This window comes from Streptomyces sp. NPDC059582 (assembly GCF_042735715.1).
Lineage (GTDB): Bacteria > Actinomycetota > Actinomycetes > Streptomycetales > Streptomycetaceae > Streptomyces.
In genome coordinates, this window is the sequence record NZ_JBHWCC010000067.1 from 1 (window position 1) to 42,635 (window position 42,635).

The 42,635-nt window shown below is 71.7% G+C and carries 38 protein-coding genes and 1 pseudogene; 26 read left to right on the forward strand and 13 right to left on the reverse strand.

Annotation, left to right across the window (positions count from 1 at the left end):
* The first annotated feature begins 56 nt into the window (after positions 1-56).
* The 3 genes from grpE to ACFV0T_RS36980 are packed head-to-tail and all read left to right on the forward strand — an operon-like array spanning position 57 to position 2,365.
* Positions 57-689 carry a nucleotide exchange factor GrpE gene (gene grpE / locus ACFV0T_RS36970; RefSeq protein WP_385789116.1) on the forward strand — a complete coding sequence of 211 codons (633 nt, stop codon included), beginning with the start codon at positions 57-59 and terminating at the stop codon, positions 687-689.
* 36 nt (positions 690-725) lie between these two features.
* The gene (dnaJ, locus tag ACFV0T_RS36975; protein WP_385789118.1) at positions 726-1,910 is read left to right on the forward strand and encodes a molecular chaperone DnaJ; all 1,185 of its coding nucleotides are present in this window, start codon (positions 726-728) and stop codon (positions 1,908-1,910) included.
* Between the two features lie 5 nt (positions 1,911-1,915).
* On the forward strand, positions 1,916-2,365 hold the full coding sequence (locus ACFV0T_RS36980) for a heat shock protein transcriptional repressor HspR (protein WP_385789119.1): 450 nt from the start codon (positions 1,916-1,918) through the stop codon (positions 2,363-2,365).
* 94 nt (positions 2,366-2,459) lie between these two features.
* Here the strand turns inward: ACFV0T_RS36980 and ACFV0T_RS36985 are convergent, their stop codons facing one another.
* Positions 2,460-4,127, reverse strand: coding sequence for a fibronectin type III domain-containing protein (locus tag ACFV0T_RS36985; RefSeq protein WP_385789121.1), 1,668 nt, complete (start codon positions 4,125-4,127; stop codon positions 2,460-2,462).
* Positions 4,128-4,147: 20 nt separating this feature from the next.
* Positions 4,148-6,187: a fibronectin type III domain-containing protein gene (locus ACFV0T_RS36990; RefSeq protein WP_385789123.1), complete on the reverse strand. Its 2,040-nt coding sequence runs from the start codon at positions 6,185-6,187 to the stop codon at positions 4,148-4,150.
* A gap of 333 nt (positions 6,188-6,520) precedes the next feature.
* Here ACFV0T_RS36990 and ACFV0T_RS36995 point away from each other — a divergent pair, with 333 nt between their 5' ends.
* Positions 6,521-7,618 (forward strand): sugar ABC transporter substrate-binding protein, encoded by a 1,098-nt coding sequence (locus ACFV0T_RS36995; RefSeq protein ID WP_385789125.1) that lies wholly within the window; start codon positions 6,521-6,523, stop codon positions 7,616-7,618.
* Positions 7,619-7,679: 61 nt separating this feature from the next.
* Here the strand turns inward: ACFV0T_RS36995 and ACFV0T_RS37000 are convergent, their stop codons facing one another.
* Positions 7,680-8,243 (reverse strand): hypothetical protein, encoded by a 564-nt coding sequence (locus ACFV0T_RS37000; RefSeq protein ID WP_385789127.1) that lies wholly within the window; start codon positions 8,241-8,243, stop codon positions 7,680-7,682.
* A 635-nt stretch (positions 8,244-8,878) separates the two neighbouring features.
* On the opposite strand from ACFV0T_RS37000, the gene ACFV0T_RS37005 reads away from it, so the two are divergent.
* A complete protein-coding gene (locus ACFV0T_RS37005) occupies positions 8,879-9,916 on the forward strand; it encodes a LuxR C-terminal-related transcriptional regulator (protein ID WP_385789129.1) in 1,038 nt (345 codons plus the stop codon).
* Here the strand turns inward: ACFV0T_RS37005 and ACFV0T_RS37010 are convergent.
* Both ACFV0T_RS37010 and ACFV0T_RS37015 read right to left on the reverse strand, forming a co-directional pair.
* Positions 9,879-10,030: pseudogene (locus ACFV0T_RS37010) on the reverse strand (helix-turn-helix transcriptional regulator); the annotation flags it as partial. The gene ACFV0T_RS37005 and the pseudogene ACFV0T_RS37010 overlap by 38 nt on opposite strands.
* A gap of 172 nt (positions 10,031-10,202) precedes the next feature.
* Positions 10,203-11,171, reverse strand: coding sequence for a helix-turn-helix transcriptional regulator (locus ACFV0T_RS37015; protein WP_385789131.1), 969 nt, complete (start codon positions 11,169-11,171; stop codon positions 10,203-10,205).
* Between the two features lie 319 nt (positions 11,172-11,490).
* Between ACFV0T_RS37015 and ACFV0T_RS37020 the strand changes: the two genes are divergently transcribed.
* A complete protein-coding gene (locus ACFV0T_RS37020) occupies positions 11,491-11,826 on the forward strand; it encodes a hypothetical protein (RefSeq protein ID WP_385789132.1) in 336 nt (111 codons plus the stop codon).
* A gap of 227 nt (positions 11,827-12,053) precedes the next feature.
* Here ACFV0T_RS37020 and ACFV0T_RS37025 read toward each other — a convergent pair whose 3' ends face one another.
* Positions 12,054-12,467, reverse strand: coding sequence for a pyridoxamine 5'-phosphate oxidase family protein (locus ACFV0T_RS37025; protein WP_385789134.1), 414 nt, complete (start codon positions 12,465-12,467; stop codon positions 12,054-12,056).
* Positions 12,468-12,645: 178 nt separating this feature from the next.
* Here ACFV0T_RS37025 and clpB point away from each other — a divergent pair, with 178 nt between their 5' ends.
* Positions 12,646-15,243, forward strand: coding sequence for an ATP-dependent chaperone ClpB (gene clpB / locus ACFV0T_RS37030; RefSeq protein ID WP_385789136.1), 2,598 nt, complete (start codon positions 12,646-12,648; stop codon positions 15,241-15,243).
* A gap of 19 nt (positions 15,244-15,262) precedes the next feature.
* Here clpB and ACFV0T_RS37035 read toward each other — a convergent pair whose 3' ends face one another.
* A complete protein-coding gene (locus tag ACFV0T_RS37035; RefSeq protein WP_385789138.1) occupies positions 15,263-15,772 on the reverse strand; it encodes a hypothetical protein in 510 nt (169 codons plus the stop codon).
* Between the two features lie 90 nt (positions 15,773-15,862).
* Here ACFV0T_RS37035 and ACFV0T_RS37040 point away from each other — a divergent pair, with 90 nt between their 5' ends.
* Positions 15,863-16,393: a YbjN domain-containing protein gene (locus tag ACFV0T_RS37040; protein WP_385789139.1), complete on the forward strand. Its 531-nt coding sequence runs from the start codon at positions 15,863-15,865 to the stop codon at positions 16,391-16,393.
* A 13-nt stretch (positions 16,394-16,406) separates the two neighbouring features.
* Here ACFV0T_RS37040 and ACFV0T_RS37045 read toward each other — a convergent pair whose 3' ends face one another.
* Both ACFV0T_RS37045 and ACFV0T_RS37050 read right to left on the reverse strand, forming a co-directional pair.
* Positions 16,407-17,615, reverse strand: a complete 1,209-nt coding sequence (locus tag ACFV0T_RS37045) for a hypothetical protein (protein ID WP_385789141.1) — start codon at positions 17,613-17,615, stop codon at positions 16,407-16,409.
* Between the two features lie 91 nt (positions 17,616-17,706).
* Complete coding sequence (locus ACFV0T_RS37050) at positions 17,707-18,897, reverse strand: pyridoxal phosphate-dependent aminotransferase (RefSeq protein WP_385789143.1); 1,191 nt, start codon at positions 18,895-18,897, stop codon at positions 17,707-17,709.
* A gap of 514 nt (positions 18,898-19,411) precedes the next feature.
* On the opposite strand from ACFV0T_RS37050, the gene ACFV0T_RS37055 reads away from it, so the two are divergent.
* The 3 genes from ACFV0T_RS37055 to ACFV0T_RS37065 all read left to right on the forward strand — a co-directional run bounded on the left by ACFV0T_RS37055 (position 19,412) and on the right by ACFV0T_RS37065 (position 22,577).
* On the forward strand, positions 19,412-20,545 hold the full coding sequence (locus ACFV0T_RS37055) for an ice-binding family protein (RefSeq protein ID WP_385789145.1): 1,134 nt from the start codon (positions 19,412-19,414) through the stop codon (positions 20,543-20,545).
* Between the two features lie 315 nt (positions 20,546-20,860).
* The gene (locus tag ACFV0T_RS37060) at positions 20,861-21,397 is read left to right on the forward strand and encodes a DUF5819 family protein (protein ID WP_385789147.1); all 537 of its coding nucleotides are present in this window, start codon (positions 20,861-20,863) and stop codon (positions 21,395-21,397) included.
* Positions 21,387-22,577, forward strand: coding sequence for an HTTM domain-containing protein (locus ACFV0T_RS37065; RefSeq protein ID WP_385789148.1), 1,191 nt, complete (start codon positions 21,387-21,389; stop codon positions 22,575-22,577). The genes ACFV0T_RS37060 and ACFV0T_RS37065 overlap by 11 nt, the downstream gene beginning before the upstream one ends.
* A 186-nt stretch (positions 22,578-22,763) precedes the next feature.
* Here the strand turns inward: ACFV0T_RS37065 and ACFV0T_RS37070 are convergent, their stop codons facing one another.
* Positions 22,764-22,925 (reverse strand): hypothetical protein, encoded by a 162-nt coding sequence (locus ACFV0T_RS37070; RefSeq protein WP_385789150.1) that lies wholly within the window; start codon positions 22,923-22,925, stop codon positions 22,764-22,766.
* Positions 22,926-23,938: 1,013 nt separating this feature from the next.
* Between ACFV0T_RS37070 and ACFV0T_RS37075 the strand changes: the two genes are divergently transcribed.
* The 14 genes from ACFV0T_RS37075 to ACFV0T_RS37140 all read left to right on the forward strand — a co-directional run bounded on the left by ACFV0T_RS37075 (position 23,939) and on the right by ACFV0T_RS37140 (position 38,733).
* Positions 23,939-24,484, forward strand: coding sequence for a DUF2617 family protein (locus ACFV0T_RS37075; RefSeq protein ID WP_385789151.1), 546 nt, complete (start codon positions 23,939-23,941; stop codon positions 24,482-24,484).
* Between the two features lie 161 nt (positions 24,485-24,645).
* On the forward strand, positions 24,646-26,283 hold the full coding sequence (locus ACFV0T_RS37080; protein WP_385789153.1) for a polyamine aminopropyltransferase: 1,638 nt from the start codon (positions 24,646-24,648) through the stop codon (positions 26,281-26,283).
* A gap of 65 nt (positions 26,284-26,348) precedes the next feature.
* Positions 26,349-27,311 carry an SRPBCC family protein gene (locus ACFV0T_RS37085; protein WP_385789155.1) on the forward strand — a complete coding sequence of 321 codons (963 nt, stop codon included), beginning with the start codon at positions 26,349-26,351 and terminating at the stop codon, positions 27,309-27,311.
* A gap of 57 nt (positions 27,312-27,368) precedes the next feature.
* Complete coding sequence (locus ACFV0T_RS37090; RefSeq protein ID WP_385789156.1) at positions 27,369-28,157, forward strand: aldose 1-epimerase; 789 nt, start codon at positions 27,369-27,371, stop codon at positions 28,155-28,157.
* Between the two features lie 10 nt (positions 28,158-28,167).
* A complete protein-coding gene (gene pyrE, locus ACFV0T_RS37095) occupies positions 28,168-28,716 on the forward strand; it encodes an orotate phosphoribosyltransferase (protein WP_385789158.1) in 549 nt (182 codons plus the stop codon).
* A 178-nt stretch (positions 28,717-28,894) separates the two neighbouring features.
* On the forward strand, positions 28,895-29,917 hold the full coding sequence (gene fbaA, locus ACFV0T_RS37100) for a class II fructose-bisphosphate aldolase (protein ID WP_385789160.1): 1,023 nt from the start codon (positions 28,895-28,897) through the stop codon (positions 29,915-29,917).
* Between the two features lie 87 nt (positions 29,918-30,004).
* Positions 30,005-31,477 carry an MFS transporter gene (locus tag ACFV0T_RS37105; protein ID WP_385789161.1) on the forward strand — a complete coding sequence of 491 codons (1,473 nt, stop codon included), beginning with the start codon at positions 30,005-30,007 and terminating at the stop codon, positions 31,475-31,477.
* Positions 31,478-31,574: 97 nt separating this feature from the next.
* Positions 31,575-31,988 (forward strand): DUF3151 domain-containing protein, encoded by a 414-nt coding sequence (locus tag ACFV0T_RS37110; protein ID WP_385789163.1) that lies wholly within the window; start codon positions 31,575-31,577, stop codon positions 31,986-31,988.
* A gap of 173 nt (positions 31,989-32,161) precedes the next feature.
* Entirely contained in the window at positions 32,162-33,001 is an 840-nt protein-coding gene (locus ACFV0T_RS37115; protein WP_385789165.1) for a tryptophan 2,3-dioxygenase family protein, read from the forward strand.
* Positions 32,994-34,199, forward strand: coding sequence for a kynureninase (gene kynU, locus ACFV0T_RS37120; RefSeq protein ID WP_385789167.1), 1,206 nt, complete (start codon positions 32,994-32,996; stop codon positions 34,197-34,199). Before ACFV0T_RS37115 ends, kynU begins: the two co-directional genes overlap by 8 nt.
* 192 nt (positions 34,200-34,391) lie before the next feature.
* Positions 34,392-35,276: an alpha/beta hydrolase gene (locus ACFV0T_RS37125; protein WP_385789169.1), complete on the forward strand. Its 885-nt coding sequence runs from the start codon at positions 34,392-34,394 to the stop codon at positions 35,274-35,276.
* A gap of 158 nt (positions 35,277-35,434) precedes the next feature.
* Entirely contained in the window at positions 35,435-36,790 is a 1,356-nt protein-coding gene (locus ACFV0T_RS37130) for a sensor histidine kinase (RefSeq protein WP_385789171.1), read from the forward strand.
* Complete coding sequence (locus ACFV0T_RS37135) at positions 36,787-37,452, forward strand: response regulator (protein ID WP_385789173.1); 666 nt, start codon at positions 36,787-36,789, stop codon at positions 37,450-37,452. The genes ACFV0T_RS37130 and ACFV0T_RS37135 overlap by 4 nt, the downstream gene beginning before the upstream one ends.
* 63 nt (positions 37,453-37,515) lie before the next feature.
* Positions 37,516-38,733, forward strand: a complete 1,218-nt coding sequence (locus ACFV0T_RS37140; RefSeq protein ID WP_385789174.1) for a cytochrome P450 — start codon at positions 37,516-37,518, stop codon at positions 38,731-38,733.
* Here the strand turns inward: ACFV0T_RS37140 and ACFV0T_RS37145 are convergent.
* From ACFV0T_RS37145 to ACFV0T_RS37155, 3 genes are read right to left on the reverse strand one after another with little or no spacing between them, the layout of a single operon-like run.
* On the reverse strand, positions 38,723-38,941 hold the full coding sequence (locus ACFV0T_RS37145; RefSeq protein WP_385789176.1) for a hypothetical protein: 219 nt from the start codon (positions 38,939-38,941) through the stop codon (positions 38,723-38,725). The genes ACFV0T_RS37140 and ACFV0T_RS37145 overlap by 11 nt on opposite strands.
* Positions 38,942-38,988: 47 nt before the next feature.
* Positions 38,989-40,617, reverse strand: a complete 1,629-nt coding sequence (locus tag ACFV0T_RS37150; protein WP_385789178.1) for an ABC transporter permease — start codon at positions 40,615-40,617, stop codon at positions 38,989-38,991.
* On the reverse strand, positions 40,614-41,525 hold the full coding sequence (locus ACFV0T_RS37155; RefSeq protein WP_385789179.1) for an ATP-binding cassette domain-containing protein: 912 nt from the start codon (positions 41,523-41,525) through the stop codon (positions 40,614-40,616). Before ACFV0T_RS37155 ends, ACFV0T_RS37150 begins: the two co-directional genes overlap by 4 nt.
* A gap of 73 nt (positions 41,526-41,598) precedes the next feature.
* On the opposite strand from ACFV0T_RS37155, the gene ACFV0T_RS37160 reads away from it, so the two are divergent.
* The gene (locus tag ACFV0T_RS37160; protein ID WP_385789181.1) at positions 41,599-42,093 is read left to right on the forward strand and encodes a GbsR/MarR family transcriptional regulator; all 495 of its coding nucleotides are present in this window, start codon (positions 41,599-41,601) and stop codon (positions 42,091-42,093) included.
* Positions 42,094-42,635: the final 542 nt, after the last annotated feature.

Consider the following 42,635-nt stretch of genomic DNA (forward strand, 5'->3'; position numbering starts at 1 on the left):
TGGTGGTACGCGGTGGTATGGGGGGGGGGGGGTTGTGGGTGGCCCCCGGGGGTTGGTTGTCCCCCCCCCAGGTCCCCTCGGGCGCCACCTCTCACGACGCCGTGCCGACGGCCGCCGCCCCCTCTGCGGAGGGGGCGGCGGCCCCGGCCGGGGACGCGAACCAGACCACCGCTCTGGTGGCCCAGCTGGACCAGGTGCGTACGGCGCTCGGCGAGCGCACGGCGGACCTCCAGCGGCTCCAGGCCGAATACCAGAACTACCGCCGTCGGGTGGAGCGTGACCGGATCGCGGTCAAGGAGATCGCGATCGCGAACCTCCTGACCGAGCTCATGCCCACGCTCGACGACATCGGCCGCGCGCGGGAACACGGCGAACTGGTCGGCGGATTCAAGTCCGTCGCGGAGTCGCTGGAGACCGTCGCGGCGAAGATGGGCCTTCAGCAGTTCGGCAAGGAGGGCGAGCCCTTCGACCCGACGATCCACGAAGCCCTGATGCACAGTTACGCGCCGGACGTCACCGAGACGACCTGCGTGGCGATCCTGCAGCCCGGGTACCGGATCGGCGAGCGGACCATCCGCCCCGCGCGGGTGGCGGTGGCCGAACCCCAGCCGGGGGCACAGGCGGTCAAGGCCGAGGACTCGGCCGAGACGGCCGACGACAAGGAGAGCGGTGGCCCGGACGAGGGCTGACGCCGGCACCGGGACGAGGGAGGAGGGACGTCGAGGATGAGCACCAAGGACTTCATCGAGAAGGACTACTACAAGGTTCTCGGCGTCCCCAAGGACGCCACCGAGGCCGAGATCAAGAAGGCGTACCGCAAGCTCGCCCGCGAGTTCCACCCGGACGCCAACAAGGGCAACACCAAGGCGGAGGAGCGCTTCAAGGAGATCTCCGAGGCGAACGACATCCTCGGTGACCCCAAGAAGCGCAAGGAGTACGACGAGGCCCGCGCGCTCTTCGGCAACGGCGGCTTCCGCCCGGGGCCGGGCGCGGGCGGCGGCAACTTCAACTTCGACCTGGGCGACCTCTTCGGAGGTGGCGCCCAGGGAGGCGGCGGCGGGGCCGGCGGCTTCGGCGGCGGCATCGGTGACGTGTTCGGAGGCCTGTTCAACCGGGGTGGCGCGGGCACCGGCACGCGCACCCAGCCCCGGCGCGGCCAGGACATCGACACCGAGGTCACGCTGAGCTTCACGGAGGCGATCGAGGGCGCGACGGTCCCGTTGCGGATGACCTCGCAGCAGCCGTGCAAGGCCTGCTCCGGCACCGGCGACAAGAACGGCACCCCGCGGGTGTGCCCGACCTGCGTCGGCACCGGCCAGGTGGCGCGGGGTTCCGGCGGCGGGTTCTCGCTGACGGACCCCTGCCCGGACTGCAAGGGCCGCGGTCTGATCGCCGAGCACCCCTGCCTGGAGTGCAAGGGCAGCGGCCGCGCCAAGTCCTCGCGCACCATGCAGGTCCGTATCCCGGCGGGCGTCACCGACGGGCAGCGGATCCGGCTGCGCGGCAAGGGCGCGCCCGGCGAGCGGGGCGGCCCCGCGGGCGACCTGTACGTCGTGGTGCACGTCGACTCCCACCCGGTGTTCGGCCGCAAGGACGACAACCTCACCGTCACCGTCCCGGTCACGTTCACGGAGGCGACGCTCGGCGGCGAGGTCCGGGTCCCGACCCTCGGCGGCCCGCCGGTGACGCTGAAGCTGCCGCCGGGCACCCCGAACGGCCGCACGATGCGCGCCCGCGGCAAGGGCGCGGTCCGCAAGGACGGCACCCGCGGCGACCTGTTGGTCACCGTCGAGGTGAGTGTTCCGAAGGACCTGTCGGGGAAGGCTCGTGACGCACTGGAGGCGTATCGCGAGGCGACCGCGGGTGAGGACCCGCGGGCGGAGCTGTTCGAGGCCGCGAAGGGAGCTTGAGAGTGATGGACGGCCGCCGGCGTAACCCGTACGAACTGACCGAGGAGACCCCGGTCTACGTCATCTCGGTGGCGGCCCAGCTCTCCGGCCTGCATCCGCAGACGCTGCGCCAGTACGACCGCCTGGGCCTGGTCTCCCCGGACCGCACCGCGGGCCGGGGCCGGCGCTACTCGGCCCGTGACATCGAACTGCTGCGCACCGTACAGCAGTTGTCGCAGACCGAGGGCATCAACCTGGCCGGCATCAAGCGCATCATCGAACTGGAGAACCAGGTCGCCGCGCTCCAGTCCCGGGTCGCGGAGATGGAAGCGGCTCTGGACGGCGCGGCGGCCGCGATGCGGCAGCGTGAGGCCGCGGTGCACGCCTCCTACCGACGGGACCTGGTCCCGTACCAGGAGGTCCAGCAGACGAGTGCGTTGGTGGTGTGGCGGCCGAAGCGGCAGCAGTCCGACTGACCGGCCGCCCCGGCCGGCGCCCCGCCGATCCAGGAGAGGCCCGGAGGTTCAGCCGAATCTCCGGGCCTCTCCCGTGTGCTGTGGCCCGCGCGGGTCAGCGACCGACGAAGAAGTCGACGGTCGCGCTCTGCTCGCTCTGGCGCCCGTAGACGTCCACGGCGTGGACGGTGGCCGTGCACGGACCGTTGTAGGGCGAGGTCCAGCTGATGGCACCGGTGGTGGACAGCGAGGTGCCGCTCGACCCGCAGGCGCCGCTGATCTCCCAGGAGTAGCCCCGCAGCACCCGGTCCTTGTCACCCGTGCCGGGCGCGGCCGTGACCTGGACGGGCGAGCGGCGGGGAGCGCCCGAGGAGACCAGCGTCAGCAGCGGAGCGGCGGGTCCGGTCGCGGTGGCCGGGGAGAGCCGGTCGACGGCCGCCTGCGCCGAGGGGACCGACTCCGCGCCGGTGCCGTCGACGGTGGTGACGAGGTAGTACGCCGTGCCGCGCGGCGCGGACGTGTCCTCGTAGGAGGACGCCGTGGCGTCGGGGGCGCCGATCAGGGACCAGCCGCCGGTGGCGGACGTGCGGCGGTAGACGCGGAAGCCGGAGACGTCCTGCGCGCCGGGGTCCGAGCTCCAGACGACGGACGTCGACGCGTCGGACGGCGTGCCCTGGACCCCGCTCGGGGCGGGCAGGGCCGAAGCGGCGGGGAGGGTGACCGCGACCGGCAGGGAGGCCGGTCCGACGTTCATCGCGGTGTCGACGGCCCGCACGGTGTACCGGTACGCCGTGCCCGGCTCCGCCAGGACATCCGTGTAGGACGTCCCGAACACCGTCTCCGGGCCGTCCGGGTCCTGTTGGCCCTCCGGCGCCCCCCACACCTCGTAGTGGTGGACGTCCTTCGCCGAAGACGCCTGCCAGAAGAGGGAGTTGCCCGCCGTGGTGCCGAGCGCCGTCAGGCCGGTGACCTGCGTCGGCGCGGTCCGGTCCACGGTGACGACGGTCCGGTCCACCGAACCGGCCGACTCGTTGCCCACCTTGTCGTAAGCCCGGACCTGGTACATGTACGTCTCGCCGGTCGGCGGCAGAGCCGCGTCGGTGTACGAGGTGGCCGTGGTGGACGCCAGCCGGGTCCAGGCGGTGGCCGCACCGGACGCCGGACGCCGGTAGACCCGGTACCCCGCGAGGTCCATCTCCTGGTTCTTCGCCCAGGTGAGCCGGGCCGCGCCGGTCGCCTGGGTGTACGTCAGGGCGGGGGCCGTCGGGGCGAGCGGCTTCACCTTGTCGACGCCCGCGGAGGCGCGGGGCGTGTACGCGAACTTGACGTTGGCGTTGCCGGTCCAGTTCACGTAGTCGACGCGGACGGTGTGGCGGCCCTTGGGCAGGGTGAGGTTGACGGCCTTGGACGTCGTCGTCGAGCCGTTCTTCCAGAGGTCGACCTTGCGGGAGCTGTCGACGTAGACGCGGATGCCGTCCTGGGCGGCGACCGAGAGGGTGAAGGGGCCGCCGGAGCCGAAGTCGCGGGTGACGCTCCAGCGGACCGCGAAGTTGTTCGTCGGCAGGCCGGAGGCGGGGGCCTTGGCGCCCCACTTCTCGTCGATCGCGCTGTCACAGTCGGTCTTCTTCGCCGTGCCCGAGAAGGTGGTGTTCGCGAAGAACTGCCGTTTGTACACCGGTGAGGTGCAGCTGACGGCCGCCGACGCGGGGGCGGCGACGGCCGTGAACAGGCCCGCGGTGGTGGCGAGGACGACCGTGGTGGCCGTGAGGGTGCTGGTTCTCATGCTCGTTCTCTTGCTCGTTCTCATGCGTGGTGCGGGAGGGACGCGGCCCAGTCGACGTTCGAGAAGGCTTCCGTGCCGTCCGCCGCGACGACCGAGATCACGTAGTGGTTGGTCGTGCCGGTCGGCGCGTCCAGGTCCAGGTAACGGGTGGTGGTGGGGGCCAGGGGCACGTCGGTCAGACGGGCCCACCGACCGGCCGCGCGGTCCCAGCGGTAGACGTGGACGCCGAGGGAATCGGCCGCGTCGCAGTCGATCGACAGGATGCCGGCGCCCGTGGAGGTGGCGTCGCTGTAGAGCCAGCAGGGCGCGGTCTCGGCCGGGATCTCCGAGGGCGTGAGGTCGAGCTGGGTGACGTCGGTCCCGGCGATGGTGGGGCTCCACTCGCCGCCGATCTCGTCCTGGTACGTCAGGGAGTTGCCGTAGCGGTCGACGGCGACGACGAAGTAGGTCCGGCTGTCGCCGTGCGCCCGGTAGGGGCCGTCGAGGTACTCGCTGGTGCCGGCGTCGACCCGGTCCACGAACTCGTGGGTGTTCGAGTACGGGCTGAGCCGGTAGACCCAGTACTCGTCCAGGTCGGCCACCGTGGCGTCGTCCCAGTCGAGCTTGACGCCGTACTCGAGGGGTTCGGCGCGCAGGCCCGTGACGGGCGGCGGCGGGACCTCGTCGCCCGACGTGGTGATGGTGACCTCGGCGGAACCGGTGGACCACAGGCCCGCGGTGTTCTGGCGGTGCAGCTTGTAGTGGTACGTCTCGCCGTGCCGTACGTCGTTGTCGTGGCAGCTGCGGATCGTGTTGCCGTCCGCGTCGGTGCTGGTCCGGGGCGTGTTGCAGCGGGCGAGCGTCCACTGGCGGGAGCCGTCCGCGGAGGCCGCCGAACGGTAGACCCGGTAGTCGGCCGTGTCGCCGCCCGCGGGCTCCTTCCAGGTGACCTCCACACCCCAGTCGGGAGAGGAGAGGGTCACGCCGGAGGGCACGGTGATGGTCGGCGTCGCGTGCGCGATCGCGGAGTCGGCGGTGTTCCCGGCCGTGTCGACCGCGCTGACCTTGTACTCGTACTCCTTGCCGTACTGCACCGGGCTGTGCCGGTAACTGGTGGCGGTGGTCTCGGTGAGCAGGGTGTAGCGGGCCGCCGAGGCCAACTTGCCGTAGACCTGGTAGCCGACCGCGTCCGCCGACGCCGTCCAGGACAGCTCGTTGGCATCCTGCGTGGCCGTGGCGGTCAGGACCGGCGTGCCGGGCGGGGTGACGTCGGGGGAGGGGACCGGCCCCTTGCCCGCCGCGCCCGTCGACTCGTTGCCGGCCTTGTCGTAGGCGCGGACCTGGTAGTAGTACCTCTGGCCCGTGCACGGCGGGCGGTCGGCGAAGGCGAGCTGGGTGGTCGTGCCGACCTTCGTCCAGGTGCTCGTGCCCTCGGCCTGACGGTAGATCCGGTAGCCGGCGAGGTCCATTTCCTGGTTGCGCGTCCACACCAGGTACGCGACCACCTCGGTCGGCGACTCCGGGACGTAGTCCCACGTGACACCGGCCGGCGTACGCGGCCGGACCTTGTCGACGCTCGCCGAGGTGTTGGGCGTGTAGGTCAGCTTGACGTTGGCCGAGCCCGTCCAGTTGGCGTAGTCCACGCGCAGGGTGTGCTTGCCCGCCGGGATCGTGACGTTGACGGTCTTCTTCGTCGTCGTCGAGCCGTTCTTCCAGAGGTCGACCTTGCGGGAGCTGTCGACGTAGACGCGGATGCCGTCCTGCGCGGCGGCCGAGAGGGTGAAGGGGCCGCCGGAGCCGAAGTCGCGGGTGACGGTCCAGCGGACGCCGAAGTTGTTCGTCGGCAGGCCGGACGCGGGGGCCTTGGCGCCCCAGTTCTCGTCGATCGTGCTGTCGCAGTCGGTGCGCTTCGGGGTGCCCGAGAAGGCGGTGTTCGCGTAGAACTGCCGCTTGTACACCGGTGAGGAACAGGTTGTCGCTGCGGACACGGGGGCCGCGGCGGTGGTGAGGAGGCCACCGGCGGTGGCGAGCACGACGGCGGTGGCGGACGCCGTGGACGTGCGTCGTCTGGCTGGGTTCATTCGGTCCTCTGGTCGAGATCGGGACGGCAGTTCTGGCCCGCCGGGATCGGGGCGGTGTTCTGGTCCGTCCCGATCACGACTCGTGAGGGGGCGGGTTGGTTGTACGGATCTTTGCCTACGCGTGAACTCCCCTTGGGTGGAGGGTCCGTAACGAGCATTTGGAGGCGTATTCGCAGCGTGTTCACGACTGGCTCCGAGCTAAGCGGAGCGTGATGTTGCTATCTCGTTAAGTAGTTCCGCTTGACGGCGATGGTTGCCGACGCGTTGGCTTTTCAGACACCTGGGTCACCATGTCGCACCCATGTCCGGAACACACCTGAAGTGAGTCCCCGAATGCGTCGTATCGCCATATCCGTGGCCGCGTCCACCATGACCCTCTCGCTGGCCGGTTGCGGCATGCTCGACGCGACGGGGGGCACCGCCGACGCGAGCCCGAGGAAGGGCAACGACATCACGGTCGGTGTGCTGATGCCGGAGAAGACGAACACGCGCTACGAGGTGTTCGACTACCCCATCATCAAGAAGAAGGTCGCCTCCCTCACCAACGACCAGGGCAGGACGACGTACGCCAACGCCGCTCAGGACGCGGACGTGCAGGCGACCCAGATGCAGAAGATGATCGACGACAAGGTCGACGTCATCCTGCTCGACGCCGTCGACTCGCACGCCATCCGGGGCATGGTGCAGAAGGCCAAGGACGCGAGCATCCCGGTCATCGCCTACGACCGGCTGGCCGAGGGACCGATCGACGGATACGTCTCCTTCGACAACGAGCTCGTCGGCGAGGTGCAGGGGCGCACCCTGGCCGAGAGACTGGGCAGCGCCTCCAAGAAGATCGTCATGGTCAACGGCTCGCCCACCGACCCGAACGCCAAGCAGTTCAAGCAGGGTGCGCTCTCCGAGCTCAACGGCAAGGTGACCATCGCCGAGACCTACGACATCAAGGACTGGAGCCCGGAGGGCGCCCAGGCCGACATGACCAAGGCGATCGACAAGATCGGCAAGAACAACATCGCCGGTGTCTACTCCGCCAACGACGCCATGGTCGGCGGCATCATCAAGGCCCTGGAGGCCGCGGGTGTCTCCGAACTGCCGCCGATCACCGGCCAGGACGCGGAGCTCGCGGCGGTGCAGCGCATCATCGCCGGCGAGCAGTTCATGAGCGTCTACAAGTCGTACCCGGAGGAGGCCGAGGCCGCCGCCGAGATGGCCGTCGCCAAAGTCCAGGGGCACGACATCCAGTTCGACGCCCTCGCCTCGGACAAGGTCGACAGCCCGACGGACAGCAAGATCCCCGCGCAGCTGGTGACCGTCGTCGCCCTGACGAAGACCAACATCGAGGAGACCGTCGTCGCGGACGGCATCTACAAGGTGTCGGACATCTGCACCGCGAAGTACAAGGCGACCTGCACGTCGCTCGGCCTGAAGTAGCCGGCCGGGAAGTAGCCGGCCGGGAAGAGGCCGGCCGGGAAGGGGCCGGGAGGGACCGTCCTCACCAGCCCATGAGCGGTTTCATCGGGATGAGCACGCCGTCGGCGGCGTGCTTCACCGGGGCGCTGTTCATGAAGCCGGCCGGGTCGCGGTCGCCCGAGACGCGCACGCCGGTGACCTTCGCGTCGCGCGGGACGTCGTACCAGAGCTCGACCTCGATGAGGTCGTGGCCGCCGATCTCGACCTGGTCGTGCTGACGTCGTACGGCCATCGCGAAGGTGTCGGTCCGGCCGCGACGGCCGGCGACGCCCGCCAGGCGCTGCCGTGCGACGACGTACGTGTGGAACTCGGGGGACCTGTTCTCCACCCGCAGCCGGACGGCGCAGAACCGGCCGTCCGGCTGACCTTCGCTGTGCGACCCGGCGACGGCCGTCAGGTCGCAGCGCAGGGACAGCAGGGTGAAGGTGAGATGCCCGTCCTGGTAGGCCCGGGAGGGCCGTTGTGAGGCCGTGGAGGGCGACGGCGCGGCCGGACTCCCGCCGCCTGCGTCGCAGCCCGCGAGGGCCGGTGTCAGCGCGGCCAGTGCCGTCATCGCCAGTGCCGTCGGCACACGCCCCGTCCGCATGGCCGAATTCTCCGGCGTCCCGCGCGGAAAGGGGAGGGGGAGCACGGCACTCCGGTACGGCCGCGCCGCCCCGCCGGCCGTGCCCGCCGTCCATCGCTCTGCCGTCCGCGCTTGCCGCGCCCACTGTGCCTGCCGTGCCGTCCGCGCTTGCCGCGCCCACTGTGCCTGCCGTGCCCACTGTGCCCACTGTGCCTGCCGTGCCCGCCGCGACTGCCGTGCTCGCGGTCCGGCATCGCCCCCGCGGTCCTGCGGCTCCCGCCGTTCCCGCCGTGCTCGCCGTCCGGCGTGAGGGGACGTCAGGCGGGACGTGACGCGGCCGACCCTGCGGGATCTCCGGAAGCTCACGTGCGGGGAGGGGTGCCGGAGGCGCGCGTTCGGCCCCGGCCGGACGAGGGTGTCCAGCCGGGGCCTGCATGGGTAACCGTTACCCGTGGCGAAGCGGGTTCCACGATGCACCGGCGGGGTACGGAACACCACCATCAGCTTGTTGCAACGCGACGGGCGGAGGTAGGCGGATAGCAGGGCGAACCGGCTGTTTCTCACGGTCGCGGCGGGAGGAGCCGTGTTGCGGAGCAGGTCCGCTCCGCGCATAGTGGCGGCTGCGGAAGAGGCTGGAACCGGGGGTGGGATGGGCGATGGCCGGGCACGGGACGGAGGAGCATCCACACGGTGCCGACCGACTGTGCGGAGCCGGGGATCGCGTGTATTCCCGGGCCGTACGGCGCGGTCGGGTGCGGCGTCGTGACGCCGATCCGGTGCCCTGCCTCCTGGAACTCGCCCTGCTGCACCCGGACCCCGACGACATGGACTGGCTGGTGCCGACGGCACCGCAGGAGGTCATGACGCGGCTGCTGCGCGCGGTGCACGACGAGGTCAGCGTGAGCCAGCGGCGGGTGGGCGCGGCGGTGGCGGCCGTCGAGTGGTACGCGGGCCTGGGCGGCCGGCTGCCGTCCTCGGGCACCGAGGGCAGCGCGATCCGGGTCCTGGACGGCCTCTCCCGTATCCAGACGGCGATGGACGAGGCGACGGAGGCGTGCACGACGGAGGTGCTGACGGTGCAGCCGGGCGGCATCCGCCGTGAGGCCGAACTGTCGGAGGGCCTGCACCGGGCGCTGACGCTGCGCGGGCGCGGGGTGCGCATGCGCGACCTGTACAACCATGTGGCCCGGCACGGCCAGGGTCTGCTCAACTACCTGGAACTGATGGGCGACACGGTCGAGGCGCGCACCCTCGACGAGGTCATCGACCGCCTCATCCTCTTCGACCGCACGGTCGCCTTCATCCCCGCCAACGCCGACCACACGATGGCCCTGGAGCTGCGTCACCCGGGCCTGGTCGGCTACTTCGCCACGGTCTTCGAACGCCTCTGGCGGCTGGCGATCCCGCTCACCGCCCCCCTGCCCGACACCGGCATCGAGGGCATCTCCCACCGCGAACAGTCCATCGCGGCCCTGCTCGCCGAGGGCCACCAGGACGCGGTGATCGCCGAACGCCTCGGCATCAGCGTGCGCACCTGCCGCGCCCACATCGCGCGCCTGTCGGAGACGCTGGGCGCGGCGAGCCGCACCCAACTGGGTGTCCGGATAGCTCAGGTGGGCCTGGACGGCGCCACGCACACCCCCGAGGTCCCCCGCCTCAGTCTTCCCGATCAAGGATCCCCGACCGCCCTATGAGGTAGCCGAGCTGCGCGCGGCTGTCGCTGCCGAGGATGGCGGCGAGTTCGGCGATGTGGACCCGGGCGGTGCGGATGTTCAGCCGAGGCGGCCGGCGATGACGGCGTCGGTGTGGGACGCGGCCCTCGCGCAGGGCCTGTTCGTACAGCTTCGCGCCGGCCCCGCACAGGTTCTCCACGCCGTGCGCCGGGTGCGGTGCCGTCACTCGGGCTCCGGTCCGGTGGCGCACTGCTCCTGCGGCGCGTGGGCGGGCGCTTGTGTGGTCACGAACGGCTCTCCCCCTGGTTCAGTGCTCCCGCTCCAGGATTCCCGACTGGGCTATGAGGAAGCCGAGTTGGGCGCGGCTGCCACTGCCGAGGGCCTGGGCCAGCTTGGCGATGTGGGCGCGGCAGGTGCGCACGTTCATGCCGAGACGGCGGGCGATGGCCTCGTCGACGTGCCCCTCGATGAGGAGTTTGGCGATGGAGTGCTGGATGTCGGTGATGCCGTCGGGGGCGGTCTCGTACGGGGTGCCGACCCGGAGGGGTACCGCACGCGTCCACATGAAGTCGAAGACCTTGATCAGGTAGCGGACCAGGCCGGGGTGGCGTAGCTCCAGGGCGACCTGCCGGTCCTCCCGGACGGGGATGAAGGCCACCGTCTCGTCGCAGATGATGAGGCGCTCGACGAGTTCGTCGATGGTGCGGACCTCGACCTTGCCGGTCGAGATCTGGTCGACGTAGGCCAGCGTCTGGGGGCTGTGCCGGGCGGTGTGCTGGTACAGCGTGCGCAGCCGGACGCCCCGCTCAAGAAGCGGACGGTCGCGTTCCAGGCCCTTCAGGAGGTTGCTCTCCAGACGGCGGCCGCCGGGCTGCACGGCGAGCACCTCGGTGTGGGACTCGGAGGTGGCGATGTTGAGCGCCGCGTTGATTCGGTCCCGGCCTTCCAGCACAGTGATGGAGTGCGTGGTTCCGGTGTTCTGGGCGCTGGCGGCCATGAACGGCTCGAAGGCGTCGGCCAGTTCGACCGAGAGTCGCCTGCGTTCCGTGATCTCCCGCTCCAGGGGGTGGAGATGCTGGGCCAGGGCGACCGTCGGCGGCACCGGCCGCAGCCAGTTGACGTCGTCGGGATCCGGGTGCAGGAGGCCGAACTCCATCAGGCAGGGAACGTCCGCCACGTCCGTCCGAGGCACGCGACCAGCGCGAAGAGCACTGGCGTAGACGCGACCGCCTTCGTCGCAGAGTTCGGTTATCGCATGGGGATGTGCCGCTTGCATACCGTTTGTCCCCAATTCTCCACCCCCCAGGGTCCTGAACATGCAGGAACATGATGCATCGATTGTGTGGCCATGACGTGCCCGAATGAGCCATCGTCTTATCCGACGGGGGAAGAGGAGACCATCGAGTGAGGACGAAGCCGACTATGCGTAAGAGAATGCTTCGCTCGGTACTTGCCGCTGCTCTTTCCGCCGTCGTGGTGTTCGGGGCCGTGAGCGGCCTGGCCGGCAAGTCGAGTGACGTTCATGCGGACAGTGGTTCGATTGCGGTAGTCGTCGGGGTGGACCACACCGACGACACTTCCTGGGACTGATCGTGATGACCACCCCACCCGACGACCGCTCCTTCCGCCGCGAGATGGCCACCGCCTATCGCTCCGGATGGCACTTCATCGACCTGGTCACCGCCATCCCCCACAGTGGTGACTCGCTGATGGTGACCGTCTTCGGAGAGCCGGTGGTGGTCACGCGGGACGAGGACGAGGACGTACGGGCGTACCGGTGTCTGCGGCGGCCTCGGGGGGCGCCGCAGCCCGTGCGGTGTGCTATCCGGTACGGAATGATCTTTGTGAATCTCGACCAGCGGGACCACCGGCTTGCGGAGCCGGACATCCCGGATATCAGGACCATATCGGCCACCCCCCGCAGTGCCTGACGCGATTCCCCCGTCGTAACAGATCGCGCAGGTACTTCCCCCCGCAGCGGCGTCACCGTGACCTGAACACGGTGACGCCGCTGCAGTTTTACGGGATATTTCGGGGTATCGGCTCGCTGCGGGCTGACCGAAAACCGTCACTCGCGACCCGCCGTCCACCCGTCTCCGCCCCTTCGGCCCCCACGGCCCCACCCCTTCGGTCACTTCGGCCTCCCTCGTCGCCTGCGTCAGCCCCGCCCCATCGCCCGGGTCAGCTCGATCTCGATCACCACGCGGGCCGGGTTCGGCGCGGGCACGCGCGCGTAGCGCTCGGCGTAGCGCCGCTCCGCCTCCGCGACCCGTTCCGGATCGGTGCGGACGAAGGCCCGGCCCTCCAGCGTCGCCCAGCGGCGGCCGTCCACCTGGCACACGGCGACCGGCGCGCCCGCCGGGCCCGCGGCCCGTACGTTTCCGGCCTTCGCGCTCGCCGTGTTCGTGATCACCCGAGCCAGACGCGCCTCGGGGTCGTATGTCACCCCGACGGGCACGACGTGCGGGGTGCCGTCCGGGCGTGCTGTCGTCAGGGTGCACAGGTGCCGTTCCCGCCAGAAGGCGACGTACGACTCGTCCGGGGTGCCCGGGTCCTGCGGATATGCGGCCATGTCCGGGAACTTAGCCGTTCCGCCTCCCGGACACCGCCTTGAGTGGAATAGACTCAACTTTGTGTACGTTCTGTGGGTCAGCAATGGATGACGCGCCGGACGCACCGCGAGACCCACTGCGAGACGCACTGGACGACACGACACGGCAGAAAACCGACGCCAGGAGGAGAACGCGAACGTGGACGCCGAGCTGACCAACAGGAGCCGGGACGCCATCCACGCGGCCGGCACCCGGGCCGTTTCGGAAGGGCATGCGGACCTCACCCCTGCCCACCTGCTGCTCGCGCTGCTGGCCGGGCAGGACAACGAGAACATCATCGACCTGCTGGCCGCCGTCGACGCCGACCAGGCCGCCGTGCGCACCGGCGCCGAGCGGGTGCTCGCGGGGCTGCCCAGCGTGACCGGCTCCACCGTCGCGCCCCCGCAGCCCAACCGCGAGCTGCTCGCCGTCATCGGCGACGCCCAGCAGCGCGCCGCGGAGCTCGGCGACGACTACCTCTCCACCGAACACCTGCTGATGGGCATCGCCGCGAAGGGCGGCGCGGCCGGGGACGTACTCTCCCAGCAGGGGGCCGGGGCCAAGCAGCTTCAGGCGGCCTTCCAGAAGACGAGGGGAGGGCGCCGGGTGACCACCGCGGATCCCGAGGGGCAGTACAAGGCACTCGAGAAGTTCGGGACCGACTTCACCGCCGCCGCGCGGGAGGGCAAGCTCGACCCCGTCATCGGACGGGACCAGGAGATCCGGCGGGTGGTGCAGGTGCTGTCGCGCCGCACCAAGAACAACCCCGTCCTCATCGGTGAGCCCGGCGTCGGCAAGACCGCCGTCGTGGAGGGGCTGGCGCAGCGCATCGTGAAGGGGGACGTGCCCGAGTCCCTCAAGGACAAGCGGCTGGTCGCGCTCGACCTCGGGGCCATGGTGGCCGGGGCGAAGTACCGGGGCGAGTTCGAGGAGCGGCTGAAGACGGTCCTCGCCGAGATCAAGGACTCCGACGGGCAGATCATCACCTTCATCGACGAGCTGCACACCGTCGTGGGCGCCGGGGCCGGCGGGGACTCCGCCATGGACGCCGGCAACATGCTCAAGCCCATGCTGGCGCGCGGTGAGCTGCGCATGGTGGGCGCGACGACCCTCGACGAGTACCGGGAGCGGATCGAGAAGGACCCGGCCCTGGAGCGGCGGTTCCAGCAGGTGCTGGTCGCCGAGCCGACCGTCGAGGACACCATCGCCATCCTGCGCGGCCTCAAGGGACGCTACGAGGCCCACCACAAGGTCCAGATCGCCGACAGCGCGCTGGTGGCGGCGGCGACCCTGTCCGACCGGTACATCACCTCCCGCTTCCTGCCCGACAAGGCCATCGACCTCGTGGACGAGGCCGCCTCCCGGCTGCGCATGGAGATCGACTCGTCCCCCGTCGAGATCGACGAGCTCCAGCGGGTCGTCGACCGGCTGAAGATGGAGGAGCTGGCGATCGGCAAGGAGACCGACGCCGCGAGCCGGGAGCGCCTGGAGAAGCTGCGCCGCGACCTCGCCGACAAGGAGGAGGAGCTGCGCGGCCTCACCGCCCGCTGGGAGAAGGAGAAGCAGTCCCTGAACCGGGTCGGCGAACTGAAGGAGAAGCTCGACGACCTGCGGGGCCAGGCCGAACGCGCCCAGCGCGACGGCGACTTCGACACCGCCTCCAAGCTGCTGTACGGCGAGATCCCGACCTTGGAGCGCGACCTGGAGGCCGCCTCGGCGGCCGAGGAGGAGGTCGCCCGGGACACCATGGTGAAGGAGGGGGTCGGCTCCGACGACATCGCGGACGTCGTCGCCTCCTGGACCGGGATCCCGGCGGGCCGGCTGCTGGAGGGCGAGACGCAGAAGCTGCTGCGCATGGAGGACGAGCTCGGCAAGCGGCTCATCGGCCAGTCCGAGGCCGTACGGGCCGTCTCCGACGCGGTACGGCGCAGCCGAGCAGGCATCTCCGACCCGGACCGGCCCACCGGTTCCTTCCTCTTCCTCGGTCCGACCGGCGTCGGCAAGACCGAGCTGGCCAAGGCCCTCGCGGACTTTCTCTTCGACGACGAGCGGGCCATGATCCGTATCGACATGTCGGAGTACGGCGAGAAGCACAGCGTGGCCCGGCTGGTCGGAGCCCCGCCCGGCTACGTCGGCTACGAGGAGGGCGGCCAGCTCACCGAGGCGGTCCGCCGCCGCCCGTACAGCGTCGTCCTGCTCGACGAGGTGGAGAAGGCGCACCCGGAGGTCTTCGACCTCCTGCTCCAGGTGCTGGACGACGGCCGCCTGACCGACGGTCAGGGCCGCACGGTCGACTTCCGCAACGTCATCCTGGTGCTCACCTCGAACCTCGGCAGCCAGTTCCTGGTCGACCCGCTCACCGGGGAGGCGGAGAAGAAGGAGCAGGTGCTGGAGGTGGTCCGGGCTTCCTTCAAGCCGGAGTTCCTCAACCGGCTGGACGACCTGGTCGTCTTCTCGGCCCTGTCCAAGGAGGAGCTGGGCCGGATCGCCCGCCTCCAGATCGACCGCCTGGCCAAGCGGCTGGCCGAGCGCCGGCTGAACCTGGAGATCACCGATGAGGCCCTGGCCTGGCTCGCCGACGAGGGCAACGACCCGGCCTACGGTGCCCGGCCGCTGCGCCGCCTGGTGCAGACCGCCATCGGCGACCGCCTCGCCCGGGAGATCCTGTCCGGCGAGGTCAAGGACGGCGACACGGTCCGGGTGGACGCCTTCGGCGACGGCCTGATCGTGGGCCCGGCGACGGGGAAGACGCTGTAACGCCGGAGCGCGGTGACGCTCAGTACGTGGACGCCTCGAACGTGACGAGGGCGGTGCCTCCCGCGGGCCCGCCCTCGTAGCGCACGCTGACGTCCACGTCGTACGCGCCCGTCGTGCGCTCGTCGTCCGGGTCGTTGCGCAGGTAGGCGCACACATCCACGTCCCCCTCCCCGTACGCCGCGCAGGACGCCGGGCGTTCGGCGGTGGGGAACGACGTGGCCAGCCACTCCGTCACCGCGGAGCGCGGCATCCGGAACGAGCCGTCGTACGCCTGGCCGCCCCAGGTGTACGACGTGCACTTCGCCGCGCTCGCGCCCGCCGGCATCGAGGCGCCCGCGAACGTCATGGCCTCGTCGCAGCCGACCTCGCTGACCGTGCCGGGCGGGTCGTCGCTGGACGACGCGAGGCTGCGCGCCTCCCAGACGAACCCCACGCCTACCACGACCACGAAGGCCAGGCACAGCCACCACAGCCCCCACCACACCTTGCGCACCCGCGCCACCCCCTGACGTCCCGATGACCAGATCATGACGGTCCGTGTGACAGACCCCCTCCGGGGTTGCCACTCCCCGCCTCGCATGGGAGAGGATGGCAGAATCCGTACGAAGGGAAAATCACGGTGACCATCGACCCGTCCTCGATTCCGAACTTCGGGGGCCAGCCCGAGCCGCAGCCGCAAGGACCGGCGGGCCCCGTCGTCCCGGATCAGGACCTCGTGAAGCAGCTCCTCGACCAGATGGAGCTGAAGTACGTCGTGGACGAGGAGGGCGACCTCGCCGCTCCGTGGGAGCAGTTCCGCACCTACTTCATGTTCCGCGGCGAGGCCGACCAGCAGGTCTTCTCGGTACGGACGTTCTACGACCGGCCGCACAAGATCGACGAGAAGCCCCAGCTGCTGGAGGCCATCGACGACTGGAACCGTCGTACGCTCTGGCCCAAGGTCTACACCCACACCCACGACGACGGCACCGTCCGCCTCATCGGCGAGGCCCAGATGCTGATCGGCACCGGAGTCGCCCTCGAGCACTTCGTGTCGTCGACGGTCAGCTGGGTTCGGGCCGCCATCGAGTTCGACAAGTGGCTCGTGGAGCAGTTCGGCCTGGAGCAGGAGGTCGACGGTACGGAGGAGCCCGGGGACGACGAGGAGTAGTCCGCCCCAGGACCTACAGCGGCGTGCGCGCGACCACCACCAGGTACGCGCCGTAAGCGAACGAGAGCCCGGCCAGGGCGCCGACCACCACGGTCGCGTGCCAGGGCCGGGCTCTCGCCGTCCGCACCAGCGCCCGCGCCGGCGGCAGCAGCAGCGGGAAGGCGGGCAGCAGGAAACGCGGCTTGGACGCGAAGAAGCCCGAGCCGCCGAGGGCGACCAGAAGCAGGACGCCGCTGTAGACGACGAGGGGCAGCGGGGCGCGGTCGACGAGGAGGAGGACGTAGAGCAGCACCGCCGTCGCCACGATCACCAGCGTCATCGGGAGGACGAAGCGGTGCCCGTGCAGCAGCAGGTGCCGGACGAAGCGCAGCGCGCCGACGCCGAGGTCGAAGCGCGAGCCCCACCGGCGCTGCACCGCGAAGTAGCCGCCGAACAGATCCCCCGTACGGCGGCCCACCCACAGGACGTACGCGCTCCAGCCGAGCGGGGCGAGCGCGGCGCCTGTCCACAGCCTGTGGGAAACCCCGCCGAGCCGCCGCCGTTCGCGCCAGACCTCGCAGGCCGCCGCGGCGAGGACGGCCGCCGCCACCGCGAAGCCGTTGGGCCGCGACAGCCCCGCCAGCGCGGCCAGCGCCCCCGCCCACAGCCAGCGCCGGCGGAGCACCGCGTACAGCGACCAGGCCGCGAACGCCGTGAGCACGGGTTCCGTGTACGCCATCGACAGCACGACCGAGTGCGGGAGCAGCCCCCACAGCAGCACCAGCGCGGCGGCGACGGCCCGGCCGTACAGCAGGGCGCCGCACCGGTGGATCCCGCAGGCCGCCACCACGGCCGCCAGCCATGACACCACCAGGCCCGCCGTGCCCGCGTCGAACGGGCCGAGCGCGGTCAGCCCCCGCACCAGCGCCGGGTAGAGCGGGAAGAACGCCAGGTCGCTGTGGACGACCCCCGGGCGCACGTCGAGGGTGCGGCCGTAGCCCTGCGCGGCGATCCCCAGGTACCAGAGGGAGTCCCAGGACCGTTCCAGCAGCGCGAGCGGCTGCCGTCCGGTGGCCCAGGCGGTCACGGCGAGCACGGCCGCGCCGGTCAGCCGGGCGGCGGCGAACAGGCCCACGGCGGTGCCGGCCGCCGCGAGCAGGGGCAGCCGGGGGCGGGCGCGGCCCCGGGTCCCGGGCTCCGGCACCGTGGAGCGGGCGAGGGCGGAGGTGCTGGCGTGGCTCACACCCCGCACCCTGCAAGGGCGGGGTGGCGCGCGCGAGCAGGGCGCGGCCGAGCGGGTACGGTCGCGCCGTGCCCGGCGTGGCGGCGTGACGTCAGGCCGAGAGGGCCTTCAGCCGCCGCACCGCCTCCTCCAACACCTCCGTACGCTTGCAGAAGGCGAAGCGGACGAAGGGCGCGCCGGCCTCGCGGTGGTCGTAGAAGACCGCGTTCGGGATGGCGACGACGCCCGCGCGTTCCGGCAGGGCGCGGCAGAAGGCGAACCCGTCCGTCTCGCCGAGGGGGCGGATGTCGGTGGTGACGAAGTAGGTGCCGGCCGGCCTGAAGACCTCGAAGCCCGCCTCCGCGAGGCCCGACGCCAGCAGATCGCGCTTGGCCAGCATGTCCGCGCGGAAGGCGGTGAAGTAGGAGTCGGGCAGGGCCAGCGCCTCGGCGACCGCGTACTGGAACGGCCCGGACGACACGTAGGTCAGGAACTGCTTCGCCGACCGCACCGCCGTGACCAGGCCGGGGGCCGCCGTGACCCAGCCGACCTTCCAGCCCGTGAAGGAGTAGGTCTTGCCCGCCGAGCCGATCGTGACGGTCCGTTCGCGCATGCCGGGGAAGGCGGCGAGCGGCAGGTGTTCTGCCTCGTCGAAGACCAGGTGCTCGTACACCTCGTCGGTGACCACCAGTAGGTCGCGTTCCACCGCGAGCTCGGCGATCGCCGTCAGCTCCGCTCGGGTGAGGACCGTGCCGGTCGGGTTGTGCGGGGTGTTGACGAGGAGGAGCCGGGTGCGGTCGGTGACCGCGCCGCGCAACTCGTCGAGGTCGAGCCGGAACGAGCCGGCGTCCGGGCGCAGGGTGACCGGCACGCGCGTGCCGCCGGCCATCGCGATGCAGGCGGCGTAGGAGTCGTAGTACGGCTCCAGGGCGATCACCTCGTCGCCCGGCTCCAGCAGGGCGAGCAGCGAGGCGGCGATGGCCTCCGTGGCGCCGGCCGTGACCAGCACCTCCGTGTCCGGGTCGTACGACAGGCCGTAGTGGTGTCGCTGGTGCGCGGCGACGGCGGCGCGCAGCTCGGGGATGCCCGGGCCCGGCGGGTACTGGTTGCCGCGGCCGTCGCGCAGCGCGCGCACCGCGGCCTCCCGGATCTCCTCGGGACCGTCCGTGTCGGGGAAGCCCTGGCCCAGGTTGATCGACCCGGTCCGCAGGGCCAGCGCCGACATCTCGGCGAAGATCGTCGTCCCGAACTCGGCGAGCCGGCGGTTGAGGAAGGGGCGTGCGCTGGAGGTCATGCCGGTCATCCTGCGCCGAAGCTCTGGAGTTCCTCAACTCACCTACGCTGATGGGCACCTGCGCCAGTGCGGCACGCGCCGTCTCTGAGCAGGGGCTGGTCTGTTGTCGCCTTTCGTCCTCCGTCTCCGTTGGCCACCCCCGGACGGCCCACGGACGGCCTCAGGGATTCCCACCCTGGGATCAGCGCTCTTCTGGGGTCATCGGCGACCCGAGGTCGCAATCGAGGGGGAGACCAGGTGATCGGAAAGCGAATTAAACTATTTCCGTATTACTGTGCTCCGGTCGAATGGACTGCTCTCTTTCCCGTCCCCGTCAAGTCGGTGCGGAGATATTTCTGCGTAATATGCGACGGCAGTAACACGTTAAGGCTTTCCGGGTGATCGGTAGGGCCCGGTAGGCCGCTGCCCCGACAGGAATGGCCCCTCGATGAAGCTGAAGATTCCCCGAGCAGCTCACCGCCGTACTTTGTCCGGCGTGCTTGTCTCGGCCCTCGCCGCAACAGTTTCCGCTGCGATGGTTTTCATGACCCCGACCGCGGCGTCGGCGATCGCATTGCCCGTACCCTTGGGCACCGCCGCCAGTTACTCCGTTCTGGCCGGTCAGGGAGTCACCAACACCGGCAACTCGGTGCTCGCGCACGACCTCGGGACACACCCGAATCCGGCCATCACCGGATTCCCGCCCGGCCTGGTCGGTGGCGCCGTGCACGCCGCGGACGCCAATGCCCTCCAGGCCAAGTCCGACCTGCTCGTGGCGTACAACAACGCCGCCGGCCAGGCCATGGACTTCGCGCTTCCGGCGGGGATCGGCGGGGGTCCGGCGCTGCTTCCCGGCGTCTACCACGCCACGGCCGGTGTCGGCATCACCGGCGACCTGATCCTGGACGGTCAGGGGAGCTCCGACGCGGTCTGGGTGTTCCAGATCCCCGAGTCCCTGACGACGGCGACCTCCAGCCGGATTCTCCTCACGAACGGCGCTTCGGCGTGCAACGTGTTCTGGCAGGTCGGCGAGGACGCGTCGCTCGGCGTCACCACCAGCTTCGTGGGCACCCTGATGACCGAGAACTCGATCACCGTGAACCAGGGAACGAACGTCGAGGGCCGGGTCCTCGCCGAGGTGGGTTCTGTGACCCTCAACAACAACCGGATCTTCCTCAGCGGGTGCGCGTCCTCCACCACCGGTGGAACGACGACCGGGACCACCACTGGTACGACGACCGGTGGCCTCGTCAGTGGTGGCCTCGTCACCGGCGGCCTCCTGGGCGGACCCCTCGTCACGACCGGCGGCACCTCGGGCAACACCGCCGGCAACACGTCCGGCAACACCGCGGGCAACACGGCCGGTAACACCACCGGTGGGAACACCGAGGGCAACACCGCAGGGAACACCACCGGCGGCCCCGGTGGCGGGCACGGTGGGCCTGGTGGCGGCCACGGCGGCCCCGGCGGCGGGCACGGCGGCCCGGACCACGGTGGCCACGGAAAGCCGTACCACGGCGGCCATGGAAAGCCGGACCACGGCGGCAAGGTCGACGTCGAGCAGTACGCCCATCCCGGCAAGCCGGACCACGACGAGCAGTCCGACGAGGACTACGGCTACGACGCGGTGCCCAAGGGCTACGAGGGCGAAGACGACTCCAAGAGCTACGAGGGCTAGGCAGCGCACCGCGCTCGGTCGGCTCACCGGATGACGGCGCGCGGCGGGACTCTCATCGAGTCCGCCGCGCGCCGTCGGTGGCGGTCAGCGCGAAACGCAGGTCGAGCAGCTGAAATGAGAAAGACAGGGTAAGCGGTGTCGAGCGGAATTGACTCAGCGGATGTGAAGGAATTTCAGCACTCCGAATCAGGTCCGGTCGCACCGGAACGCCCTGACGCCACGGCCGCGCCGCCCAGATTGCCGAGAAGCGCCCGTGTGCTGAGAGCGGGGCTACGCGCCTCCATTGTCCTGTGCCTGGCGGCGAGTATCGTCCATGTGGTTCTGGTATTCCTTCACGTGGCGCCGACGAACACCCTGTCCAAGCGATTCAGCCCGCAGATCAATGCCTGGGTGTTTCCCTTCTTCGAACAGAATTGGCGGCTTTTCGCCCCGGATCCCGAATCCGTCAACCGGCAGATCCTGGCGAGAACCGCACACACCGAACGCGACGGATCGGTTGAGGTGAGTCCCTGGTTCGACCTGACCGCTGTGGACACTTCCGCAGTCGAGCACCAGGTGTTCCCGAGCCACACGGCGCAGAACATGTTGCGCCGTGCCTGGGCCAGTTACGTCGACTCGCACGGAGGAGACGACACGTCGCGCACGGAACGCGCCCTGATGATGCAGAAGTACCTGAGCAACATCGCCGCTGACCGCGTCGCCGCCCGCAAGGGCGGCACCTTCGACTTCATTCAGCTCCGCGTCGTCGCACTGCCCATCGCCGCACCCGGCGCCGCGGTCGGCGATCGCCCGCCGACGCCGGCCGAGAACCGGCTCCTGCCCTGGTGGAAGGTGACCCGCCATGCGAAGTGAGGCGCAGAAGACCGCGTCCTTTGGCGTCGAGCGGTGGCTCGCCGACCGGATCACCGCCGGGTGGCACCTTCTGACCGGCCGGCCGGTGTCCCTGTACGCCGCGTCGGTGCTGCGCATCGGCTACGGGCTGCTCTACCTGATCTTTCTGCTGCGCGAGTTCCCGCACCGTGCCGAGATCTGGGGCCCCGACGCACCGTGGACTCCCGCCCTGGCAGACCAGCTCTTCGAGCAGACGGGGTGGAAGAGCATCCTGACCCTGTCCGACAACCGCGGCTACTTCGAGCTCTGCTACGTGTTCGCCGTCGTCACGTCCGCGCTGTTCGTGCTCGGCTGGCGCACCCGGGGCATCTCCGTCCTCTTCGCCGTCGTGGTGACCTCGTTCCATGCCCGCGCGATCTTCATGACGGACGGGGGCGACAACCTGATCCTGCTGATGGCCATCTACCTCGTCCTCACCGCGTGCGGCCGGCGCTGGTCCCTGGACGCGCGCAGAGCGCGGCTCAAGGCGGCTCGTGCGGGCAACGCGCCGGAACCAGCGGGGAACCGGTTGGCGCGGCAACTCCGCGATGCCCGCACCACCTTGATCACGGTGGTGCACAACTGCGGCATGTTCGTCATCGCGGCACAGGTCTGTTTTCTCTATGGATCAGCCGGTCTGTACAAGGTCCAGGGTGCTTCCTGGGGTGGTGGCACCGCTCTTCACTACGCCCTGAACCTCCAACTCTTCCGACCCTGGCCCGCGCTCTCCCACTTCGTGGACGAGTACACGCTTCTGGTCGCGATCGCTGGCTATATGACCGTGCTCCTCCAGGTGGCCTTCCCGTTCGTGCTCTTCGGCAGGCTCAAGTACCCCGTTCTCGTCATGCTGCTCGGCATGCACATCGGCATCGCGGTGTTCCTGGGGCTTCCCCTCTTCTCCGGCGCGATGATCGTCGCGGACGCCGCGTTCCTGCCCGACCGCTTCTACGCCTTCCTGCCTCGCCTCTGCCGACGCGTCGTGCAGCGGGGGGACGGCTGGCTCTCGGTACCTGGACGGGCGGCGGGATCCGGAACGGTACCCACGCAGGGCGGACCCGGCGCACTCGGCTCGGAGCATCGCGTCGTCCTTCCGGCGGGCCGGAAGGACACCACGGCCGCCGTCGAGCCCGCGGCCCCTCAGGTCCCCCCGAAACGCGGCTGAGGCGGAGACCGACGATGTCACCGTGGGTGCAAATCCCACCGGCTCCGCTTGATGAGCAGTGAGAACAGCCCCTGACCAGGTGACTCGGTCAGGGGCTGTTCTCGTGAGCGTTGTCCGCCGACATCCGCGGCTCCCCGCTGTTTCCCGACCGAACGGGCGCGGGAGGGGCACGTCCTCCGGCGATCTCTAGACGGCGAGCAGCCCGGCGAGCAGCACGGCCGCCACTGCGGAGAAGACCCGCGGCTTCCTCCAGCCCGGTCCCGAAGCCTGGCGGTTCAGCTCCCACAGGAACACCCAACCGCCGACAAGGGCCAGCGCGCTCCGCAACAGGAAGACGGTGGTGTGCACAGGGGTCCTCCAGAGACCTTTGAACGGACGGGAAGGTTATCCCCGGCAGCGGTCCGGTGGGCATGTGGGAGTGCTCATACGGGGTGATCACACCAGCCACACCATGATCGTTCCACCCCGGGGTGGAGGTCGAGCAAGTGCCATTCTCTGGACTGGCCGTCCCTGAGGGATTTCACGGCCCACGGGCGGACCGACGTGCGAGCGGGGCCCCTGATCAGCCTTTCCGTGCAGGTCAGGGGCCATTGCCCGGAGAGAACCCTCTGAAGTTCCTCAACTCTGCTTTGGCCGCCGACAGGGCCGGGCATCACCGGTTCACGCAACGGTCGAGGCGCCCACGGGGGGCCGCTTCGGGGGAATCGGAAGGAGGGGTGACGTCATGGTCTTCGGCATCATCCTGACGGTGATGGTGGTCGTGTTCGTGGGGGCGGCCGTGTCCGGGGCGGTTCGCAACGGCGGCACGCGGTCGCGCAGCGGGGGGAGCAGCGGGTCGAGCGACAGCGGCGGCAGCTGGTGGGCGGGCGGGGGCGACAGCGGTTCGTCCTGCGGTTCGTCCTCCGGCGGTCACTCCGGCGGTCACTCGTGCGGGGGCGGTTCGTCCTGCGGAGGCGGGTCGTCGTGCGGGGGCGGGGGCGGCTGCGGGAGCAGCTGAACGCCGGCAGCCGAACGCCGGCCGAGGCGGTCGTACGGGGAGGGAGGGGCTCGGACTGGTGTCCGGGCCTCTCGCATGCGCGGGCGTACGCCTCGCGCACCTGGCGTACGCCGTGGTTGAACAGTTGAGCTGTGGAGCCCTCTGAGGGATGGAAACCCCACGAAGTTGGGTAAAAACGCTGTGGCGGGACCACACTTCATGATTCCCTCTAAACCACCATCGCAGCCCCTCGGACGTCTTGCGCGGACACCCTTCCCGACTGGGCTGACCGGGCCGAATTCCCGCCGTCGACCGGAGTCGACCGGAGTCGACCGGGGTGCGCCGGACCAACACCCCTTTCTTTGCGTGCTTGCGGAGCCGATCCATGCTCACGACCCTGAAGACCTCCTACACCGACACGCGCGCGGCAGATCTCGCCTGGGCCCTGGGGCGTGAGCCGCTCCCGGCGCTGGCCACACTGGATCTCGAACTGGGAAGTTCGACGCTTCAGTTGAGACTGCTCGGCGCGTCCCACCAGGTGCTGCTGGAACAGGAACAGGGCTGTTGTTCGGAGACGGTGGCGTGCATCCCCGGCAGCAGTACCCCCCTTCCGCTCGGCGTGGCCAAGCGGGTCGGCGACTGGGAGTACGAGTTCGCCGCCCGGGTCGAGGTGCTGTCGCCGGGCGCGTTCGCGGCCCGTGCGCAGGAGCTGCTGGCCCTTGTCTCCGACCACCCGAACGGCCTCGCGGGCGTCTTCCCCGGCAGCCCGCACGCCTTCACCGCCATGCTGGCCCAGCGGCACGAGGGGCATGTGCACTGGCGTACCTGGCACGCGTATCCGCAGGACGGGCAGCTGGTGGCGACGCGGACACGGGTGGGCGCCCGGGTGTCGCTGGGGCGGCTAGGCCAACTCAGCCGGTCCGGCGTCTGACGCCGGTTCAGCCGGTCCGGGGCGCGGTGTCAGCTGGTCCGGGGCGGGGCGTCGGTCGTTCCGGGGCGGGGCGTCGGGCAAACGTCCGGCGCCCACACGGCGGGCAGTTCCACACGTGTGGGTGACGAAGCGTCCCGCACTCGTGACGTAACGTCGCAGTCGTGATCGAGCCGCACGCCCCCGCTCCGCCCGGCACCCCGCCGCCCTGGGGCGGCCCGGCGCGGCTGCCGGTCCGGCCGGGGACCGGTCGGTTCCTGGTCCTCGCGGGCGTCTTCGTCTGCGCCGCCTGTGGACTGGTGTACGAACTCGAACTCGTCGCCCTGGCCTCGTACCTGATCGGCGACTCGGTCACCCAGGCCTCCGTCGTGCTGTCGGTCATGGTCTTCGCGATGGGTATCGGCTCGCTCGCCGCGAAGCGGCTGCGCCGGCACGCGGCCGCCGCTTTCGGCGTCGTCGAGGCGGCCCTCGCCCTCGTCGGCGGGTGCAGCGCGATGGCGCTGTACGCGGTGTTCGCCTGGACCGGCGGCTGGGGCGGCATGTGGGCCGACGGCCCGCGCTGTCTGCTGGTCGCCTTCTCCCTCGCGATCGGCCTGCTGATCGGCGCGGAGATCCCGCTGCTGATGGAGCTGATCCAGCGGATCCGCCGGCAGGACGCGGGCGGCGCGGTCGCCGACCTGTTCGCGGCGGACTACGTCGGCGCCCTGGCCGGCGGCCTCGCCTTCCCGTTCCTCCTGCTGCCCTTCCTGGGCCAGCTGACCGGCGCCCTGCTCACCGGCGCGGTGAACGTCGTCGCCGGGGGCGCCCTGGTGCTCGGCCTGTTCCGCCGGGACCTGACCCGCCGGGGCCGCTGGGTGCTGCTGGTCGCCAACCTCGCCGTGCTCGGCGTCCTCGCCGCGGCCGCCGTGCTCGTCGGCGACTTCGAACGGGCGGCGCGGCACCAGGTGTACGGCGACGACGTCCGGGTGGCGGTGCAGACCGACGTCCAGGAGGTCGTCCTCACCGGCGGCAGCCACGGCCGTCCTGTCAGTCTCTTCCTGGACGGCCGGCTGCGGGGCGGCGGCCAGGACGAACAGCGGTACCACGAGGCCCTGGTCCACCCCGCGATGCGTGGCCGCCACGCGCGCGTGCTCATCCTCGGCGGCGGTGACGGACTGGCCGCGCGCGAGGTGCTGCGCCATCCCGGTGTGCGCAGCGTCGACATCGTCGAACGGGACGCGGGCGTGGTGCGGCTGGCCCGCACCGACCCGGCGCTCTCCGCGCTCAACGGACATGTGTACGGCGATCCCCGGGTGCACGTGACGACGGCCGACGCCTTCTGCTGGCTGCGCAGGGCGCCGGCGGAGGGGTACGACGTCGTCGTCTCGGACCTGCCGGACCCGGGCATCACCGCCAGCACGAAGCTGTACTCGCTGGAGTTCTACGGCCTGACCCGGCGCGTCCTGGCGGACGGCGGCCGGCTCGTGGTGCACGCCGGGCAGGTGACGTCCCGCCCGCGGGTCTTCTGGACGGTGGACGCGACGGTCCACGCCGCGGGTCTGGGCACCGCCCCGTACCGCGTGACCGGCCGCGACGTCGGGTTCGCGGCGGGCCCCGACCTGTCCGCGTCCACCTCGCGGGCGCCGCGCGACTGGGGCTTCGTCCTGGCCCGGGACGGCGCCCGCCCGGCCCTCGGCGTGGACCGTGTCGACCCGCCGCTGCGCACGCTGACCGGGGCGGGGCTCGCGGCCGACGCGCGGGCGGTCCGGCGGACCCGGATCCCGGGGCTGCCGGCCTCCACGCTGGTGCATCCGCGGTACTGAATGGGGGGGACGACTCCGGCCGAGGGGGAGGTATTCCTGGCGCCCCCTGGGTAGGCTCCAACGACATGGAGCATGAGGTGTTCGTTCCGGTTCCCGCCGAGCGGCTCAGGGCGGCGCTGGCCGACCCCGCGCGGGTCGCCCGGGCGGTTCCCGGGCTCCAGCAGGACGCCGGCGCCGCGCCGGGCACCGGGCGGCTGAAGGTACGCGTCGGAAGCCACAGCATCACCTACCGCGGCTCAGTGCGGGTGTCGGCGCGGGACGACGGTTCGTACGCCGTCGAGAGCGACGCGACCGAGGTGCGCGGCACGGGGTCGGTGAAACTCGCGCTCACCGTCCGCGTGCGTGACACGGACGGCGGCGCCGCCGTCACCTTCGACGGCACGGCCACGGCGGACGGCCGGGTCACCGAACTGCCCCGGGAGACCGTGGCCGCGACCGTCACACGGCTGCTGAACCGCTTCACGGAGAACCTGGGCGCAGACGAGGCGGAGACCGACGCCGCCCCCGACGCGGGGGCGCGGGCGGAGCACTCGCCGGTGATCGAGGCGGAGGCCTCGCCGCCGCCTCCGACTTCGCCGACCGAGCAGACGGAACTCGCTGACTCCGCCGGGACCGCCGGGTTTGCTGGGCCCGCCGACTCCGCCGGGCCCACTGAACCAGCCGGGCCCGGCGAGTCGGTGGAGCCCGCCCAATCGCCTGAATCACCCGAATCCATCGAGTCTGGCGATGGCGGCGATGGCGGCGATGGCGGCGATGGCGTTGAGTCCATCGCGTCCGTTGAATCCGTCGAGCCCGTCGAGCCCGTCGAGTCGGGTGAGCCGCCCGCCGAAGCCGCGCATGCGCGGCGGACGATGATCGGGCGCAGCGCGGAGGAGGTCGACCACGCGCCACCGCGCGGGCGGTACGCGCCCGTGCCCGCGCCGCAGACCGTCGCGCCCAACTCGACCCTGCGATGGGCCGCGCCGGCGGCAGCGCTGGTGGTGGCCTCGGCGATCGTGGTGGGACGCGCCCTGCGCAAGCGGCGCTGAGCGGCCGGCAACCCGCCACTCCCACGGCCCTCTTGATCCGCCCAGTAGGGTCGTTCCGTGAGTAACGAAGACATCACGTTGACCGCGGGTGACGCGGAAGTCGTAGTGCAGCCGGGGAACGGGGGCCGGATCGGCGGACTTCGGGTCGGAGGCGTCGAACTGCTGAGGCAGGGTGAGCGCTTCGGCTGCTTCCCGATGGTTCCCTGGTGCGGGCGGATCCGCGACGGACGCTTCCGGGACGGCGGCGTCGTCCAGCAGATGCCGCTCAACTCCCCGCCGCACGCCATCCACGGCACCGTCCGCGACGGCGTCTGGCGTGTGGCGCGCGGTTCGGCGGACGAGGCGGTCATCACGTACGACCTCGTCGACCCGTGGCCCCACCCCGGCCGGGTCACCCAGGTGGTGGGCCTCACCCCGGACACCCTCACGCTCACCATGGCGGTGGAGACGCACGCGTCCTCCTTCCCGGCGCAGATCGGCTGGCACCCCTGGTTCAACCGGCACCTTGACGGGGCGGCCGCCCAGCTCGCCTTCGAGCCGGCCTGGCAGGAGGAGCGCGGCGACGACCACCTGCCGACCGGCAACCGTGTCGACCCCCGGCCGGGCCCCTGGGACGACTGCTTCGGCATGCCCGGCGGGGTCGACGTCACCGTCACCTGGCCGGGCCGGCTGGAACTGAGGGTGACCAGCCCCGAGGAGTGGGTCGTGGTCTACGACGAGCAGGAGGCCGCCGTGTGCGTCGAGCCGCAGACCGGCCCGCCCGACGGACTGAACATGCTGCCGCGCCTGGTCACACCGCTGGAACCGCTGGAGGCCACCACCACCTGGAGCTGGCGGCGCCTCTAAGCTGACAGGCATGACGGACGTACGTGGCGCGCTGCTGCAGCAGATCAAGGACAAGGCCGTGGTGCACGGCAAGGTGACCCTCTCCTCGGGTCTGGAGGCCGACTACTACGTCGACCTGCGCCGCATCACCCTCGACGGCGAGGCCGCCCCGCTGGTCGGCCAGGTGCTCCTGGACCTGACCGCCGAGTTCGACTTCGACGCGGTCGGCGGCCTGACCATGGGTGCCGACCCGGTGGCCGCGGCCATGCTGCACGCGGCCGCGGCCCGCGGGCGGAAGCTGGACGCCTTCGTCGTGCGCAAGGCCGCGAAGGCGCACGGTCTCCAGCGACGGGTCGAGGGTCCGGAGATCGCCGGGCGCCGCGTCCTGGTCGTCGAGGACACCTCCACCACCGGCGGTTCGCCGCTGGCCGCCGTCGAGGCCGTGCGTGAGGCGGGCGCCGAGGTCGTCGCCGTGGCGACCATCGTCGACCGGGCGACCGGCGCCGCCGAGAAGATCGAGGCGGGCGCGGGTGTGCCGTACCGCTTCGCGTTCTCCAAGGACGAACTGGGCCTGGACTGAACCGGATCCGGACCGGCCGTCCGACGGCCGCCCGCGAGTTGTCCACAGGGCGGGACGGCCTGGACCGAGCAGCCGCCCATGTCTGGAAAGATGGGGACGACGATGACGTCGCACCCAAGGTCTCGGTCAGGGCCGTAAGTACGCAGCAAGCCAACCCGCACATACAAGGAGCGGACAGATGCCGATCGCAACCCCCGAGGTCTACAACGAGATGCTCGACCGGGCGAAGGCAGGCAAGTTCGCCTACCCGGCCATCAACGTCACCTCGAGCCAGACCCTGAACGCGGCGCTGCGCGGTTTCGCCGAGGCGGAGAGCGACGGCATCATCCAGATCTCGACGGGTGGCGCCGAGTTCCTGGGCGGTCAGTACAGCAAGGACATGGTCACCGGCGCGGTGGCCCTGGCCGAGTACGCGCACATCATCGCCGAGAAGTACCCGGTCACGGTCGCCCTGCACACGGACCACTGCCCGAAGGACAAGCTCGACGGGTACGTACGTCCGCTGCTGGAGATCTCCCAGGAGCGCGTCAAGGCCGGCCAGAACCCGCTGTTCCAGTCGCACATGTGGGACGGCTCCGCCGAGACCCTCGCCGACAACCTGGCCATCGCCCAGGAACTGCTGGACAAGGCCCGCGCCGCGCAGATCATCCTCGAGGTGGAGATCACCCCGACCGGTGGCGAGGAGGACGGCGTCACCCACGAGATCAACGACTCCCTCTACACCACGGTCGAGGACGCGATCCGCACGGCCGAGGCGCTGGGCCTGGGCGAGAAGGGCCGCTACCTGCTGGCCGCGTCCTTCGGCAACGTCCACGGCGTGTACAAGCCGGGCAACGTGGTCCTGCGCCCCGAGCTCCTGAAGGAGCTGAACGAGGGCGTCGCCGCCAAGTACGGCAAGCCGTCCCCGTTCGACTTCGTCTTCCACGGCGGCTCCGGCTCCTCCGAGGAGGAGATCGCCACCGCGCTGGAGAACGGCGTCGTCAAGATGAACATCGACACGGACACGCAGTACGCGTTCACGCGCCCCGTGGCCGACCACATGTTCAAGCACTACGACGGTGTCCTGAAGGTCGACGGCGAGGTCGGCTCCAAGTCGACCTACGACCCGCGCACCTGGGGCAAGCTGGCCGAGGCGTCGATGGCGAAGCGTGTCGTCGAGGCGACCCAGCACCTGCGGTCGGCCGGCACGCGGATCAAGTAGTCCGTACGGCGGACCCGGAGTCGCCGGTGCGGCGCCGGGTCCGCCGCACACCTGGTCGAAGGCCGGCCGGCGGGGGATGATCGCCTCATGCCCGACGTACGGCTGGCCTCCTCCCAGGGCAAGTGGATCCTGCTGACCACGGTCCTGGGCTCCAGCATGGCCCTGCTGGACTCGACCGTCGTCAACGTCGCGCTGCCCACCATCGGCCGTGACCTCGGCGCGAACCTCGCCGCCCTCCAGTGGACGGTCAACGCGTATCTGGTCACGCTGGCCGGTCTGATCCTGCTCGGCGGCTCGCTGGGCGACCGCTACGGGCGACGCAAGATCTTCGTCCTCGGCGTGGTCTGGTTCGCCGCCGCCTCCCTCATGTGCGGCCTCGCCCCGACCGCCGAGGTCCTCATCGCGGCCCGCGCCCTCCAGGGGATCGGCGGCGCCCTGCTGACCCCGGGCTCGCTCTCCCTCATCCAGGCCTCCTTCCACCCCGACGACCGGGGCAGGGCCGTGGGCCTGTGGTCGGGCTTCGGCGGCATCGGCGCGGCCGTCGGCCCGTTCCTGGGCGGCTGGCTGGTGGACGGACCGGGCTGGCGCTGGGTGTTCCTGCTCAACGTCCCGCTCGCGCTGCTGTGCGCCCCCATCGCCGTACGCCATGTCCCCGAGTCGGCCGACGGCCGCGCCCACGGCCGTTTCGACGTGCTCGGCGCGGCCCTGGGCGCCCTGGCGCTCGCCCTGCTGACGTACGCCCTGATCGAGGCCCGCAGCGGCTCCGTGGCCGTGATCCTCACCGCGGTCGCGGGTGTGGCCGCGGCGGTCGCCTTCGTGTACGTCGAGAAGCACCGCGCCGACCCGATGATGCCGCCGGACATCTTCGCGTCCCGCCAGTTCACGGCGGTCAACCTGGTCACGCTGTGCGTGTACGCGGCGTTCGGCGGCTTCTTCTTCCTCTCCGCGCTCCAGCTCCAGGTCGTGGCCGGGTACTCGGCGCTCCGCGCCGGTACGGCGCTGCTGCCGACCACCGCCCTGATGCTGCTGCTGTCCGCCCGCTCCGGTGAGCTGGGGGAGCGGATCGGCCCGCGGATCCCGCTCACGGTCGGCCCGCTGCTCTGCGCCGGCGGCATGCTGCTGATGCTGCGGGTCGGACCGCACGCCGGGTACGTCGTGGACGTGCTGCCCGCGGTGCTCGTCCTCGGCCTCGGCATGGTCTGCCTGGTGGCTCCGCTGACCGCGACCGTGCTCGCCTCCGTGGACACCACGCGGGCCGGCCTGGCCAGCGGCGTCAACAACGCGGCGGCCCGCGCGGCCGGGCTCTTCGCGGTGGCCGCGCTGCCGCTGCTGGCCGGGATGGGGCCGGAGGCCTATCGCTCGGCGGCCGCCTTCGACGCCGCGTTCCGGCGGGCGATGCCGCTGTGCGCGGGCATCCTGGTGGTGGGCGCGGTGATCGCCTTCACGACCGTGCGCCGCCCGGCCCCCGACTGCCGCCGCCCCCAGTGCCGCACCCACGGCTGTGTGACGTCTCCGCCCGTGGAGCCGGGCCGGACCCGGCCGAAGGCTTCCGGCCTCTGAGCGCGCCCTGGGGCTGAGGGGCGGGCGCCGGGCGGGAGGGCTCGGCAGGGCGTACGCGAGCGTCACCGATCAAGGACGATGGAGCAGACTGGAACCCATGACGATTCACGAGAACCTCCTCGGGGGCCCGCCCCCGACCCGCCTCCCCGACGATCCCGAGCCGCGCGAGCTGCTCGCCGGCGGCGCCGCGCCCGCCGATGTCGCCGCCAAGTACCCGACGTCCTCGTTGGCCTGGGCCCAGCTGGCCGACGACGCGTTCGAGCGGGGCAGCGTCGTGGAGTCGTACGCGTACGCCCGTACGGGCTATCACCGCGGTCTGGACTCGCTGCGCCGCAACGGCTGGAAGGGCCACGGCCCGGTGCCCTGGGAGCACGAGCCGAACCGCGGCTTCCTGCGCGCCCTGCACGGCCTCGCCCGCGCCGCCCAGGCGATCGGCGAGCAGGAGGAGTACGAGCGCTGCTCGCAGTTCCTGAAGGACTCCTCGCCGGCGGCGGCCCAGACGCTGGGCTAGACAAGGCCCCAGGACACGGGGCCGGTACGGCCCCCGGGGTGCGGCCCGCCTGTGACCAGGCGGGCCTTGCTCTTTCGAGGGACGATCGCGGAGGATGCCCGATGGGGACCGGGGCCCCCGTGTCGATAACGGCAGGGGCGGACCGCTACCCGGATACACAACAGGAGACAGCGATGTCCCACGAGGCTCGTGAGGCCCAAGAGCCCGAGACCCCGCATCTCGACTTCGCCGGTACGACGCCGTACGAGGACTACGTCAAGGCGGACGTGCTCACCCATCTCCAGCACACCCTCTCCGACGATCCCGGAGAGATGGTCTTCCTGGTCACGACCCAGGTGATGGAGCTGTGGTTCACCGTCATCGTCCACGAGTGGGAGACCGCCGCGCGGGCCCTTCGTGAGGACCGGGTGCCGGTGGCGATCGACGCGCTGAAGCGGTCCGTACGGGAGCTGGAGGCGCTGAACGCCTCCTGGAGGCCGCTCGGACAGCTCACCCCCGCCCAGTTCAACTCGTACCGTTCGGCCCTCGGCGAGGGCTCCGGCTTCCAGTCGGCGATGTACCGCCGGATGGAGTTCCTGCTCGGCGAGAAGTCGCTGTCGATGCTGGTCCCGCACCGGGGCGCGCCGCGCGTGCACGCCGAGCTGGAGAAGGCGCTGTACGAGCCGAGCCTGTACGACGAGGTGCTGCGGCTGCTGGCCCGGCGGGGACACCCCGTCCCGGCCGCCGCCCTGGACCGTGACGTCTCGCGGCGCTACGACCCGTCCCCGGAGGTGGAGGCGGTCTGGACGGCCGTCTACTCCGGCGACGCCGGCGACGAGGTCGCCCGGCTCGGCGAGGCGCTCACCGATGTCGCCGAGCTGGTCTGGCGCTGGCGCAACGACCACCTCGTCGCCACCCGGCGCGCGATGGGCGCGAAGGCCGGGACCGGCGGTTCGGCGGGAGTGGCCTGGCTGGAGAAGCGCGCGCAGAAGAACGTGTTCCCCGAGCTGTGGACGGCGAGGTCCCATGTCTGACAGGTCCGAGCAGGCGGTGCGCGCGCGCAAGCTGGACGCCGTCGACGAACTGGCGGACCGGCGCGCGCGGTTCGTGCTCGACGAGGGCGTGTACCTGGACGGCAACTCGCTGGGCGCGCTGCCCGCGGCCGTCCCCGGCCGGGTGGCGGACGTCGTCGGCCGCCAGTGGGGCGAGCTGCGCATCCGCTCCTGGGACGAGAGCGGCTGGTGGACCGCGCCCGAGCGGATCGGCGACCTGATAGCACCGCTGGTGGGGGCGGCTCCCGGGCAGATCGTGGTCGGCGACTCCACCAGCGTCAACGTCTTCAAGGCACTGGTGGCGGCGGTACGGCTGGCCGGGGCGGGGCGTGACGAGATCGTCGTGGACGCCACCACCTTCCCGAGCGACGGGTACATCGCCGAGTCGGCGGCCCGGATGACCGGCTGCGCGCTGCGCCCGGTGACCCCGGCGGAGGTGCCGGGCGTGCTGTCCGGCCGTACCGCCGCGGTGCTGCTCAACCACGTCGACTACCGCACGGGCCGGCTGCACGACCTGCCCGGTCTCACGGCCGCGGTGCGCGCCGCGGGCGCGGTGGCCGTCTGGGACCTGTGCCACAGCGCGGGGGCCCTGCCGGTCGGTCTGGACGAGCACGGCGTGGACCTCGCGGTCGGCTGCACCTACAAGTACCTCAACGGCGGCCCGGGCGCACCGGCGTACCTCTATGTGCGCCATGGCCTCCAGGACCGCTTCGACTCCCCGCTGCCCGGCTGGAACTCGCACGCCGAGCCGTTCGGCATGCGCGGCACGTACGAGCCGGCGGCGGGTGCGACACGGGGCCGGGTGGGTACCCCGGACATTCTGTCGATGCTCGCCCTGGAGGCGGCCCTGGAGGTCTGGGACGGCGTCCCGATCGAGGCCGTGCGCGCCAAGTCCCTCGCCCTGACGGACTTCTTCCTGGAGTGCGTGAACGCGTACGTGCCGCAGGGGCGCGTCGAGTCGCTGACTCCGGTGGCGCACGGGGAGCGGGGCAGCCAGGTGGCGCTGCGGTGCGCGGAGGCCAGGGAGGTCATGCGGCGGCTGATCGAGCGTGGGATCGTCGGCGACTTCCGGCACCCCGACGTGCTGCGGTTCGGCTTCACTCCGCTGTACGTGGGGTTCGCCGACGCGGAGCGGGCGGCGCGGGTGCTGGCCGAGGTGCTGGCGGACGTGACCGAGTAGGCACTAGTCCCCCGGTGGGGATGCGCACGCTCGGTGCGGGCCGCGGGGAGAACCGTTTGGCCCTCACCGAGCGTGACATCCGCGTGTCCGCGCACGTCACGGGCCTGGTACCGTCCCCGCCAACGGCCGAATTCTCATCTGGTACGCCAAACCCGGTCCGCCAAGTCCGTTTCGTCGCTGAGAGGTTGGAGCATGTCGGACGACGCAGCAGCAGCCCGTGCCGCCGCCGAAGAGGAGTCGGCCTTCTCGCATCCCGCGGTCGACCCCGACTCCACCGCCGCGTACGGCGACCACCCCGACCAGGTGATCGACTTCTACGCGCCGCGCGTCGAGGCGGTCCCGGGCAGCGCCGCCCCCCTGGTCGTCGTCCTGCACGGCGGTGCCTGGCGTGCTCCGTACGACCGGCGGCACATCACTCCGTTCGCGGACTTCCTCGCCCGCCGGGGCTTCGCCGTGGCCAACGTCGAGTACCGGCGCGGTGCCTCGATCCCGGGACAGGGCGGCAGCGGGCCGGTCGCGGGCCGCTGGCCGGACACCTTCGACGACGTGGCCGCCGCGCTGGACGCGCTGCCCGCACTCGCCCGGGAGGCCCTCCCGCAGGCGGATCCGCGGCGCACGGTCGTCGTCGGCCACTCGGCGGGCGGTCACCTGGCCCTGTGGGCGGCGGCCCGGCACGTCCTGCCGGCCGACGCCCCCTGGCGCACCGACGGCCCCGCCGCCCTGCGCGGAGTGGTCGCCCTCGCCCCGATCGCCGACTTCGCGGTCGCCGAGAAGCTGGAGGTGTGCGGCGGCGCGGCCGGCCAGCTCCTGGGCGGCGACGAGCACTTCGGCGTGCGGCAGCCGTACGCCGATCCCGCGCTGCTGCTCCCCACCGGCATCGCGACCACGCTCGTGCAGGGCCGTGGCGACGACGTCGTCCCACAGGCGGTCGCCGAGGCGTACGCGGAGGCGGCGGCGAAGGCCGGCGAGGTGGTGGGCCTGACGCTGCTGGAGGAGGTCGGTCACTTCCCGCTGATCGACCCGGCGGCGGACGCGTGCGCGGTGGTGGCGGAGGAGATCGCGCAGCTGGCGTGGTGACACCCGCGTGGTGACACCCGCGTGGTGACGCCTGCCTGGTGACGCGCGCCGGCCGGGTTCGGTACCGGCGCGGCGGCCTCGTAGTACCTGAGACGGACCTCGAAGGACCCTTCTCACTGCTGACGACCGCGACCCCTGCTGCGCCTACCGTTCTGTACGTGACCGAGACGACCCAGACGACGCCCTCGGGGGGCGCGGACCAGTCCTTCAGCGCGCACAAGCCGCGCAGCCCGGAGTTCCGGCTCGCCGCGGACGCGCTGCGCGGGCTGCGGCAGGACCTCTTCCAGAACGCGTTCGCCTACCGCCCGCTGCCCCGCAGGAACCCGACCGGGCCGTTGATCCGGCGGCTGTCCGGCCGGATCCAGGAGTGGGCGGCCTGGACCCCGCACCTGGCGGTGGCGGCCGGCGGCATGGTGGCGATGCTGGTCGCCACGACCGACACCGACGGCGGGGTGCCCGTCCTGCTGAGCGCCCTTCTCGTGCTGTTCCCGGTGCTGCTGACGCTGGTCCGGCCGATCGGCGCCTTCTGGCTGTCCTTCGCGTCGACCACGGTGGTGGGCGTCTTCGGCAGCAGTTGGAGCAGCTGGCCGTGGCTGCCGTGCAGCTTCGTCGCCCACCTGGTGATCCTGACGGTCGTGGCGGTGCGCACCAGGCCGCGCACCGCGGCCTGGATGTGGGTGCTCACGGCGCTCTACGGCTTCTTCGCGGAGTCCCTCTTCGGCTGGGGGCACTACGACACCGACACCGCCCCCATGCTGGTGCTCTCCGCGATGATCCTCCTCGTGGTCACGGTCTGGCACATCCGCCGTGACGCGGCGGAGGTGGTGACGGCCCAGCAGACGGTGACCGCGCACGAGCGTTCCCGGCGCACCCTGCTGGAGGAGCGCACCACGATCGCCCGCGAGCTGCACGACGTGGTCGCCCACCACATGTCCGTGGTCGCCATCCAGGCGGAGGCCGCGCCCTACCGGGTGGACAACCCGCCGCCGGAGCTGGAGCGCGCCTTCGCCACCATCCGGGAGAACGCGGTGGCGGCGCTGACCGAGCTGCGTCGCGTCCTGGGCGTGGTCCGCGCCGAGGACTACGAAGCGCCGGAGGCCCCGCAGCCCACGCTCGCCGACCTGGACGCCCTGCTGGCCAATGTGCGGGACGCGGGGCTGACCGTGGACAAGGCGGTGACGGGCGCGGTGCGCGAGCTCCCGCAGGGCGTGGAGCTGTCGGCGTACCGCATCGTCCAGGAGGCGCTGAGCAACACGCTGCGGCACGCGCCGGGCGCGAGCGCCCGCGTCGAGATCGGCTATGTGCTCGGCGGGCTGGGGCTGCGCATAGTCAACGGGCCGCTGCCCGAACCGTCGCTGGTGAAGCCGTCGCCCGGCGCCGGGCACGGCGTCACCGGGATGCGCGAGCGCGTCTCCATGCTGAACGGGGAGATGACGGCCGGCCCGACCGACGAGGGCGGGTACGAGGTGACGGTGTTCCTGCCGGTGGCCGCCCTGATCGAGGGGGACGCGTGACCATCCGGGTACTGATCGCGGACGACCAGATGATGGTGCGCGAGGGCTTCTCCGTGCTGCTGAACGCGATGCCGGACATCGAGGTCGTCGGCGAGGCCGTCAACGGGCGGGAAGCGGTCCAGCGGGTGCGGGAGCTGGCCCCGGACGTCGTGCTGATGGACATCCGGATGCCCGAGCTGAACGGCATCGAGGCGACCCGGGAGATCGTCGCCTCGGACGGCGCGGCGAAGGTCCTGGTGCTGACGACGTTCGACCTCGACGAGTACGTGTACCAGGCGCTGCGGGCGGGGGCCTCCGGCTTCCTCCTGAAGGACGCCTCGGCACGTCAGCTCGCCGACGGGGTGCGGGTGGTGGCGGCCGGGGAGGCGCTGCTCGCGCCCTCGGTGACCAGGCGGCTGATCACCGAGTTCTCGAAGCTGTCCGACGCCCCGCGCCTGGCGTCCACCGCGCAGGCGGCGTACGGGGAGCTGACCGAGCGGGAGACGGAGGTGCTGGTGTTGATCGCGCAGGGCCTGTCGAACGCGGAGATCGCCGGACGGCTGGTGGTCGCCGAGTCCACGATCAAGACACATGTGAGCCGGATCCTGGTGAAACTGGGCCTGCGCGACCGTACGCAGGCGGCGGTCTTCGCATACGAGGCGCGGCTGGTCACGCCGGGCTGAGCCCGGGCGGGCGGAGGTGGGACACCCTGGTCAGGCAGGGGGGTGCCGGGCTAGCGTCCGTGCATGGCAGCTGCTTCCGATCTCGCCTTCGACCCCTGGGACGCCGGGTTCGTGGCCGACCCGTACCCGGCGTACGCCGAACTGCGTGCCCGGGGGCGGGTGATCCACTACGAGCCGACCGACCAGTGGCTCGTCCCGCACCACGCGGACGTCTCGGCGCTGCTGCGTGACCGGCGGCTCGGCCGGACGTACCAGCACCGGTTCACGCACGAGGAGTTCGGCCGCAGCGCGCCGGCGCCCGAGCACGAGCCGTTCCACACGCTCAACGACCACGGGATGCTCGACCTGGAGCCGCCGGACCACACCCGGATCCGGCGCCTGGTGTCGAAGGCGTTCACCCCGCGCACGGTGGAGCGGCTGAAGCCGTACGTGGAGGGGCTGGCCGGCGAGCTGGTGTCGGGCCTGGTGGCGGCGGGGGGCGGCGATCTGCTGACGGACGTGGCGGAGCCGCTGCCGGTCGCGGTGATCGCGGAGATGCTGGGCATCCCGGAGCCGGACCGGGCACTGCTGCGGCCCTGGTCGGCGGACATCTGCGGGATGTACGAGCTGAGCCCGTCGGAGGAGACGGCGGCGAAGGCGGTACGGGCGTCGGTCGAGTTCTCCGACTACCTGCGGGAGCTGATCGCGGCCCGGCGCAAGGAGCCCGGCGACGACCTGATCTCCGGCCTGATCGCGGCCCACGACGAGGGCGACCGGCTGACCGAGCAGGAGATGATCTCGACGGCGGTCCTGCTGCTGAACGCGGGCCACGAGGCCACCGTGAACGCCACCGTCAACGGCTGGTGGGCCCTGTTCCGCCACCCCGGCCGGCTGGCGGCCCTGCGTGCCGACCACTCCCTGATCCCGTCCGCCGTCGAGGAGCTGATGCGCTACGACACCCCGCTCCAACTCTTCGAGCGCTGGGTGCTGGACGAGATCGAGATCGACGGCCGGGTGATCCCGAGGGGTGCGGAGATCGCCCTGCTCTTCGGCTCCGCCAACCACGACCCGGCGGTCTTCCGCGACCCCGAAGCCCTGGACCTGAGCCGTGGGGACAACCCGCACATCTCCTTCAGCGCGGGCATCCACTACTGCATCGGCGCCCCGCTGGCCCGTATCGAACTGGCCGCCTCGATGACGGCGCTGCTGACCAAGGCCCCGACGCTGAGCCTGGCGGCGGAGCCGGAGCGCAAGCCGAACTTCGTGATCCGGGGGCTCAACGGGCTGAGCGTCACGATCTGACCCGCCGGACCAGGGCCCACAGGCCGAGGGCGACGGCGGTGCCGCCGAGGACCGCCAGCGGCAGTTCGGTGTAGAGCACGCTCCAGTCGGGCCCCTGCTCGAAGCGCTGGAACCGCCCGCGCAGGCCGACGGACCACACCGCTAGTCCGGCCCCCGCGCCGGCGGCCGCGGTCAGACATCCCGCGGCGGCCCGCGTACGTTCTCCCATGCCCGGCATGGACGTGCGCGGGCCGCCCGGAGGTTCCCGTCGGCCGGTCAGCTCGTGATGTCGCGTCGCCTCAGGCCCGCGAGCCCGCCGGCCACCAGCACCACCGCGAGCCCCGTCAGGGTCAGCACCGGAGCCCACGCCATCGGCCCGCCCGGCAGCTTCGGCAGGTGTCCGAAGGGGGACAGGTCCAGGACGAACCGCGGGGCGTCCAGGGCCGGGCCCACCCAGCCGATCAGCAGCACGGCCCCGGCCACGCCCCAGGCGGCCGGTGCGAAGCGCGGCGCCAGACCGTACAGCAGCAACGCCAGGCCGCCGACGACCCACACCGCCGGGAGCTGGACCAGGCACGCGCCCAGGATCGGGCCGGTCCTCTTGCCGTAGCCGATCGCGAAGCCGAGGCCCGCGAAGAGCATGATCAGGGCGGAGCCGCCGAAGGCGACCGACAGATGGCCGGCCGCCCAGCGCAGTCGGCCCACGGCGCCCGCCAGCACCGGTTCCGCCCGGCCCGAGGTCTCCTCGCCGTGCAGCCGGAGGACGGAGCCGACCACGTACAGCGCCGCGATCAGGCCGAGCATGCCGGTCATCGAGGCGAGGAAGGCGTCGGTGATCGCGCTGTGACCGCCCATCCGCTCGAAGATCTCGCGCGCCTTGTCGTTGTCCCCGACGAGGTCGGCCGCTCCCTCGGTCAGACCGCCGTAGACGATCCCGGCGAGCAGGAAGCCGACGCTCCAGCCGAGCACCCCGCCGCGTTGCAGCCGCCAGGCCAGCGCGCCCGCGGTGGCCGGCCGGCCGGCCGCGGGGCCCGGCCGGGTCGGCAGGAAGCTCATGCCCACGTCCCGGCGCCCGGCCAGTGCGTACGCCGCCGCCCCCTGGACCAGCACCGCCGCCGCGAACAGCAACAGCACCCACCACCGTTCGCCCGCGAAGGACCGCAGGTTCTCCAGCCAGCCGAGCGGGGACAGCCAGGTCGCCACGGACGAACCGTCGTCGGTCGCCGAGTCGCCCGCCGCGCGCAGCACGAAGGCGGCGCCCAGGACCGCCGCCGTCAGACCGCGGGCGAGGCGGGCGCTCTCCGTCAGCTGGGCGACGATCGCCGCCATCGTCGCGAAGACCATGCCGACGCCCGCGAGCCCGAGCCCGAAGGCCAGTGCCCCCGCCGTGCCCTGCCCGGCCAGCCCCGCCGTGACCAGCAGCGCGAGCAGGGCATTGGCGACCGCCGCGGCGAGCAGCGCCGCCGTCAGCGGGGCCCGCCGGCCCACCATGCCCGAGGCCACCAGCTCCTGGCGGCCGCTCTCCTCCTCGTCCCTGGTGTGCCGTACGACGACGAGCAGGCTCGTCACGGCGGCCAGGGCGCCCGCGTAGACGCCGACGCGCCAGGCCGTCAGCGCGCCGAGGGAGTCGTCGAAGACCGGTCCGACCAGCGCGCGCAGGGAGGAGTTGGCCGCCATCTGATGCAGGAGGTCGGCGCGCTGGGCCGCGGTGCCGTACAGGCTCCCGAGGGTGTTCGGCATGGAGAGGACCATCAGCGTGTTCACCGCCACCCAGACCGGGATCAGCACCCGGTCGCGGCGCAGTGCGAACCGCAACAGGACTCCGGTGCCGGCCAGTTGGCGGCGGCCCGCGGACCGGACCGCGACGGTGGTGGCCGTGGTCGTGGCCGTCGTGGCCGCGGTCATCGGGCCGCCTCGCTCGGGTCGTCCTGGTAGTGCCGCAGGAACAGTTCCTCCAGCGTCGGCGGTGTCGACGTCAGTGAGCGCACGCCCGACCCGCTCAACGAGCGCAGGACCGCGTCGAGTTTGTCGGTGTCGACCTGGAGCCGGACCCGGCGGCCCCGCACGTTCAGGTCGTGGACGCCGGGCAGGGACGCCAGCCCGTCGGGTGGTCCGGCGAGTTCGGCGGTGACGCTGGTGCGGGTCAGGTGGCGCAGCTCGGCCAGGGAGCCGGTCTCGACGGTCCGGCCCTTGCGGATGATGCTCACCCGGTCGCAGAGCTCCTCGACCTCGCTGAGGATGTGCGAGGAGAGCAGGACCGTACGGCCGCGGTCGCGTTCCTCCTCCACGCAGCGCTGGAAGACCTCCTCCATCAGCGGGTCGAGGCCCGACGTCGGCTCGTCCAGGATGAGCAGGTCGACGTCCGAGGCGAAGGCGGCGACGAGGGCGACCTTCTGCCGGTTGCCCTTGGAGTAGGTGCGCCCCTTCTTGGTGGGGTCGAGCTCGAAGCGTTCGACCAGCTCCGCCCGTCGCCGCGGGTCGAGGCCGCCGCGCAGTCTGCCGTAGAGGTCGATGACCTCACCGCCCGAGAGGTTGCGCCAGAGGGTCACGTCGCCGGGGACGTAGGCGATCCGGCGGTGCGCCTCCACCGCGTCCGTCCACGGGTCGCGGCCGAGCACGCGCGCGGCGCCCGCGTCGGCGCGCAGCAGGCCGAGCAGGACGCGGATGGCGGTGGACTTGCCCGCGCCGTTCGGGCCGAGGAAGCCGTGCACCTCGCCGGTCGCCACGTCCAGGTCGAGGCCGTCGAGGGCGTGGGTCCGGCCGAAGGACTTGTGCAGTCCGGATACCTCGATGGCGAGGTTTGCCTTCGTCATGTTTCAGAACGTACGCTAATTTCAGAAACTTGTGAAGTTAAGGAAGCGTGTGAATCGCCGATAGGATGCGGGCATGACGGAACCAGCCGGGGCGCACCGGGACATGGAAGCCGTGTCGAAGTTCGTCGAGTCCTTCGCGGCACAGCTCGTCGAGGCCGGGATGCAGCGCATGCCCGCCCGGGTCTTCGCCGCCCTCCTGGCCGCCGACGACGGGGCGATGACCTCCGCCGAGCTCGGGGAGCAGCTGCGGATCAGTCCCGCGGCGGTCTCCGGGGCGGTGCGCTACCTGGCCCAGCAGCACATGGTGTCCCGGGAGCGCGAGCCCGGCTCGCGGCGGGAGCGCTACCGGGTGCACAGCAACCAGTGGTACGAGGCGCTCACCAACCGTGAGGCCGTCCTCAAGCGGTGGGAGGGGGCGCTGCGGGAGGGCGTCGCCAGCCTCGGCGAGCAGACCCCCGCCGGCCGCCGCATGGCCGAGACGCTCGCCTTCTTCGAGTTCGTCGACGACGAGATCGCGGCCATGATGGAACGCTGGCGAGTCCACCGGGAACGCACCTTCGGCACGTAGGCCTACCCGGCCGGGCTGATCAGGACTTGACCGGGGCCGATCCCCCCACCCGGCCGACTCCACCCCCGAACCGTCGGGCCCCGGGACCGCCGGTCTCCCCGGCCCCGGCCCCGGCCCTCCGGGCTCATGGGCTCCCCGGTCCCGTTACGCCGGTCCTCCGGGCTCTTGGGCTCCCGGGTCCCCGAACCTTGCCGGGCTCCTGGACCCCGGGGCGTTCGGGCTCTCGGACCCGCGCGCACACTCCCCGGCTGTCGGCCCCTCGGGCTCCCGGCTTCTGGCCCCCGGCCGTCAGGCTTCCGGGTCTCCGGCCCCCGGCCTCCGGCTTCCGTCTTCCGTCTTCCGGCCCCCGGCCGTCAGGCTTCCGGCCCCCGGCTTCCGGCCCCGGCCGTCAGGCCTCCGGCTCTGGCTCCCGGCTTCCGGCCCCGGCCGTCAGGCCTCCGGCTCTGGCTCCCGGCCGTCCGGCCCCCGGCCTCCGGCCTCCGGCCCCCGGCCTCCGGCCCCCGGCCGTCAGGCTCCCGGCCTCCGGCCTCCGGCTTCCGGCC

What these genes read in the sequence shown, in the direction of transcription:
- ACFV0T_RS37025 (WP_385789134.1), bottom strand. Translation starts at nt 12,467, where the DNA reads ATGGCCGCATATCCGCAGGACCCGGGCACCCCGGACGAGTCGTACGTC.
- ACFV0T_RS36980 (WP_385789119.1), top strand. Translation starts at nt 1,916, where the DNA reads ATGGACGGCCGCCGGCGTAACCCGTACGAACTGACCGAGGAGACCCCG.
- ACFV0T_RS37105 (WP_385789161.1), top strand. Translation starts at nt 30,005, where the DNA reads ATGCCCGACGTACGGCTGGCCTCCTCCCAGGGCAAGTGGATCCTGCTG.
- ACFV0T_RS37115 (WP_385789165.1), top strand. Translation starts at nt 32,162, where the DNA reads ATGTCCCACGAGGCTCGTGAGGCCCAAGAGCCCGAGACCCCGCATCTC.
- ACFV0T_RS37015 (WP_385789131.1), bottom strand. Translation starts at nt 11,171, where the DNA reads ATGCAAGCGGCACATCCCCATGCGATAACCGAACTCTGCGACGAAGGC.
- dnaJ (WP_385789118.1), top strand. Translation starts at nt 726, where the DNA reads ATGAGCACCAAGGACTTCATCGAGAAGGACTACTACAAGGTTCTCGGC.
- ACFV0T_RS37085 (WP_385789155.1), top strand. Translation starts at nt 26,349, where the DNA reads ATGGAGCATGAGGTGTTCGTTCCGGTTCCCGCCGAGCGGCTCAGGGCG.
- ACFV0T_RS37005 (WP_385789129.1), top strand. Translation starts at nt 8,879, where the DNA reads ATGGCCGGGCACGGGACGGAGGAGCATCCACACGGTGCCGACCGACTG.
- ACFV0T_RS37000 (WP_385789127.1), bottom strand. Translation starts at nt 8,243, where the DNA reads ATGCGGACGGGGCGTGTGCCGACGGCACTGGCGATGACGGCACTGGCC.
- ACFV0T_RS37110 (WP_385789163.1), top strand. Translation starts at nt 31,575, where the DNA reads ATGACGATTCACGAGAACCTCCTCGGGGGCCCGCCCCCGACCCGCCTC.
- ACFV0T_RS36985 (WP_385789121.1), bottom strand. Translation starts at nt 4,127, where the DNA reads ATGAGAACCAGCACCCTCACGGCCACCACGGTCGTCCTCGCCACCACC.
- ACFV0T_RS37145 (WP_385789176.1), bottom strand. Translation starts at nt 38,941, where the DNA reads ATGGGAGAACGTACGCGGGCCGCCGCGGGATGTCTGACCGCGGCCGCC.
- ACFV0T_RS37065 (WP_385789148.1), top strand. Translation starts at nt 21,387, where the DNA reads ATGCGAAGTGAGGCGCAGAAGACCGCGTCCTTTGGCGTCGAGCGGTGG.
- ACFV0T_RS37020 (WP_385789132.1), top strand. Translation starts at nt 11,491, where the DNA reads ATGACCACCCCACCCGACGACCGCTCCTTCCGCCGCGAGATGGCCACC.
- kynU (WP_385789167.1), top strand. Translation starts at nt 32,994, where the DNA reads ATGTCTGACAGGTCCGAGCAGGCGGTGCGCGCGCGCAAGCTGGACGCC.
- ACFV0T_RS37160 (WP_385789181.1), top strand. Translation starts at nt 41,599, where the DNA reads ATGACGGAACCAGCCGGGGCGCACCGGGACATGGAAGCCGTGTCGAAG.
- ACFV0T_RS37035 (WP_385789138.1), bottom strand. Translation starts at nt 15,772, where the DNA reads ATGATCTGGTCATCGGGACGTCAGGGGGTGGCGCGGGTGCGCAAGGTG.
- pyrE (WP_385789158.1), top strand. Translation starts at nt 28,168, where the DNA reads ATGACGGACGTACGTGGCGCGCTGCTGCAGCAGATCAAGGACAAGGCC.
- ACFV0T_RS36995 (WP_385789125.1), top strand. Translation starts at nt 6,521, where the DNA reads ATGCGTCGTATCGCCATATCCGTGGCCGCGTCCACCATGACCCTCTCG.
- ACFV0T_RS37150 (WP_385789178.1), bottom strand. Translation starts at nt 40,617, where the DNA reads ATGACCGCGGCCACGACGGCCACGACCACGGCCACCACCGTCGCGGTC.
- ACFV0T_RS37125 (WP_385789169.1), top strand. Translation starts at nt 34,392, where the DNA reads ATGTCGGACGACGCAGCAGCAGCCCGTGCCGCCGCCGAAGAGGAGTCG.
- ACFV0T_RS37140 (WP_385789174.1), top strand. Translation starts at nt 37,516, where the DNA reads ATGGCAGCTGCTTCCGATCTCGCCTTCGACCCCTGGGACGCCGGGTTC.
- fbaA (WP_385789160.1), top strand. Translation starts at nt 28,895, where the DNA reads ATGCCGATCGCAACCCCCGAGGTCTACAACGAGATGCTCGACCGGGCG.
- ACFV0T_RS37050 (WP_385789143.1), bottom strand. Translation starts at nt 18,897, where the DNA reads ATGACCGGCATGACCTCCAGCGCACGCCCCTTCCTCAACCGCCGGCTC.
- ACFV0T_RS36990 (WP_385789123.1), bottom strand. Translation starts at nt 6,187, where the DNA reads ATGAACCCAGCCAGACGACGCACGTCCACGGCGTCCGCCACCGCCGTC.
- ACFV0T_RS37075 (WP_385789151.1), top strand. Translation starts at nt 23,939, where the DNA reads ATGCTCACGACCCTGAAGACCTCCTACACCGACACGCGCGCGGCAGAT.
- ACFV0T_RS37055 (WP_385789145.1), top strand. Translation starts at nt 19,412, where the DNA reads ATGACCCCGACCGCGGCGTCGGCGATCGCATTGCCCGTACCCTTGGGC.
- ACFV0T_RS37155 (WP_385789179.1), bottom strand. Translation starts at nt 41,525, where the DNA reads ATGACGAAGGCAAACCTCGCCATCGAGGTATCCGGACTGCACAAGTCC.